Genomic DNA, 57,111 nt, shown 5'->3' with positions numbered 1-57,111 from the left:
CGGTCAGCACCTCGATCCCGCGCAGGCTCTCCTTGGTGACGCCCTGACCGGGAACCGTGCGGAAGGGCAACCGCCACATGCGTTCGAGCCGGTGGTTCAGCCAGCCCACCGAACCGAGCACGGGGTAGTCCGGCGGCAGGAAGCGCAGCACCCCGAGCGCTGGCGCCTTCGCAGGCGGGGCCTGAGGCTCCGGCAGCGCCGGGCAGGGGACTGCGACGGGCCTCAGCTCCGCACCGGAGAACGCGGCTTCCACGCCAGCCAGCAGCGGAAGGCTCCACGCGGAGACATCAGAGAAAACCGTTGGTGTGGCGTGGTTCTGCTCGCCCAGCATGGTCTGCACCCAGTGCTTGGCGGGCTGTGCCAACGGAATCCAGTAACTGCCCACCGGAACCGTCTCGGCTCGCGCGGGCCTGCCGTAGTGGCGCAGATCGGGCACCCGCAACGGCGCGGCGAGCTTGTGGACCTCCACCCCGCGTTGCTGCAACCGCCACACCAGCTCGGTCGTGGTGTCCCCGGCGAAGAGGAAGTAGTGCCGCACCAACGGAAGCCCCGCGCCTTGCAGATGCCCGCGCTTACCCTGCTCGAAGGCGGTGCGATGCGCGGAGTTCCACGCGCGCAACAGTTCCACGGGTTGCTCGGCCACTGTCGCCAGCGAAACCCAAGAGGCGAGGTAGTGCTCGCCGACGCGGTCAGGAACGGGACTGTCGAGCCCCTTCTCCAGCGTGATGCCCGCCGCGAGCCCGGCGATGCTGTTGGCCGCGTCCGCCGTGCCGGGGTAGAGCAGATCGAACTCGCGCCCGGAGAACAGGTCGATGCCCTGCCTGTCGAACTCCTCGGCGACGGTCGGGCCGAGCTTCGACTCACGCGCGAACGCGGGGACCTCGTGGTGGATCGGAGCGGCGTAGGGCGGCGCGAAGTAGCTGTCGCCCTCCATCTCGTGCAGGTCCAGCGCGGCGACCGGCGGAAGCTTCGCCATCGCGGCGGTCACGGCACGCGTTTCTGGCTGTGTGAGGGCGAACCAGTCGCGGTTGAGGTCGAATCCGTAGCTGTTCCAACGGTCGCCGGTCGCGTAGCCTTCCGGGTTCTGCACCGGCACGATGACCACCACGGTGGTGCTGACGATTGCACGAGCCGCGCAGTCGTCGCGATCGGCCAGGTCACGCAGAACCCGCAGGACCGCGTTGGTACCACCGGGTTCGCTGCCGTGAACCCCGGCGGTCAGCCACACCACGGCGGGCGTGTCCTTGACCAGCCGGTCGACCACCGCCAGCGGAGTGCGGGGATCGCGCAGGAGCCGCAACCGCTCGCCGATCGTCGCGATCCCCTGTGGCGTGACCCTCTCCGGAGCGCCGACCACCGCGTACCGCAACGGTTTCCCGCTCGGCGACTTCCCGAGCGTCGAGGCCCGCACGCGCGAGCTGGCCGCCGCGACCGCGTCGAGGTAGCGATCGGCTTCCGCGAGGGTGAAGGGACGATCGCCGAAGTCGACGCCGAGCACGGCGGACGGCGTCGGCACCTCGCCGCGATAGCGGGGCGTCGTGGTGACCGGGTGGCAGGGGCTGTCCGGTCGCGCGGCTCGCGCGTTCGTCGTGCCCAAGGAGAACGTCAGCAGTCCAGCGCCCGCGAGCACGGCCCGCCGCCGAAACGTCTTTCCTTGTCTGCCTTCCAGCACTCAGCCCCCTCGTTGATCTGCACGACGGTACATACCCGGCGGCGATTCGCCCGCTCAGTTCGGTCAATTCGAAGCAGGTCGATGAATGAGGATCGTTCACGTCAGCGTCGGGTGAATGCCGCAACGGATGTCGAACGGTACGGGTAACATCGCGCGAATGCTGTCGCCGACCGAGCAGAACGACCTACTCGCCGAGATCGCCCGTCTGCTCACAACCGTTATGCCCCAGAGCTTCGAGCTGGCGGAGCTGAACGGCTTCGTGCTCGCGGGCACCTCCGGCTACCAGCTGCTGGTCGACAAGGGCGATCCGGAGAAGATGCGCCGCGTCCAGGTTCCTTACGGGCTCGACGAGGTGATGCGCGAACTCCGGCGCGGAATGTACGACCCCGAGCGAGGTTCCTGGTACAGCCTCATTTTCGAGCTCTCCGGCGACGGCAAGTACACCGTGCGCTACAACCACGACCGGCGGCCCAGCAAGTCGATCCTCGACGACGAGTTCTCGCGCGACCTCGCCAACTTCCCGCGCGCCGAGGAGCACCTCCCGGAGTGGCTGAAGGAGCTCATGTCCAAGGCCTCCAACGTCTTCGGCCTGGTGCTCGACACACCCGAGCTGCCCAACCCGCATCGCGTCGCCGAGGCCTTCCGCGACGCCGGGTGGACGACCGAGATGAACGAGGACACCGAGTACGCGCTCACCACCGACTGGGCGCGCCTGAGCACGAAGAACACCTATCCGTTCGTCCGGTTCGCCGGTCGGGCAGAGCTGTCCCGGATCGCGGAGCTGCGGGCCGTGCTCGCCACGCTGCCGTGGCGTGCGGAGTTCGAGACCTACGACGACCGAGGGCTGCTCATCGAGGAGTTCAAGCCCGCCTGAGCACGTGGCAGCTTCTCTGTGGCGTGGCGCAGTGTGACCCGGGGGACCGCGTGCTCGCGCAGGAAACCGACGAGCCGGTCCTGGTCGATCTTGCCGACCTCGCGCAGCGCGGTGCCGACCGACTTGTGGATCAGGTCCTCGTCGTCCTCCAGCAGCAGTTCGGCGATGCTGAGCGCGTCGTCGATCTCGCCCTGCCGGATGAGCCAGAACGTCGCCGTGATCGCGGTCCTGCGCTCCCAGGTGCCCGACGATCGAGCCAGCCGGTAGAGCGGGTCGCGCGGCTTGCCGACCTCGGACAGCGACATGTCGGCGAACTCGGCGTCGAACTGGAACGCGCGGAGCGCTCCGAGGAAGGACTCCGCCGTCAGGTTCACGGCCGCCAGGCCGGATCGCGGCCGATGAAGGCCATCAGCCTGTCCTGCGCGGGAGCGTCGTCGGCGACCGCCACGGCCGCGCCGAACTGGCCGCTGTCGCGCAGCATCTGCTCGATCGGCGCCATCCCGGCCAGCGCGGCGGCGCAGCGCTGCTCACCCAGCTCCGGCTCGCGGCCCAGCGCCTTGGCCAGGTCCCAGGAGTGCATCCAGACGTCGGAGGTGTAGAACTGGTCGATCGCCGCGTCCACCGGCAGCTCGCCGAGGTGCGGGTTGCTCAGAATCCGGCCCGCCGGGTCGTCGACGATCGCCTGGATGTCGGTGACGTGCCGCCGCCACGCCTCGGCAGGGTCGGCGTCCACGTCCAGCGCCGGGAGGTCGATCCCCGCGCCCTTGAGGAAGCCGCGCGACCACTCGACGAGGTGCTTCACCACGTCGACGGCCGCCCACTCCGCGACCGGGCTGGGGCGCCGCCAGTCCTCGGCGGAGGCGGACTCGACCAGGTCGGTGAACCGGGCCGCGTCCTGCGCGTGCTGCTGGGCGGGGCTGCTCATCTGGGGCTCCCTTGTCGTCAACCGCTGGGTTGAACAGCAAGGTAGGCGGGGGTGTGGCCGTTGTCAACCCAGTGGTTGCGGAAGATTTTTCGCCCGCGATGTCGTTCTGGGCCTCCGCCGTTCGACGTAGGGGTGACAGGGTCGAACGAGCTGTGGGAGTGGACGATGAGGGCAGGACGACGTGAGTGGTGGGGGCTGGCAGTGCTGGCGCTGCCGACGCTGCTGCTGTCGCTGGACATGAGCGTGCTGCACCTGGCGGTCCCGCACCTGGCCGCCGACCTGCGGCCGAGCAGCACCGAACTGCTGTGGATCATCGACGTCTACGGCTTCATGATCGCCGGTTTCCTGGTCACCATGGGCACGCTGGGGGACCGGGTGGGGCGGCGGAAGCTGTTGATGATCGGCGGCGCCGCCTTCGGCCTGGCCTCGATCGTCGCGGCGTGCGCGACCAGCCCGGAGATGCTGATCGCCGCGCGGGCCGTGCTCGGCATCGCCGGTGCGACGCTGATGCCGTCCACGCTGGCGTTGATCAGCAACATGTTCCAGGACGCCAAGCAGCGCGGAACCGCGATCGCGGTGTGGATGAGCTGCTTCATGGGCGGCATGGTGATCGGCCCGGTGCTCGGCGGCGTGCTGCTGGAGCACTTCCAGTGGGGCTCGGTGTTCCTGATGGCCGTCCCGGTGATGGTGCTGCTGCTGGCCACCGCGCCGAAGCTGCTGCCGGAGTACCGCGACGCCGCCGCCGGGCGGCTCGACCTGGCCAGCGTCGTGCTGTCGCTCGGCGCGATCCTGCCGTTCGTCTACGCGCTCAAGGAGATCGCCAAGGACGGCGTCTCGGTGGTGACCCTGGTCGTGCTCGCCGTGGGCGTCGCGGTCGGCGTGGTGTTCGTCCGCCGTCAGCGCGCTCTGGCCGACCCGATGCTGGACCTGGGGCTGTTCCGGGTGCGGGCGTTCAGCGCCGCGGCGAGCATCATGCTGGTCGGCGCGCTCACGATGGGCGGAGTTTTCCTTCTGGTGAGCCAATATCTGCAAATGGTCGCCGGGCTCTCCGCCGCGGAGGCCGGGCTCCGGCTGGTGCCCCAGGCCGGTGCGGTCGTGGTCGGTTCGATGATCGCGCCACGGCTGGCGCGGCGGTGGCGGCCGGAGTTCGTGCTGGGCTTCGGAATGCTGATCGCGGCGGGCGGGATCGTGCTCTTCACCCAGGCCGATGGCCCGGGCGGCGTGGCGTTCGTCGTGGTGGGCATGTCGATCGCGGGCTTCGGCATGGGGCCGCAGGGCGTGCTGTGCACCGAGATGGTCGTGAACTCCGTTCCGCCGCAGCGGGCCGGTGCGGCTTCGGCGATGTCGGAGACCAGCGCCGAGTTCGGGATCGCCATGGGGATCGCGGTGTTCGGCAGCATCGGCACGGCCGTCTACCGCGACCGGATCTCCGTTCCCGCCGGTGTTCCCGCTGACGCCGCCGCGCTGGCCACCGACAGCATGGCCGGAGCGCTCCAGGCTTCGAACGCCCTTCCCGCGACGCTTGCCGACGAAGTCCTTACCACCGCAAGGGATTCCTTCACCTCGGGACTGCACACCGTCGCCTGGATCGGCGCCGCGCTCGTCGTGGTCTTCGCCGTCGCGGGCATGATCGCGCTGCGCGGGTCCCGCCCGGAGACCGCCGCCGAGCCGACCCCCGTGCTGCAGAACAGCTGATCAAGCCAGGGATTCAGGCAGCGGTGAAACCGTCGTCGGGCCCTCTCGGCCCGATGGTCGGCGGGGGTAACGTCCCCGCCGACCGGGCACAGTGGACCTGCGAGCTTCGGGGAGTGAGAATGTCCTTGCGTACGAAGGTTTCCGCGTTACTTGTCGGAGTGGCAACTGTGGCGGGGATGGCCGTCGCGACACCCGCCGCGTTCGCTGAGGGGTGCTCGACCGACCACTACGGCAACAGAACCTGCACGGCGGAACCCAGCAGCGGTGGGACCGTCAGCCTCCACCACTACGCCTACGGCAACAAGATGCAGGGCAAGGACAGTCTGAACCGGCTCGTCCACCTCGACCGGTATCGCCGGGACGGCAGCGGGTGGGACGGTCCGATCGGCATGCGCAACGGCTCGACCGACTCGTTCGATCGCGCGGGCACGGCGTGGCGCGCCTGCGTGAACGTTGGCGGCGGGCGTTACCACTGCACCGTCTGGGCCTGATCTCGGTCCTCGAAGAGTGCTTCCAGACGCGGCAGCCGGTGCTCCGAGCCGTCGAGCTCCGGGTACCGGATGGTGAAGGCGCCAGCGGGAATCCACTCCCCGGTCGCCGCGAAGTACGCGTCCACGGCGATGCCCAGCGCGGCCTCGCACTCCCTCTCCTCCCCGTCGTCCGCCGCAGCGCGGACGGCGGGGAGTTCGGCCAACGTGTCGGGGTCGGCAACCGCTCGCTCGAACACCTCGCGGCCCCGCGTGATCAGCCACCCGCGGAAGTACTCGAAGCCGTCGTCGGAGGTGCCACCGTTGATCACGCGCGCGGCGGCCAGCAGTGGAGCGCCGTAGGAGTCGGCCATCAGGTCTCGCAGAACCTGTTGGGCGGCAACGATCTCGGCGCGGGGCCGGGCCGAGAGCAGTGCGCTGGCGACGGCCGAGACCGCCTCCCCGTCCTCCGGATCGCCCGCCCGGCCCCTGGCGTCGTCGATCAGCTGCCAGAACTGGTGAACGTCCACGGGCGACAGCGTGCCAGCCGGGTCAGTCCTGCGCGTAGGTGTCGAGGAGGCCGTTGCGGAAGACTCCGTGCGGATCGTGCCGGAACTTCGTCTCGACGAACGACTCCCACATGGGGTAGGCCTTGACGAGCTGGTCGAGCGTGGCGTGCAGCCGGTACGGGAGGTAGAAGCTGCCGCCGACGGCGATGGCCGCCTCGATCAGGGATTCGGTCATCCTCCGCATGTCGCGCTCGCCCGTGGACGAGCGGTCCTGGTCGAACAGCATGACGAGTCCGAACACGTCCTGTTGGGCGTAGGCCAGCGCGCTGCGCTCGTCTCGACGCACGTCCCGCACGGTCGCGTTGAGCAGGTCCGCCCCCGTGCGCTTGATGATGCCGCGCGCGGCCCGCGTGAACTCCGCCAGCCGGACTCGCGGAATGAAGTACTCGTGCAGGATGTCGGTCTTCGAGCTCTTGGCGTTGGCGAAGAGCCTGGCGGGTTCGTTGAACAGGTCGTTCCGGCTGATGTGACCCGTCGTGAGCGGCACGACGTCACGCTCCAGCCACCACCGCAGCTTCTTGCCGAACTCATTGTCGACCGAGTTCCGAAAGATCGCCCTCGACAGCTTGGGAACACTGGGCGCACCCAGGGGGAGCACGGTCCCTCGCGTGCCAGGAACGGGAGAAAGGGTGGTTATGACCGCTTCTTCGAGCAGATTTCCGGGGTCGACGGAGAGTCGTCCGTACGCCATTTCCGCATCGGTTCCCGGCGCACACACGTGCTCGGTGAAGACGTCGCAGTAGTCCTCCGTCCGCGTGGTCGTGAAACGCCGTTCGTGCAGCGCGTTGGGCACGACGCCGAGATCGGCCTCCAAGACGACGCCGAACAACCCGTATCCCCCGAGCACGTGGCGGAAGAGGTCGGAGTTCTCGGTGGGGCCGCACGTCACGATGTCGCCATTGGCCGTGAGCAGCCGCAAGCGCCGCACCGTCCCGCTGATCGGCGCGGTGTTCGCGTGCAAGCCGTGGCAGTTCACGCTGAGCGAGCCGCCGATGGTGAAGTCGTGGTTGGACTGCATCACGTGAGGCGCCAGGCCGAGTTCGTTGAGCACGGGGATCACCTCGCGCCACGTCGTGCCCGCGCCAACGCGCATTACGCTGTTCTCGGTGTCCACCACCACGCCCTTCAGCGGCTGCGCGTCAACGACCCAGCCGTCGGCGTGCAGGCTCTGGCCGCCCATGGAGTGGCGCACGCCCGACACCGCGAGTGCCGGATCGTCTCCGCCCGCGACCCTGCGGAGCAACGGCCTCAGCGCGTCGGCGGTCGACTCCGGGGAGGACGAGGCGAAGACGACGCCGCGCACCCGGGTGGGGTTGAGGGTGCTCGCGTCGTTGAGGAACTCCGACGGCGGGGAATCCGGTGCCGCGTTCCCCGCGCCGAGCCACCGCTGGGCCGCCGTGGCGACGAGGCCGCCGACGGCGAGGCCGCCCAACGCCGCCATGCCGTGAGCGAGCGGCCTTCGACGGCGTGGGGGCATGCTTGCTCCTCTGGAGTGCGAAGAAGATGTTGTTGAAAGTTTTACGTTTTAATTGAGCTTATCAATGGCGAGATCTCTCCGAGATGCGATTCACGTAGGCCTGAATCTTCTCCGGGAATGTGCGACACGTGTCCGATGGAATTTTTGCCGCCGCAGTGCTCGGCCATTAGACTCCGCGACTGACGTATTCCGAGATGGGGAGCACGGGGAGCACATGGACAGCTCGCAGTCGTTCGACCTCGACGGTCTGCTGAAGCGGGTCGAAAGCGAACCGCTTCAGCTGGAAGCGGTCCTGCGGACCTCGGTGGAGCTGCTGGGGCACCGCTTGCGGGTCGATCCTCAGGCCGAGGAAGCCGCGACCTGGCAGGCGGCCACCACGGCGCTGCGGGCGGGCTACGCGATCTTCGCGGCGGCCATCGCCAAGGAAGACGTCACGGTGGAGGTCGGCGGGCACGAACTCAGCCTGGCGGCCGGGGCGACCAAGGAGATCGCGAACGCGGAGAACTGGCTCACGACCTGCTACCTCGGCATGCTCTGCCGGGAGTCCACCGTGCTGGAAACCTTGATGAACAACCAGATCAAGGGCAATCCCGAAGTCGCGGCGATGCAGTCCTACCTGCGCGAGCGGCGAGCCGACGGCAAGAAGTCCGAAGACCCGGCGATCAAGGCCCTGTCGTGGTTCCTCGGCAGCCAGTCGGGGTTGTTCGCCGAAGCGCTGGCGCGAGCGCTGGAGCTGCACGAGGGCGGCGTGGCGCTCGGGCCGCTGGCCGTCGCGTGCGCGGCGTTCGACTCCGGTTTCCCGATCGGGGTGGAGTCCGAGCGGCTGCCGAAGAACATCGTCGAACGCAAGTGGCGCAACGAAGTCCCGGTGCCACGGTTGGCTGCCGTGCGGCGGACGTGGCACCTCGTCGACCGGCACGAGGCCGATGCGACCGTCGCCGACCGCGAAGGCGACGCGCTGACCGCGGAGCTCAACGAGCTGATCGAGCAGGACCCGGGTCAGCTCCACGTCATCGGGCCGAAAGCCTTGCAGGAGACAGGTTTTCACCTCATCAACGATGAGAAGGGGTCCTGGTTCTACACGTGGGACAGCCTCACGCTGGCCATGCAGGCCTACCACGGCATCTTCGTGCGGGCGATGAGGACCAGCGAGACCTCCGTCCGCCTGCGGGACGGCAGCGTGCTGCTCCCGCCGACCGGGGCAACGCCGCACACGAACGCGGACACGTGGCTGAAAGCCATGTACCTCAGCATGATCTGCCGTGATCGCGACCGCGTGAACGACCTCGTGCGGGTTCCGGAGGAGCTGCGGCGCTCGTCCGGCACGGAGCACGACGACGCCGTCCACGAGTGGATCAACGTGCTGCACGGGTACTGGTACGGCGGGTACAGCATGTCCACGCGGTCGCTGGAGGCGATGCCGCAGGACGACGACCTGCTCTACCCGACCGCCGATCTCTTCTACCAGATCACCGACGATTACCAGACGGGCTTCACCGAAGCGCTGGCGCGGGCGTTGGAGCGGCACCGGAAGTACTGGACGCGGACGGAGGAGCGGGCCAAGCAGCCGGAAGGTTTCTTCGCCCTCGCACCGCTCGCGCTGGCCAGCCGGGCGCTGGAGTCGGGCTGGCTCAGCGTCACCGTGCGCTCCTCGTACCTGCCGCTGACCTTGCTCAACGGCGGCCGGATCGGTGAAGGTGCGCCGAGGTGATCACCCGAGCAGCTTGACGCCGACGGTGGCGATCAGCGCGAGCGCCACCCCGAGGAAGATCCGGCGGATGAAGCTCGCACCCTTGCGCACGGCGATCAGGGTGCCCACGACACCGCCGATGACGTTGCAGGCCGCCATCGCGATGCCCAGCCCCCAGAGCACGGTGCCCGCCGGGATGAAGAAGATCAGCGCGCCGACGCTGGTGGCGACGTTCACGACCTTGGCGATCGCGGACGCGCCGAGGAACGAGTGACCGGCGACGCCCACCAGCAGGAAGACCAGGAACGAGCCGGTTCCTGGCGCGCCGAGCCCGTTCCAGAACCCGATGGCCGCGCCGCCGAGCACGGTCACCCACGTCCGAGCGCCGTGCGCCCGCTCGGCAACCCCCAGATCGGGGTTGCGCAGGGTGTGGCCGACGACGACCAGGAGGGCGACCAGCACGACGACGTTGAGCGCGCCGGCGGGCATCGCTGACGCGCAGGCGGCACCGGCCATCGCGGCGAGGAAGCCCGCCGACGACATGCGCACGACGGTGCCCCAGTCCATCGGCGTCGTCCGCGAGTAGGTGAAGCCGGTGGCCGCCGCGCCAACGGTCCCGACGACCTTGCTGGTGGCGATGGAGTGGATGACGTCGCCGCCCGGCATGACCAGGAGCAGCGCGGGCAACTGGAGCAGGCCTCCGCCCCCGACGATCGCGTCGACCGTGCCCGCCAGCAACGCCGCCGCGCACAGGAAGAGCACGCCGACCCACGAGACGCCGCCGAAGTCCAGTGCTGCCAGATCAGGCAACGGCGACGGGTCCCTTCACTCGATCCGCCAGCGCCAGCAGCCGCTCCGCCGCAGTGCGGATCGCCGCCTCGTCGATCCCCAGCCGGGTCATCGCCCGGACGCTGGTCGGGGTCCGCTCCGCGAGCAGCACCCCGTCTTCGGCGGCCGCGCGCACGAACGTGCTGGCTGGCAAGCCAATCCCCGACACGTCCACCACGAGGACGTTCGTCTGCACCGAGTCGAGCTCGACTCCGAACGCCGGGTGCTGACTGAGCAGTTCGCCCAGCAACCGCGCGTTGTGGTGGTCCTCGGCGAGGCGTTCGACGTTGTGCTGGAGCCCGTACAAGGCGGCCGCCGCCAACACCCCTGACTGGTGCAGGCCCCCGCCGTACGCCGAGCGGTGGACGGTGGCCCGCTCGATGAGCTCCGCCGGGCCCACCAGGATGCTGCCGAACGGGGCCGCGAGCCCCTTCGCGAAGCACATCGAGACCGTGTCGGCGGTGTCGGCGAACTCGGCCAGCGACACCCCGGCGGCGACGCTCGCGTTGGCCAGCCGCGCTCCGTCGAGATGAGTGGCCAGCCCAGCGCCGAGGGTGTGCTGCCGCAACGCGCGCAAGCTGTCGTGCGGGACCACCCGTCCACTGTGGAAGTTGACCGTGTTCTCCACGCAGACCAGCTTCGGCGCGGCGTACAACGGCTTGCGTGCCTTGCGCCGCAACGCGAACTCCACCAGCTCCGGGGTGAGGACACCGTCGGCACTGTCCACTGTGTTCAGTGCGACCCCGGCGAGGCCCGCGCTGGCCGCGCTCTCGTAGAAGTTGACGTGGTACTTCGTGTCCGTGATGACCTCGTCGCCGGGGCGGGTGTGCACGCGCAGGGCGAGCTGGTTGCTGAGCGTGCCGCTCGTGGTGAACAGCGCCGCTTCCTTCCCGAACAACTCGGCGCACCAGCGCTCCAGCCGCCGTGTCGTCGGGTCCCCGCCCCAGACGTCGTCGCCGACCTCGGCCTCCGCCATGGCCTTGCGCATCCCGGGGCTCAGCAGGCTCAGCGTGTCGCTTCGGAGATCCACTCGCGCCAGTGTTTTGCCGATTCCCGGGAGCAGCAAGCGATTTCGGCGTGGGCTGACGCCGGTGATCACCGCTCGACGAACACCCAGAACAGCTCGGCGGAGGTGTCGCCGAGGTTGAAGATGCGATGGGGGAGCTGGGGGTTCAGCGTGATCGTGTCCCCTGGCCGGAGTTCGTGGGTCTCGGTGCCGACGGTGACCCCGATCCGTCCGGCCTGCACGTAGCCGTACTCGCTGCCGCCGTGCCGCATGAAGGCCTCCGACCCGCCCGATTCCCCGCCCACCTCGAAGAAGATCCGGAGGAAGCGGAGCGCGCGCTCGTGGTCGACGCCGAGGAGCACGTAGGTCACGCCCTTGCCCAGCGGCATGACCGCCTGCTCGCCGTCGCGCCGCACCACCACGGGCTCGGGCGCTTCCCCCGGCACCGGATCGGTGGTGAACAGGCCGTCCAGGGTCACGCCGAGCTCGTTGGTGATCGCGTACAGGGTGCTGACCGACGGGCGGCTGACCCCCTTCTCGATCTGGCTGATCATGCTGCCGCTGACCCCGACCCGTCGGCCCAGTTCGCGCACGCCCAGCCCGGCCGCGAGGCGCGTCGAGCGCAGCCGCTCGCCGAGCGTCTCTCCTGCGGGGACCGGCGATGGCGGTGACGATGCGTCGGGCACGCCCTGACGGTACCGGTGTTAAGCGCTGCTTGACAGGCTGGAGTCGGCTCGGCACCCTGAACCGCCCGCGCCCTCCCCGACGAAGGAAACCCGCAATGGACTTCACCGCCGAGAAGTCGGCCGACATCGTCAGCGCCAGCTTCGATGCCGCCCCGGACCCCCGCGCCCGCGAGGTGCTGCAAGCCCTGACCCGGCACCTGCACGCCTTCGTCCGCGAGGTCCGCCCGAGCATGGCCGAGTGGGAGAAGGCGATCGACTACCTCACCCGCACCGGCTGGACCTGCACCGGCACCCGCCAGGAGTTCATCCTGCTCTCCGACGTGCTCGGCGTGACGATGCTGGTGGAGACGCTGGAGTCGGAGCACCTGACCACCGGCGCCACCCCGGCGACCGTGCTCGGCCCGTTCCACATGGTCACCAGCCCGCAGCGCGAACTCGGCGACACGATCGACCTCGTCGGCGGCGGCACGCCCTGCGTCATCGAGGGCCGGATCACCGACACGGCGGGAAATCCGCTGCCGGCGAGCACCGTGGACGTGTGGCAGGCCGACGACAAGGGCTTCTACGACGTCCAGCAACCGGCGACCCAGCCCGAGGGCAACGGCCGCGGCCTGTTCACCTCCGACGACGAAGGCCGCTTCTGGTTCCGCACGGTCCTTCCCTGTGCTTACCCGCTCCCCGTCGACGGCCCGGTCGGCGAGCTGCTGGCAGCGGGCGGACGGCACCCCTTCCGGCCCGCGCACGTGCACTTCATCGTCGAAGCCGAGGGACACCACTCGGTGACCACTCACGCGTTCGTCGCCGACAGCGCGTACATCGACTCCGACACGGTGTTCGCGGTCAAGCGCGACCTGGTCATCGACTTCGCGACCGTCGACGACCCGGCCGAGGCCGCCCGCCACGGCGTCACCGCCCCGTTCCGGTACGCCAGGTTCGACGTCGTCCTGGAGCCCGTGGACGAGGAGCTGTGACGATGCGCTTCCCCTACCCGGAGTTCGTGCACTCCCTGGAATCCCCGCGCGTTGTCTTCGGCTTCGGGTCGGCACGGCTCGGTCCGCTGGCTGAAGAACTCGATCGCCTGGAGTTCACGCGGGTGCTGTTCCTGGCCGCGCCCGAGCACGCCGAGATCGCACAGCGCCTGGCCGATCGCGTGGTCGGGGTGTTCACCGAGGCGCGGATGCACGTCCCCGTCGACGTGGTCGACGACGTCGTGGAACTCGCCACCGAACGCGGAGTGCAAGCGTGCGTGGCCGTCGGCGGTGGCTCCACCATCGGCCTGGCCAAGGCTTTGGCGCTGCGCGCGGGGCTGCCCTACATCGCCGTCCCGACCACCTACGCCGGTTCGGAGATGACCACGATCTGGGGGCTGACCGACAGCGGTCTCAAGCGCACCGGCAGAGATCCGATCGTGGCGCCGCGCACGGTTGTCTACGACCCCGAGCTGACCTTGTCCCTGCCAACGCCGATGAGCGTGACCAGTGGGATCAACGCGATCGCGCACGCCGTCGAAGCGCTCTACGCGCCGGACGGCACGCCAATCGTCGCGCTGCTGGCTGAGGAGAGCATCCGCGCCCTCGTGCGTTCTCTGCCCGTCATCGCGGCCAAGCCGACGGATCATGGGGCACGCGGCGACGCCCTCTACGGCGCGTGGCTGGCAGGCATCTGTCTCAACGCCACCACGATGGGCCTGCACCACAAGCTGTGCCACAGCCTCGGAGGAACGCTCGACCTGCCGCACGCCTCGACGCACACGGTCGTGCTGCCGCATGTCCTTGCTTTCAACGCGCAGCACGGGCCCAACGCCGTGCGGGCGATGGCATCCGCGCTTCAGGTTGAGGAGCGCGACGCACCCCGTGCGCTCCAGGCCTTCGCGACCCGGCTCGGCGCTCCGATCTCGTTGGCGGAGTTGGGTGCTCGCCGCGACGGCCTGTCCGAGGTCGTCGAACAGGCCGTCAACGTTCCGTACAGCAACCCGCGCCCCGTCGACGCGGCCGATCTCATGGCGTTGCTCAACGCCGCTTACGACGGACGTGTCATCGGTCGATGACGCCGGTGACGAACGAGATGTGCTTGTACTCGGTGAAGTCGTCGAGGGCGGCGAGGCCGTTGAGCCTGCCTTGGCCGCTCTGCTTGTAGCCGCCCTCTTCGAACTCGTCCAGCACCACGGCCCAGTTGTTGATCCACACGGTTCCGGCCTTGAGCTCGCGGGCCACCCGCAGCGGCTGGTGGGCGTCCCGCGACCAGACGCTGGCGGCGAGGCCGTAGTCGGAGTCGTTGGCCAGCGCGACGGCTTCCGCCTCGGTGTCGAAGACCTGGAGCGTCAGCACGGGGCCGAAGACCTCGCGCCGCACGATCTCCGCTGAGGGCGAGGAGATCTCCAGCAGCGTCGGCCGGTAGAAGGCGCCCGCGCTCAGCGGTCCCTCGGTGACCGGCCCGCCGCGAACGACCGGCACGGCGCCCTCGGCGATGGCGTCCCGCACCATCCGGTCCACGCGCTCGACATCGGCCTTGTCGATCAAGGGGCCCATATCGCTGGCCGGGTCGGCGGCGGGACCGACCGTGACGGCGGCCAGCCGGTCGGCGAGGAGCTCGCGCAGCTCCTGCGCGGCGCCGCGCTGCACGAGCAACCTGCTGCCCGCCATGCAGAACTGCCCGGCGAAGGTCGTGATCGCCTTCTCCAGCACCGGCGCCGCGGCTTCCAGGTCCGCGCCGTCGAAGACGATCATCGGCGTCTTGCCGCCCAGCTCCAGGCCCACCCGCTTGAGGTGCTTCGCCGCGGTGGCCGCGATCGCCCGGCCGGTCGCGGTGCTGCCGGTGAAGCTGAGCACCGGCACGTCGGGGGACTCGACGAGCACGTTCCCGCCTTCGCGGTCGGTGGTGACCGCGTTGACCACTCCGGCGGGCAGTTCGGCGATGTCCGCGAGCACGCGCATGAACACGGCGTTCAGCAGCGCGGTCTGCTCGGGGAACTTGATCACCACGGTGTTGCCCGCCGCGAGCGCCGGGGCCAGCGAGCGCACGGCGAGGATCACCGGCGAGTTGAACGGGGTGATCACGCCGACGACCCCGATGGGCTCGCGGAGCACCAGCGACAGCTGTCCGGGCCTGACCTCGGCCGCGCGCCCGTACTCCGTGTGGATCGCCGCCGCCCAGAACCGCAGCTTCGGCGGGACCATGCCGACCTCGAACGCGGCTTCGGCGCGCACCTTGCCGTTCTCCCGCATCAGAGCTTCGACCAGCTCGTCGCGATGGCGTTCGACGTTGTCCGCCAAGGCATTGAGGACCCTGGACCGCAGCCGCCGGTCGTCCTTCCACGGCGTGTCCGCGAAGGCCCGCACCGCCGCGTCGACCGCCGTGGCCGTGGTGGCCGCGTCGGCGCAGGCCCAGGTGCCGATCTTCTCGCCGGTGGCCGGGTCGGTGCTGTCGCGGTGGTCGCTCGTGTCGACCCACTGCCCGTCGATCCAGTTCAGCGCTGTTTTCGTGAGCATGGCTCAGCTTCCTTCCGGCAGCTCGGAGGGGTGGCCGTCGTTGCCCGCCAACCAGGCGCGACCCCGCGCGTAGAGCTGGTCGACCTCGGGTCCCCTCAGACCCGGCATCGTCGGCGCCACCTCGTGGCCCAGCAGGGTTTGCAGGTACGCGAGGTGGCGGTAGCCCTCGGGAAACCGGCCGAGCAGCTCTTGGTCCAGCTCCAGCGTGGCGCCGGGATCGACGGCGTCGATGCGATCCTTCTCGTAGATCGGCTGCCGCCAGACCAGCCCCCAGCGCCCTTCGCGGCACTCGAAGAAGTCGTAGAAGCGCCCCGTGCACACCACGTCGCAACCGACGTCGTGCACCACCGCGCGTTGGTGGATCTGCATCTTGGTCTGGCTGATCGCGCGGGAGCCCTCGACGTCGATCGAGCTGCCGCCCAGCGAGTGCAGGATGGTGACCCCGCGCTCCCACCCGCGCCGGTTCGCTGCGATGAATTCCGTTGCACTGCCCCGAAACCAGGTCGCTTCCATGCGCCCGTCGTCGTGCCACACCGTGGCGAAGCGGTCCCAGTCACCCGAATCGCGCCACAGCACCCAGTTCTCGATCAGCTCGCGGATGTCCCGCGCCGCATCGCTCACCATCGTCCGTCTCCCCGTCAAGTCGGCTCCGTGCGGCTCCGACCGGACTCACCCTGCTCGCCCGCCCATCGGCTGTCAAGTAATACTTAACACTCCGATTCACGGCACGAACGAGGGCGGCGCGGGTCCACCTGCCGGTGGACGCGACGGTCCCCTGACAGCCGGACACGGTGATCCACAACCCCGGGAGAGACTGGAAAAGCCTTCACAGCAAAGGGGAAACGATGAAGAAGCGGACCCTGGCCGGAGTACTCGCGAGCGCGCTGATCGCGCCACTGCTCGCGTTGGGCTCTCCGGCACATGCCGCACCGGCAGGGGAGAGCGTCCAGCAGGTGCCGGAACTCGCGGCATCGGTGGGGCTCCGGGGGCGGAAGCTCAACCTCTGGGCACTGCGGACACCCGCTGGCGACTGGAACTGGCACGGGCACCTGGAGTACGGCGCGGGCGGCGACGAGGTGTGGACCGAGAACTCGTGGGGAAGCGTGGTGAGCCGCGCTCACGTGCCGACGGGCCGGACGAGCGTCGACACCAACACCTGGGGGAGCAAAGGAACGTTCCGGGTCTGCGGCAGGGTGAGCGGCCAGGAGGCCTGCAGCAGCTACGCGACCCGCAGCTAGGGCCTGTCCGGTAGGTCATCAGGTTTGCCGGTCTTCAAGACCGCCCAACCCCCACCCCCGCCGTCGTCAACGACGGCAAACCTCGCGAGGCCACCGGGCTTGCGTCGGTTAACGATGATCAACAAGGGGGTTTGGTGGTCTTGAAGACACCCCAACCCCCGGCGACACCGTGACCGACGAGCGCTCGGCGTGCGCCGTTGCGGTGGAGCTGCTCGGCCGGCAGCGCGTCCGGTCGAGCAGCTCCTCGCGTCAGTGTCAGGACTCGATGATGTCCACGCCCAGGTCGGTGATGCTGCCGCCGGGCGGCAGTTCGAGCCTCGATGGCAGGCCGCGGTTGGTGGTGTAGCCGTACTTCGTGTTGCACTGGATCTGGCAGTGGGTGACCTTGACCCGGTAGGTCTTGTACTCCGAGCACGTCGCTTCGGCGTAGGTGGAGCCGTCGTGCCATCCCTTGCACCCCGGTGGGGGCGCCTGGATCGACATGTCGCCGGCGACGGCCGTGCCCGGTGCGCTCACGACTCCGACCGCGACCGCGGCGACGGCCAGCAGACGCGTGAATCCACGCATGGTTCTTCCTCCCGATCAATGCCAAATCCTACCGATCCTGGCAGAGAGGGCGCTTGTTGCGCTGTGCGTGAAATCGCTGGTGTGGTCGCGGCATCGTCCACAACGCGCGCCTGCCCGCCGGCTCTACCCGTTCTTGGGGACCGTCCGCCACATGCGTGCCGGGCGCACGCCCTGGCTCCGCAGATCCAGCAAGAATCCCCGAGTGGGCTCCCACATCGCGTTGATGAGCGCGCTTTGGACGTTGGCCGACTCAAGCGCGATGGCCACCCTCTCGGGTACTCCGCGTGCGGTCCCGAAGGTGCGCGACATTTGTCCGCGAAGCAGCTCTTTGCGGACGTGCGGTGGTGGGTGCGAGCCGAGTTTGCGGGCCTCCTCGTCGCCGGTCTCCAACAGGGAAACGGCTCGGTCCATGAGGTCGAGCACGTCGAAGAACAGGCAGATCCCGAGGAAACTTGAGGCGATGTCGCGCTTCGCGTGCTCGATACCGGCGTGGACGGCGAGGATCATCCCGGTGTGGTCGGCCTGGATCTCCTGGCGCCAGGAATAGGCCAGTGTCTCGGCGTCCGTGCCGTGCAGAACCCCCTTGGGTGTCGCCGGTGCGTCGAGGTGGCCGTGGATGACGTGGGCGTACTCGTGCGCGATCACGAAGGTCATCAGGGACAGCTGGAGCATCAGTCCGACGTTCGAGGTGAGCGCGGTGGCCTTGATGCTGTTGAACCTGCCCTCGGCAGCGTAGGTCGCGATGATCGACATGAAGTTCGCGATCATGCTCGTGTCAGCCAGTGCTCGGTCGGCCAGTTCGGACCGGTCGAGCCGGTAGGTGAACAGGCCACCGGCATCCATGCGACCGCTGGGGATCACGGACCCCACGGCGTCGCTGATCAACGAGGCGAACAGGGTCATCTGATCCTCGAACAACACCAGGTAGCCACCGGCGTCACCCGGGACACGCATGCTCGTGGCGTTGAGTTGCCCGGTGTGGAGGTGACCGATCACCGGACGTCGAGCACCGAGGTCGACTCCGTCGACCCGGGCGATCGCCGTCCGCTCGATCTGATCCTGGAGCCTCTTCAGCGTGCGGGTCATCACGCTGTCCCAGTCGAGCTCCACAGCACGGAACTCTTCGGCGATCAGCGCTCGCGCTCGCGGGTCGTCGAGGACGTCAGCGGAGTAGATCATGCGCGTGACGTGGTCGAACAACGCGTCTCGGGCTGACTCGTCGAGCCGGGGTGATCGCACGGTCGTCAGTGCGCGCAGCTGGGCGAAGAACCGCTCAGCGTTGTCATGAGGACTACTCATGCTTTTCGATCTGGACATCGGAGCTGAAGGTGTCGGTCACCGTCTTCGCGACCTCGTCCGCACTGCTGTTGCCGGAGAGCAACTGCGGCAGCGTTGAGATCACCTTGCCGAACATGCCCTCGGGCTCTTTGACGTCGAGGGTCACCGTCCCGTCCGCGGCGATGATCACGACCATGCCGTGCACCAGATCCCGGGTGCGGTAGAACGCTTTCGGCGCACCGGGACGCAGGTCGATCATCTGGCCGCCCTTGCGCTGTTCGAGAACGCGCAAGACCATGCCGACCGCTGTCGCCGCGCCCACCAGCACGAGGGTCACCGTGGCCACTGGCTCGATGCCCCGGCGCGGGACCAGCTCCACCTCGACGCCGTGTTCAGCGGCCAGCCTGCGAGCGGTCGGCTCTTCCGAAGCATCAAGCACGACGACCTGCGACACCGCTCTGCCCCCCACCGTGACAACGATCAAGGTCCACAGTCAGGATGCCAGCGTCCATCCGGCACGACCACGAGGCCACCTGATCGGAGGAGCGCGTCCGCTGTCCTCGTCATGTGCGGGCTGTGCGTGCGAACAGCCGTGCGGTGAGAACCGTCGCGGACAGGCCGAGGACGGCCAGCCAGATGGCCGGGCTGCCCTGTCTAACGGTACGAGGATTCACCGCCTCTCCGCCGTGGTGGTCAGGCGCAGGTACGCGGTGAGGAACGGGGCGGGGTCGTCGCGGCCGAGCGACGCGGACAAATCAGCGAGCTGACCTGCGGCGATGTGGAGGCCGACCCTTCTCAGCCCGGCGGCGGCGCGCTCGATGCGGGTGCGCAGGCCGGGCGGTGCGTGCCGGAGACCGCGGTGGGCGAGCTCGGCGCAGGCGGTCAGCGCGGTGTCGAGCGCGTCGGTGAGCGGGTCCGGTCGGCGTTGCTCCGCCGAACGCAGCGGGGTGGCGGGGCGCGTGGCGAGGTCGGGGACGATCACGCCGTCGTCGGTCATCACCGCGAGGGGATCGAGCACCAGGCCGCCGCCGCTGCGGCGCAGTACGGCGCTGATCAGCCTGGGGCCGCTGCTCAGCGCTTCGACCAGTGCGTCGAGCGCTGCCGGGCAGGCGGAGCGGTGCCGCGCGGACACCCTCGCCGTCGTGCCGTGCGCGTCGGCGATCACCGCGTCGACGCGCTGGTCTCCAGGGCTGTAGGAGATCGAGCGGACCTCGCAGACCTGCACGACGCGGAGGAGTTCCGCCGCGACCCGGGGGCGGACCAGCCTCGGCGGCAGGTCTGCCAGCTCCGCGTTCAGCGCGGCGAGTTCGCGGACGAGCACGGTGTCGGGCAGGTGCTCCCAAGCCGTGCCGAGCGGGGTGATCGTGGTCTTGGCGACGCGGTTCGAGGCGATGCGGACGACCCGGCCGGGACTGCGCGATGCGGACTCGGACACGAGGTTGGCCGTGGCCAGTGCGCTCAGGGTCGAACCGGCGACGCGGCGACCAGCGAGGTCGGCGCCGGTCAGGTCCTCGTCCTCGGTCAGCTCCCATCGCTTGCGCAGCACCAGGATCGTGCCGGAGTGCCCCGACGCGAGGAAGACCTCCGCCGTGCGCTCGTCGGTCGTGCCGCCGATGCGGCAGCCGAGACTGGTGAGGCGCACGCGGCGCAGCGCGGTCTCGGCGGCTTCGTCGGTGCCGAGCACGCGAGAGCGCGGGCTCGCGCCGCCGTTGGTGACCGCGAGCCGCCGCGCGTGCAGCTCGGTCAGCAGGTCCGCGAAGTGCTCCGGGCGGTAGCGGGCGCTGCGCGAGCGATACGCGCCGAGCTGGTCGAGGAGGTCCTCCACCGCTGCGGCCGGCCAGTGCAGCGCTCGCGCGCGGAGGTCGTGCGCGGCGCGCGCCAACGCCGCGTCGAGCACCGAGCTGGCGTGCATCGCACCGTCCAACACTAGGTCGTGGACGAGTTCGGTCACCAGGTCCATGTCGGTCGTGTGCGTGTGCGTGTCCGCGACACCGCCGACGTCCAGCTGTGCGTCGTCGCCCAGTCCGCGTTCGTCGGCGGCGCGGAACGCCCAGACCGCGAGGGCGATCAGCTCGTCGCGCTTGGCCGCGGTGGCGTCAGTGTGCGCGAGGCCGATCTCGCCCGGCACCAGGAAGCGCACGGTGCAGGAAGGCAGCTCCACCGAGGCGACCGGATCGGTGGCGGTCGGCCTGCGGACTCGGGCCGGGTAGCCGCAGCGGTGCAGGCGGCGGGCCGCCGCCAGCGTCCTGGCACCGAAGTGTTCGGTGAGGAGGTCGTCGTCGAGATCCCCTGGCGACCACGGCGTGAATTTCGGAGCGGACTCGAACTGTCTTTGGTACGCGAGGACGACACCGATGCTGTGACGGCACACACCGGGTGCCGAACAGCTGCACGACGAGGCTTCCAGTCCACTGTGGATGGTCAAGGTAACGCGGGCGCCGTCGGGGAAACCACCGAGCACGGTGCCGTCGTCGGCGACGGTAAGGGCGGGGGTGACCCCGGTGTCGAGTTCCTTGGCGGCGCGCTTGACCAGGCCGCGGTTGGCAAGCGCCGCAAGGGCTTCCGGGGTCAGCGCCAGCAGGTCCGCCCGCGTCATCAGCCCATCCTCTCCGCGACGAAGGTCGCGAGCTGCCCCGGCGTCATCGCGCCGACGTGCGCTCCGGCGTCAGCCAGCCGCTGCGCGAGGGTGCGGTCGTAGTCCGGGTTCGCCTCCTCGTCCAGCGCGGCGAGGCCGAGCACCCGGGTGCCCTGCTGCACCAGCTCGCGCACGGTCGCGACCAGGCGGTCCTCGTCACCGTTCTCGTAGAAGTCGGTGATCACCGCGACGATCGCCCGGCGCGGATCGACCACCACGCTCGCTGCGTAGCCGACCGCCTTCGCGATGTCGGTGCCGCCGCCGAGCTGCACCTTCATCAGCAGCTCCACCGGGTCGCTCACCTCGGCGGTCAGGTCGACCACGGCGGTGTCGAAGGCGACGAGGTGGGTCCGGAGCCCCGGCAGCCCCCACAAGCAGGCCGCGGTGATCGCCGAGTGGATCACCGATCCGGCCATCGAGCCGGACTGGTCGACCACCAGGACGAGCTGCCACTGGTCGATGTGCCGCCGGGTGCGCGAGGTGAAGCGGGGCCGTTCGATGTACAAGCGGCGCTGATCCGGTTGGTAGTGAACGAGATTGGCCCGGATGGTGCCGTGGAAGTCGAGATCGGCGGCGCGGCGGAACGAGCTCGGCCTGCGCGAGCGGACGCCGGTGAAGCTCCGGCGCACGTCCTTGGCGAGGCGGCGGGTCAGCTCCTCGACCACCGCCGCGACGATCCGCCGTGCCAGCGCGAGGACCTGCGGGTTCATCAGGTGCTTGGTGCGCAGCACGGCGCGGAGCAACGTCGCGTTGGGCTCGACGCGCTCCAGCACCGCCGGATCGGTGACGACCTCCAGGATCTCGAAGCGCTCGACGGCATCGCGCTCCAGCCGCTCGATCGTCTCCTTCGGGAACAGGCGGTGAATGTCGTCGAGCCAGTCGAATGTCGTCAGCCGCGAGGGCCCGGAGCCGGCCCGCACGTCGCGCTTCGCGCGCTCGGGATCGCGACCGTAGAGCCATTCCAGGGCGGCATCACGCGCCAGCGCGTCGCCCTGCGGTGCGCCCGTGCACGCCTCGGCCTGCTCGCCGAGGATGAGCCGCCAGCGTTGCAGGCCCGGGTCCGGCGCGGTCATCTGATCTCCAGTCCTTCCCTGGCGAGCACCGCGCCGACCTGCTCCTCCAGCGCGGCGGCTTCGGCGAGCACGAGCGGATCAAGGTTGGTGCGCAACAGGGATCGCGCCGAACCGCGCATCCCCCTTCGGTCGAGCAGGCCGCGGGCGATCGTCTCGCGCTCGCGGGGCGGGAAGAACTCGAAAGCCGCGCGCAGCGCGGGCAGCGACAGCAAGAAGTCCTGCTCAGTCATCTCGGTGACGAGCCGGTCGAGCACGGCCAGCACGCCGTTCTCGTCGGCCAGCACCTCATCCCTCGCCAGCGCGAAGAGCCCGGCCAGCCAGTCGCCGAGCGTCTTCGGCCCGGCCATGCCCAGCACCGCGCGGGCTGGATCGCCCTGCGCGCCGAGGGACCAGCTCAGCCCGTAAGCGGCTCCGCGCAGATCCGGCGGTGTCTCGGTGTCCGCACCGACCCGCGTCGCGACCGCGAGCGCCGCCGCGCGGTCCAGGCCGAGGGCGGTGTCGGCGTGCAACAACGCGTCCCTGGTCGCCGCCAACGCCCTGAGCCTGGCCGGGTTCGCGGGCGCAGGACCACCGCGCACCGCTTCGGCCAGCCACAGCACGCGGGTCACCGAGGCGGTGATCACCGCGCCCAGCACCGGGCTCCTCGCCGTGCCGAAGAGCCGGTCGTGCCGCCAGAGGCCGAGCGTCGTCGCGAGGACTTCGCCCAGCGCGGCCAGGTCGCTCGACCCGGCGATGACCTCGGCGACGGTGACGATGACCCGCTCGGACAGCTCGGTGATGCCGCAGAGCACGGCGTCGAAGAGCACTCCCGCGAGCAGGCCGATGTCGGACTCGGCGTCGGCGAAGCGCTCGTCCAACACCGCCGTGGCCGCGTCGGCGAGAGTGGCCCCGTAGACGGCCGCCTCGATCAGCGCGGGCAGTCTCAGGTCGGACGGCGTGCTCGTCCAACGCTCGCGCAACACCGGGTCCGCGCCGGTCAGCGGGCCCGAGTCGCGGGTAAGGCCGGGGACGCCCAGAGCGCGAAGGCAGTGCAGCGCGCGGCTCCTGACCAGGTCGCGGTCCTTGGTCAGGTCGAGGTCGAACTGGCCGTCGCGGTCGAGACCGAGGCGCTCCAACTCGGCGGTGACCTCGTGCACCAGCGGCGGGGTCGGCGTGCCCGGGTGCAGGCGGCCGACGCGGTTCCCGCTGAACGCGGCGACCATCTCCACGACGACGGGATGCGCTCCCGGCGCGAGCGGACCACGTCGCGTCCACGGCAGCGGTCGGTCCAGCGCGTCGGAGACCAGGGCGCTGACCAGGCCGTCCAGGACGTCCGTGCGTGCGGGGTGCTGGTGTCCGCGCAGCCGCGCGAGTCCTTCGGTGAGCGCTCGCGCGGCGACGAGGTCGGCGGTGGAGACAGCCTGTTTGCGGTGGCGCAGGCGGGAAACGACCGCCTGCACGAGCGCGTCGGCCGCGCCTTCGAGGCCGCTTTCCCACAGCTGCTGGTAGTACTCCGGCGAGGGCATGCCCGACTGGTAGCCGTCGAAGGCGTCGAGCCGCTTGAACGAGTAGGGCACCAGGTAGCTGTCCGCGATCGCGCCGTCCTGCGGGCGCGGGACCTCCGGCCAACCGGTCCCATCACTGTCCTGTGTGGACAGTGTGCGCAGCGCGGGGCGGTGGAATCCGCCGCTGACGACAACGATCGGTCGATCTCCGGCCTCGGCCATGGCCGCGCGCACCCACCGCGCCATGTACTCCTCGCGTGCCGCGTCGGCCTCGTCGGCCGCGGATTCACCGCGCAGGAGGTCGAAGTAGGTCGCGAGGCGTTCAGCGAGGCCCGCGCCGGGTTCCGCCTCGACCAGGTGATCCCACAGGGTGTCGACGTTGTCCACCCCGAAGCTCTCGCAGAGCCTTGCCACCACGTCGGTGTAGCGCTGTTCGGCGTCGGCGTAGCGGTTGCTGCGGTCGGCCAGCGCGCTGTGCCAGGCCGGGAGGTCGATGAAGCGGACCTCCGCCCCCGCCGCGCGACCGGCGGTGAGCGCCACCCACTCCGGCGAGTACTCGCAGAACGGCGTCCACGACAGGTGCGAACGCCCGCCACCGCGGTGGTAGCTGAACACCGCCACCGGCAGGGTGTGCGGCAGCAGCAGCTCACCGAGCCGGTCGTTGACGTCGACCGGGCCCTCGACGAGCACGTACGCCGGTCGAAGGGCGTCGATGGTCTCGGCGACCAGCCGCGCGCAGGCCGGGCTGTGGTGGCGGACGCCGAGCCAGGTGACCGCCATCAGCCCGGCAGCAGGTGGCGCGCCTCGTGCAGCGCCCGCCACTGCTTCCCACTGCGCCGGGGCACCTGCTGTTCGAGGTATCGGCGCAGCCGCGCCAAGTCCTCACCGCTGTCCTTCGCCGCCGTACCCGCCAGGCACTCCACGATGTCGGCCGGAGTACCCGCCTCCCCGCGCAGGTACCACCCGCGCAAGCCCACCGCGTGCGCCACCGAGACGGCCTCGGCGGTGCTCATCACCGTGCTGAGGCGGTCCATCGACTGGCCGCTCTCGGTGGTGCCGGTGCGCAGCTCGCGGAAGGTGGAGACCAGCACCTCCAGCACGTCGAGGCGCGGAGCGACCGCCACACCGGAGCGGTGCAGCAGGCTCGTCGCCTCGCGCTGGACCAGCTCCAGCTCGGTGTCGAAGTCGGCGATCGGGAAGACCGTCTCGAAGTTGAAGCGGCGCTTGAGGGCCGCGCTCATCTCGTTGACGCCGCGGTCGCGGGTGTTGGCCGTGGCGATCACGGTGAAGCCCTCGCGGGCGAAGACCATCCCGTCCGGGCCGGGCAGCTCCGGGATCGCCACGACGCGTTCGGAGAGCAGGGACAGCAGCGAGTCCTGCACTTCCAGCGGGCAGCGGGTGATCTCCTCGAAGCGGACCACCTTGCCCTCCGCCATGCCGCGCAGCATCGGCGCCGGCACCAGCGAACGCGCCGACGGACCCTCGGCGAGCAGCAACGCGTAGTTCCAGGAGTACTTGACCTGGTCCTCGGTGGTGGCCGCGCCGCCCTGCACGGTCAGCGTGGACTCGCCGCAGACCGCCGCCGCGATCAGCTCCGAGAGCAGCGACTTCGCCGTGCCGGGCTCGCCGACCAGCATCAGACCGCGGCTGGTGGCGAGGGTGACCAGGGCGCGGTCGATCAGCGACGGGTCACCGACGAACTTGCGGGTGATCCCGGCCCGCTCGTCGCCTACCACGAAGCGCCGGGCGGCTTGCAGGCTCAGCGCCCAGCCCGGTGGTCGCGGCGCGGTGTCGGCCTCGCGCAGCCGCGCCAGCTCGTCGGCGTGGCGGATCTCCGCCGGTGGTCGTTGCAGGGTTTCCGCGTGCAAGGGTGCCGTCTCCGGTTCAGGTGGTGGTGAGTTCGGTCAGCTCGGCGAGCACCTCGGAGGCGGTGACCGGGTCCAGTTCCGCGAAGCCGCGAACCCGCCGGTTGCTCCACGCCCCGTCCGCGGTGTCGTTGACCCAGATGTCCTCGATCCGCTGTTCGGGGAACATCTCCAGCATGCCCACCGTGATGCCCGGATCGAGGTTGATCACCACCGCGCCGCCGGGGACAGCGCGGCTGATCCAGGGTTCGATCCCGTTGTCCTGCGGCATCGCGCGCTCCCAGCCGCGCCGTTGCAGGCCGACGATCCGGCCGGTCGGCACGGCGATGTCGTGGAAGCGCTTGAGCGCGTTCGCGGTGAGCTCCTCAGCGGTGAACGCGTGGACCGCCCGGCCGAGCTGCGGGAAGGGTTGCAGGATCTCGTAATCCGCGAAGACCTCGGCCCACGCGGGCAGTGCGTCGCCGAGGTGCAGCGGGTGCGCGACGCCGATCTCGACGGTGCCGGCCAGCTCCAGCGCGTCGTCCCCGACGTCGGCGAAGGTGCGGTCCTCGGCGAGGCGGAACGCGGTGGCGAGCTGGTCCCCGTCGTAGCTCGCCCACACCAGCCTGCGCGCGATGTGCCACAGCAAGGGGTGCGCGACGAAGAGCTCCTGGAACTCCGCGAGGGTCCAGCGCCGTCCGCGCACCATCGCGGCTTCGAGTCGCCGGATCTGGTCGGCGGCCGTGGTGCGCACGTCCTTCTTCAACGCGGCGAACCGCTTGTGCGCCAAGGGGGCCAGCTTCTGGTCGTCCTTCGCGCCGGGCTTGGGCAGGTCCTTGCGGCGCTTGCCGTCCGAGTCGGCGACGAAGGGCTTGAGCTGCTCGTCGAAGCCGACGACGAAGCCGCGCGGGCCGTAGTCCAGCGTCATGCTGCCGTCGGCGTCGAGGCCGAAGTCCGGGACGAGCCGGTCGGCCAACTGCTCCGCGCTGAGGCCGAGCTGGTCGGCGACCTCGGCGATCTTCTCCTGGGCGCGGGTCTTGAGGCCCTTGAACTTCGCCTTCTGCGCGACGTCGTTGAGCTGCGTCAGCGCGGCGTCGGTGCCGATCTCGGCGAGCACGTCCAGTCCCGCGACCGCGCGGTGGTGCCCGCTCTCGCCCGGCCAGGCCAGGATCAGCGGCTTGAGCCTGCGCACGGTGTCGTCGTCGCCGATCGCGCCGAGCACGGTCAGCGCCCACGCCTGCTTCGGCGGGGTGCCGTCGCTGCGCCAGTGCTCGAACAGGGCCCAGCCGAACTCCGCGAGCGAGGTGGGGTCGCAGATCTCCTTGAGCACCGCGACGCCCGGGTAGAGGTCGCCGGGCCTGGAGATCGCCAGCATCATGATCGCCCTGTTCGCGGCCACCGCCGACAAAGCGGATCTGCGGTCGCGCAACAACAACTGCGGCAGCAGTCCGGCGTCGGCCCACGCTGCCAGCTTCGGCATCTCGGCGGGGAGGACGTCGAGGGGATCGACGGCGAGCAGTGCCCGCACCGCCTCCGCCGCCTCGGGGCCGTACTCGCGCGCGCCGTCGAGCACGACCGAGTTCCCGGCGCGCTTGGCGATCAGCTGGAGCGCGGTCTCGGCGGCTTGGCGTTGCTTCGCATCGGCGCCCAGCGCGGCGGGGACCAACGCGCGCGCGGCGGCCTCCGAATGCCGGTCGAACCAGGCGGTCGCTGTGGTGCGCAACGACTTCAGCCGGACGAGCCACTCCGCCATGCAGGCCGCGATCTCGCTGTCGAAGTAGGGCGCCAGATAGCTGGCCCAGTGGGTCGGTCGCGCCTTCGCCAACACGAGGACCAAGGGCAACGCGTCCAGCTCGAAGCGCGCGATCATCCTGGCCGTGAAGCTATTACCGCCCTCGTGCTCGGTGGGTCGCCAGTCCTTGAGCAGCGGTCGCGCGATCTCCTCCGGCGCGGAGGCGAACAGCCGGATCGCCACCCACAGGGGCACGCTGCCCTCCCGGAATTCGCGCGCGGAGAACGCCCAGCCACCGTTCTGCTGGTACTGCGACGAGTTCTCCCAGTGCTGCCGCTCGTCGTCGACCCACACCACGTGCCGCTCGGCGGGCGGCTGGAGACCGGTGATCACGATCGGCTCGGCCTGCTCGCGCTCGACCGTCCACGGTGGCGAGACGAGCACTCTCGGCAGGCAATCCTCCGGCGCGTCCTCGACCCGCGGCGGCGCCTCGGCCGCGGTGCTGAGCGCGGCCGCCGCGGCGGGCTCCGGGGCCGGATCGGTGAGGACATGGCTCCGCACGACGAATGTTTCCTCGTCGGTCGACACCGGCGCCGGAGCGGGCCTCGGTTCGGGCGCGGTGGGCTCACCCGCCTCGCGGTAGCCCTTGCGCTCCTTCTCGGCGATCAGCTTCTCGGCATGGCTGCGCGCGGCCTCGACCGAGGCCAGTTCCTTGGCCTTGACCTGGCCGTTGGTCCCGATCCGGCCGTAGCGCACGGTGACCGTGGCACCCGCGCGTTCGAGCTCCCAGAACTTCTCCGAGCCGCCGCCGACGAACTCCCAGCGGCGTGCCGCCGTACCGAGCTGATCCATGTCGCAAGACCATACGGAGGGGGTCCGACAGCGCCGGGGAAAGCAGGAACACACACGTGAATCGACTTCTCGCTCAGGCAGGCACCGAGCGAGCTGTGCGGCGGCGAGCAGGTAGTTGTAGCGGGTGGTCTCGGGGTAGTTCGCCGAGCGCAGGCTGCGGTCCCACCCCAGCAGGAAGCCCGCCCAGATGTGGGCGAGGTCGGCGGTGAGCTTGTCAAGATCGAGAAGCGGCATCGGAAGTCTGGCGAGTCAAGGGCTTGACGAGCGGCGTGCTCGGCCTCGACGTCCGTGCCAAGATCAAAAAAGAAGGCTCTTCGCAGTGTCTGACCTGCGAAGAGCCTTCCGACCGTCGGGACGACAGGATTTGAACCTGCGACCCCTTGACCCCCAGTCGTGGAGGGTCGAAGCGGCGTGCTCCGGTCGGTTTTTCGAGGTCAGCTACCAGTGTAATCGGCCGAGTAAAGGAGTCTGTGTCGCACAAGATCGAAGTTCGGCACGTCCGACACGACTACCTCACGACTCGATCCAGTCGGGTGCTCGATTCATCGAGGTCGAGAACGAGCCGTGAACTTGCTCGCCGACGCACGCCCTCGTCCCGTTGATCGTCTGGAACCTTCCGTGACGTTCTGAACGCGCAAAGGTCCTGATCCAGCCACACTGAACTGCACATCCTTAAGCGTGACGTCCCGGAGGTGGAGGCGGGCCGCGTCCTCGGCCACGAGGCGGTCGGCACGATCGAGAGCGTCGGCCCCGCCGTGCTGGGCCGCAAGCCCGGCGACTGGGTGCTGATCTCCTGCATCACCGCCTGCGGGCGCTGCGACTGCTGCCGCACCGGGACCTACGGCCGGTGCCAGGGCGGCGGCGGGTGGACGCTCGGGCACACCATCGACGGCACGCAGGCCGAGTACGTCCGGGTGTCCTTCGCCGACACCTCCACCCACCTGCTGCCGGAGGCAGTCTGCGACGCCGCCGCGGTGATGCTGGCCGACATCCTCCCGACCTCCTACGAGGTAGGCGTGCTCAATGGGCGCGTCACCCCGGGTGACACGGTCGTCGTGGTCGACCTCGCGGGCTCGCGGTTGGACGCCGCCAAGCTGTTCGGCGCGGATATCGCCATCAACGCCTCCGACGACCCGATGACCGTCATCGCTGAGCTGACTGACGACCTCGGCGCCGACACCGTGATCGAGGCGATCGGGGTGCCGGAGAGCTTCGAGCTGTGCACCCGCCTTGTCCACCCCGGCGGCCAGGCCGCGAACGTCGGCGTGCACGGCAAGCCCGCCACGCTGCACCTCGAAGAGCTGTTGATCCGCGACATCACGCTCACCACGGGCGTGGTCGACACCAACTTCACGCCGCGCCTGCTGCGGATGCTGGCCGCGGGCCGACTCGACGCGGAGCGCTACATTACCCACCGCTACCGCTTCGACGAGTTCGAGACCGCCTGCAACGTCTTCTCCCGGCGCGCCGCCCGTCCAAGGCCATCGGCTCGTCCGAGGCCAGCGACGGAACCCCGGCATGCTCAAGCTCGCGCTCGATCGAACTGAAACCGGGATGCAAATGGATGGGTTACCGTTTCGGTCGCCAATCCGTCGCGTCGAACTGGCCGACCGTGTGCGCTTTTCGTGGATGGCCGAGAATCCACCAATGCATGCCCGGTATCGGCTGGAATGGCGTATGAAACCCGGCAATCAGGCCGGAAAGGCTTCCGTCGTGACCACTCCCACGCAGCAGATGAGAGACATCGGGATCGTGCAGGCCGGAGAAGTCATTTTGCGCGAGCAGGCCCGCCCGTTCGACCTGCCCGCCTAGGCCGAGGACGCTCGTCGTGTTGTGGTTGCTCGCTGCATCGATGGAGCGTGTGTCCCAGGTCCACACGTTCGGTAAAGGAATGGTAATCGCCGCCCCGCAGGTCGGGATCGGCCGAGCGGCCGCCCTCGTGCGCACCCCCGAGGGAGAGCTGATCACGTTGCTGAACCCGCGCGTGATCGACGAGTCGGCTGAGGCCGACGAGAAGTACGAAGGACGCCTCAGCTTTTTCGGCGTCCGGGAGATGGTGCCGCGTCCGCTGGCCATCGACGTCGAATACGCCGACATCGATGGAAATGCCAGAATCGCAACGTTCGTGCAGGGACTTGCTCGCTTGGTCGCGCACGAGATCGACCACCTCGAAGGTCGTCTCTACACGGATCGGATGCGCTCCGGGGTCAGCACGATTTCCGTGGAGCAGTACACAGGAACCGGGCAGAAATGGAACTACCGCTGAGTCGGCTCAGGACGGGAACTGTTCCCGAGCCCGAGCAAGCCACATACAGGCCGCATTAACGGCCTCCATGACATCGCGCCCCGCCAGCCGCGATTCATAGACGTCTCTGCCGAAGGGGCTTGTTCCGGGAGGAATTGCGGCCACGGGAGACCACATCATGTGATCTCTCGTGCCGAGAACACCTTCCCCGAGCACCCAGAAACCGACCTCGGTCCCGTGATGCTTGTTGATCACAACCGCCCGTTGATGCCCGATCCGATTCCGTGCCCACTGGATACCGGGTAGCAGGCTGCCCTCGTCGTCGGACTGGCGAGCAGCACGGTACGTGGACGGGAAAAGCTTCTCGAACCCTTCATCGCGCGACCGCGCCCAGAACAACACCTCACCGACAGCGGCGTACGCCTGCTCGACGTCGTGCCGCTGGAGCGCCAACCGCTGCGCTGCCGCGTCCAACGCACGCAGCGCCAACCGTAGATACCGCTCGTCCTCGGACCGGGGCCACTGCTCCACGCCGCGACTCTACGACGGGTCAGGCGTTGAGGCATTCGAGAATCACAGCCCCGGTTGCTGTGATCACACCGACCGAGACGGGAAGTGCAGAGCATGAGCGGCGTCACCGGTGGCGGGGGACGTTGATAGGGCGGTCCTTGCATAGGTCGGACGGGTAACTACCACCTCTTATGTCGGGTTCGACGCAGAGGGGTACTGCTTGGCGATCCAGCGGGTCAATCTGCCGGTGTTGTTCTCGGCGGCGACGTATTCCCCCGTGGGAAGGATTGCGCAGAGGCAGTCGCGGGCAATGAGCCGTAGTTCCTGGCCTTGTATCGCTACTAGGCTGGTCTCCAGAAGGTTGTCGCGCAGTGTCTCTGGCTTGACGTCGCACTGTCGAAGCCATGATAGGAGTTTCTCGTCGTCCATGGCGATTTTCTTGCCTGCGGATAGCTGTTGCAGAACCACGAACTCTTCCAAGGTGACAAAGGCGGGCTCCCAGGGCCGTGTCGTTGGGGCCGCTCTCAGTTCTTCCTTGGATGGGTCAACAAATCTGACATGCCAACCATGAGGATCGCCCTTTGCGAACAGTAGTGCGCGTGGTATCTCAAGATCCATATCTTCGCCCCACAAATCGGGCATGTTGAAGAGCTCGTCAAGCTGCGTCCAGATGAACTCTAGAAGGAGGAGCAATGGGTTGACGGGAGTTGATAGGTAGAAAGGCCATTCGTCGCCGTTGGTCAAACGCGTCGAGTAAGGGCGCCCGTTGGCCTTGAACAGGGAGTAACTGCCGGAGATGATCAGCTGAGGAAAGCTGCCAGGACTGAAGCCATCGACTCCGATGTTGACTTGAAGGATATCGACAAGCGCCTTGCGAAATGCCAATTCACTCTTGAACCCATGAAGGCCCAATGCAATACGGATGATGGAGACTTGCTCGATGACCAACGTATGGAAAATAAGCTGATCCTCGGTCGAAAGCTCGTTGATGTCTTGGGGGGCAACCCGACGAGTCGTCTCAGCGAATGCTGTTAAGGCTGGCCTGATGTCCACGCGCTGAGGTCCTGCATTGCTCCTGTAATCACTCTCAAGCTTCTTGACCGATCGCAGTTGTTCGAGTGCATCGGCCATCTCGGCGCTGTGAAGGTTTTTCTTGACCTCGATAACGGCGATGATGTCCTTGACGTGCCAGACGAACGCCTTCGTGTACGGGACCGGTTCCCCTTCGCCGCGGACCACCATGCAATCCAACTGGCCGGAGAGATTTCCGGCTCCGTCCGTCGCAAAACCCGTGACCACCTTCAAGTCTAAGCCTTCGGGAATTGCGCGCGCGAGTAGTTCGGCAGAAAGGCCCTCGTACATGTCGCCGATAGTGGGCGCGTGTTTGATGTCGCTTGCATCGAGCAACGGAAGCTCGGCCCGAACGACTTCCGACAGCAGTTCGGCAACGGTGCGAATCATGACCTGCGACCATCCCAGCTTCCACGGTCAGGTGTACCGGTACGCTGTCTACAGCATCGGCGCCAGCTGGCAAGATGCCAGCGCTGTTACCTGTCCGGTCTGCAAACGCACGCGGGAACGTGACATTCGGCTTCTGCACGAAGCCTACCGTCGACGTGTGAGTGATCAAGCTGAGCCGGTGCATCCCGTGTCGCGGGGTGTTGCGGAAAATCCAGCTACTGCAGTGCAAATTCGGTTCGAAGCACGCGGACACAGGTCGTAGTGCTTACAGTTCGCGGTTAAGTGTCCAAGTGAAGTGCACTCCGGCTTTGGGCAGTACCCATCCGTCGTGTCCGAGGGTGATCACAGCCGTGGGCGCGCCAGAGGGGCCGCGATATAGGCGCGGAGTGGAGTGGGGAACGTAGTCGGTTACGGCGATGGTATGGATGTCGCAGTACTGGTGGGTCAGGTCGACATGCAGTCCTCGGGCCACGCTCTTCCTGGAGATACACTGGGAGGTGGCGGACACGCCCGCCCGACTCCGAGCAGCACGCCGCCCACACCGGCGCTGTCATGAAGGACAAGCCGTCTCCGACGCAGCGTGGCGCGTGACTCCGTGTCTGGAAGCCGACCTGCGCAGGGTGTGGGACTACGCGGAGGAACGGTATGTCCAGCAACAGCAACCGTGCCCGCAAGAGGGCGATCCGCGCCGAGATGGACAAGACCGGCGACAACCACACCCGCGCTGCCCACACCGCGTCGGGACGGCCTTCTGTTCAGCTGCGGGCCGTGTGCTTCACCTGCCGCCGCAACATCCCGGCAGGCGGAGGCGCCATCCACATCGCGATGTACGAGGTGCAGCAGGTCGAGCGGGCCCGAGCTGCCGCACAGAAGCAGCGGGAAGCGAAAGCAGCCGAGGAAGGTCCTCTTGGGGGCGGCATCTCCATGGCCGACTTGCTCGACGAGTCCGAGCCCGAGGACGCGCAGTGGCAGGTCCACTGTGATGAGTGCAATCCCCATCGGGACGACGGGTGCGATGGCTGCTACTGGTTCGCGGTCGAGCGATGCAGCACCTGGGCCCAGCTGGTGGAGTGGACGGTGCACCTCGCCGAGAAAGAATGGGTGCTCACCGCCACGAACTGGCTGCAGTTCATCCGGGCCACCGCCCACGGAGAGTCTGAGATCGGCCTAATCTGCCGCCGTGCGGACCGGTACAAGGACACCGCTTGCTGATCAATCTCGTTGGCCAGTAAGCGATTCCTCCGGCGAGATGGCCGTGGGAGACCTCAACGTGACGAAGTCTCCCACGGCCATCGCCCACTGCTAAGCGTCGTGGCTGCGGTCGCGCAGGGCGAGGAAGCCCTCATTGCCGGGAACCCGCGAACGCCTCCCCGCGACCACGCCCGTGTGCCCGCCTCGGCCGCATGCACTACCGGCTGCGGTAGGGCTGATACGGCATGACCTGCGGCTGGCGTGGGCGAGCGACGAGGTTCGCGCCGGGCCAGAACGGTCCCTGCTCGACGAAGCGGCGCACGTGCCCGGTCATCTCCTCCAAGTGCTGCCGCCGCTCGGCCGGGCCGGACTGGGCACGCCCGCCGTCGGGGTAGTACAGCTCGTGCACGGTCTCCGGCCCGCTGGCCAGCGCCACGACCGTTGCCTCCGGCAGCCCGAGCGGCATCGCGTCGCACCCCTGATGCCGTGCGATGTCCACGACCGCCTCCACGACCCGCTCCCAATCGGCAACTTGCGGCCACAGGCGCCTGCCGTCGAGTTCGAAGGTCAACGTGGACAGCGGCACCACCTCCCCGGGAACGCGTCCGGGGAACTCGGTCAGGCAGCGGAAGACCCGGCCGCCGTCTGGTTGCGGGACCGCCGGGTGCAGCAGGGTCAGCGCGTGCACGACCGTCGCGTTGACCGGCACCGGATGCTGCGGGGTCTGGTAGGGCTCGTGCAACGCCAGCAAGTACACATCCGGGACGGTCATCGCTGCGGCTCCAAAATCTTCGGGACGGCCAGGCGGTAGGCGCAGGAATCGCCGTTGCCGCTCCCTACTTCGTCACCACCGTGATCGGCCTTCTGCGCGAGGCGCGGAACTACCGCACAGGTGAGCAGGTCGAGCAGCTTCTTGTGCAGCTTGCCCCGTTTCTGACCGTGGAGCACCTGTCGGAGGCCCTGACGGTTTGGGCTGGCAACGACCAGTGCCGTCAGGCCGCACGGATGCCCGAGCTGGCGACTGCCTTGTACCGTGCGACGGCATACTTGGGGACCGCCCAGCCGCCGGTGTTCGTTGCCTTCCTCTCAGCGGTCCAATCCCAGGCCACTTCGGATGACAGTTACTACCGCTATCCCGAGCTGGAGAACGCGCTTACCGCAGCGGGGTACCGTCTGGAATTGTAGGAAGGTCGTTTCAAGAGCTTCGGCGACCTGGTGGCTGGTCGGCCGTGACGCCTACGCCACGGCCAGGACCCGATCGAATTCACCGCGTGGCGTGCTGGCGTTCAAGTTCGCCGCTGAGGAGAAGACCACGGTGCTGGCAGATGCGAAGACTTCCTGCTCGGCGAGGCGAACAGGCTTGACGGTTCTAAGCCCTGATCCAGGCGGCCAGCCTGTGCAATGTCCTGGCTTCGGCTTCGGTCACCCCTTCGCTCTGGCCCGCCTCGATCAGCGTCGCCGCCGCGGAGTCGGCGGAACCGAAGATGACCAGCTGGTCGGCCGCGGTGATGCGGTCGGCGATCGAGGTGGACGGGTCGATCAGGGCCGTGCGCCAGAGCGGCAGCGCGAGATCTGGCCGCCCCACCCCGCCCAGCACGTCGGCGATGTGGGTGCGCTCGCTTCCGAGTAAGCGTCCAGAGACGAGCGGGACGAGTCGGTCGAGTGCGTCCTTGGGCAGGTGGTCTGCACACAGTCGTAGCCCTTCGGCGATGCTTTCCGCTTCGATGGTTATGTCTCGCATCAGCGTCTCAACCAGCTCGACAGCCTTGGAAAGAGAGTCGGTGCGTGCGAAGGTCCGGAGTACGTTCACGAGAGCGTTGGGTGGTAGAACGTGTTTGCGCAGCAACTCAACGACAGTCGTAGCTTCGAGTCCGTTTGTACGATCGAGCCACATCGATGTCGCCATGGTGAGATCGCTGGTGGTCGAACCTGGCTCTGCCAGTACGGGTTTGCAGATTGCCCGGACGGTGTCGACAGCGATCGGGACGATGCTGCCTGAGCAGAGCTGGAGACGCTCACCGGTGGTCAGATCTGGGTGGAGTAACAACTCCGCGATGCTTGCTGCGTCTTGCGACGACCTGTCTATCAGAGTGGCCTCGATAGCCGCCACGAGGTACCAGGAATCGGCCTTTTCCTCCGAGAGGCACCTTCGCGCGAGGATCAGGGCTGCACGCTCGGCACCTTGTGCGGCGAGCTTGGTGATGGCCATACCGAGATAGTCGGGACGCTGTGCGGCATGCCGCAGAATGGTCGCGACAGCCTCCTCGGGTTCTCGGGATCGCAACGCGATCGCCATGGCTTCAATGGCCCGGGTGCCGTCGTCGAGTAGATCGCATCGCGTCCTCAATACAGCTGCGGCCAGATCGAGAGCTTCGGCTTCGGCGCCTTCCTCGGCGAAGAGCAATGCGATCTCGCTCCACATCCAGGTGCACATGCCTTTCTCGTGGAGTCGATCGCGGATCTGAGGTACGACGCAGTCGCCATGCTCGGTTAACAGCGCTTCTGCGGCGAGTTCGCAGGCGTTGGTGTTGTAGTCTGCTTCGTCGAAGGCTCGCCACGCGGCGTCGTCGACGTTCCGGTTCCCGCAGATTGCCAGTTGGTAAGCGGCTCCTGCTCGTTGGAGTGGAGTGGAGTTTTCTGCCTTCGCCACTCAGCGGTATAGATCGATGCTTGATGATGACATGCCGATTGCGTCGAAATGCGCGGCTATGTCGCTTAGTGCGCTCGTGTCAGCTGTTTGGGAAATGTTCGTGAGGATGCTGGCAGCCTCATCTCGGTCGAACATCGCGGCGTATGTCTTGGCAGCCAAGGCCAGTTTCCGTGGTTTACGGCTTGCGTTCAGCAGTATTTCAGTGAAGAGGTGACGGCTCACGCGTCGAGGTCCCAGCTGAACGAGCAGTTCGTGGGCCGCCTTGTCCGAAAAATCTTCGTCTCGGCAATTTATGAGGATGCGAGTTATTAATGCTTTTTCGATTTCCGGTCCCGGGGTGACGCCGGTTTTGATCAGGTCTACGGCTTCTGGAAGAAGATTCGGCGAGCCGAGCAAGTGGCGAAATGCCAGGGCCGGGTCGTTTCCTGGCTGCCGTGTCCAGGCGGCGATTGTCAGCATCATCAAGTTCCGCCTGCCCCCGTGAGAGTTCCTTTCCAGGAAAGACTTAAGATCGGGAAAGTAGGCTGGGATGCGGGTAGCACGAGCCCTAGCGGCCAAGTATTCGGCAATGGACTTGTGTGGAAAACGAACCACCGTGTCGTCGACGGTGACGACTCCGGTTTCGATAAGGCTGTGCCGGATCTCGGCGGCGGCGTTCCGCGGGCTGGTTAGCCCCGCCGGGCACATTCGGTCGACCCAGTGTTCAGCGGCAACGAGGTGGACGACCCCGTTGGCGAGGTGCGACTGAGCAAGGTGTTCCAGTAGCGGCACTCGCTGGGAGCGCAACCATCGCGGGTACGGCGACAAGATGTCGCTTGGAGAACGGGCCTCAAGCAGTTCGCCGACGAAGCGTTCGTAGAGATCTAGACGGGAGCGAGGCAGATCCTCGGGGGAGCCAGTGCCTGCCACAGCGGCGGCGATGGTCGCGAACAGCGGTACGGCGACTACCTCGCCTAGATCGGCTTCCGACACTGCGGTGACGAACCGTTCGGCAGTGCCTTCCGGCACCTCCTTGTTGGCGAACCACCGGTCGCTGAACTGGCACAGCCGGTCAGCGTCGAAGCGTTGCAAGGCGAACCGGGGCAGAGCACGGTCGAGGAGGCGTAGTTCGTCCTCCGGCAGCGGGCGCGACACCAGGACGAAGCGGTAAGGACCACCACCGCGCATGAGGTCGCCGAGTAGTTCGAGTACTGCGCGGCGGGTCTCGCGGTCGGCGATCTCGTCGAGCCCGTCGACGACGATCAGCCAGCGGGTTCCCTGGGCTCGTTCAGCGAAGAGCTCAGCAGCGGGGCGGGCGTGGAACCGACCTGACCGCACCAGGGCGTCGGCCACCGATTCCGCCCATGGCCTACCGGGTGCGATGTCGATTGCCGGCAGGTAGATGGCGGCGACCGGCTCAGGCAGGGGGACGTCGGTGCCGTTGTCACGTAACCACCTGGCAGCGATCCGGCACACCACCCTGCGCGCGGCCATGGACTTCCCGCCACCTGGTTCAGCGGTGATGAGAATGTTGCGGTGCTTGGCCAGGGCGGCGCTGATCGTGGTGAGGGTGGTGTCAGCGCTCGTCGGGTTCTCCCAGCGCAACCGTTCCGGGATGTAGAGGGAGGACACCTTAGGTGCGTCGACGCCGAGCAGCTCGTATGGGAAGCGGTCAGCCACTGCGAGCTGAGCTCGCAGGATCTTGGTGAGTGCTGGGTCGGGGTTGGGGAGGTCGTCCCACGACCTCAGGTTTACCGTGTCGCGCTGCGCGAGTTCGGCGCGCTCGACCGCAGCCTTGGCGACTCTCCACGACTCGACAACGCTGCTCCCGAGCACCCTTGCCAGAGCGTCGGCCTGAGTCTTGGTAGGCAGGCGCTGGGCACGGAAGATTTCGTAGCCGGCCTTGTCCGCGATTCCGGTGCGTCGCAAAACATCGGCGACGGTTAGCCCAGTCGACCTTCTAACAGTGGAGAGGTGCTCGGCGAAGGTGTGGAGCTCGCTCTTGCTCGGGGAGGTGCGCGGACGCCCGCCTGGCATTGGGTGGAACTCCTGTTTCTCCGCAAAGGGTTTGGCGCTGAGTTTGTCACGATAGCGCCAAACCACACGGGTCTCCGACGATCGACACTCCCAACACCGAGGACGTGGAGATCGGATGCTGACTTACCTTTCCCTGTATGCGCTGCCCTTCGCCGCGCTCGTGCGGCATGTGATCGCTCAGTGGTTCAAGACCGCCCGGTTCAGACTGGCCCTAAACCGGACCCGTCCTGTGGACCGCGAATCGATCATCCGGGCTTGCACCGAGTTCGAGCTAGGCCAGAAGGCCCGATGGAGCGGTCCAGGCGGGTCTCCGCGGAGGCAGTGCCGTGCCGATGAGAACTAGTGTTCATGAGGGCGCTGCCGTGCTCGCCGAGCTGTAGCCGTGATGTAGTCACGGCGCCATGGAGGTACGGCAAGGAAACCGGTGTGGAATCCGGTGACCCGAGACGTTTCGGGGTGTTCGTCTCGGCCCACCGGAGTCGTGGCCGCAACACCGATGTTGCGGGGTTCAGCAGGGCCGGGTGGCCAGGATTCGGAGCGTGGCGATCACGGCGGTGTGGGCCGGGAGTGCGCGCCGTGCTTGAGGGGCGCGTACCCAGCGGAGCACGCCGCGAGCTTCCTCATCCGGCGTGGGGAGCCGCACGATGTCGCCGGTCGTTCCGATCGTCGCGCGCAACTTCGCGAGTTCGGCGAAGGCGTGGCTGAGGATGACCGAGCCGGGTCCGGTGATGAACGTCCATCGCCGGGTCTCGAGGTTCTCGACGATCGGTCCGCCCAGGAAGCGCATCCTGAGTTCGGTGAGCACACGGTCTCCCTGCCCGCGTGGCACCGAGACCGCGCCAACGAGGTGACCGAGGGGCAGGACGATGCACCGCGAGGGTGCCTCGAAGCGGGCGGGCAGATTGAAGTCGCGGCGGTAGCTGGCGCACCGCTGCGCGACGGGATCGAGATGTGCGGGCGAGCTGTCGGTGGTCGACGTGGTCACGGCGGACCATCTCCTTGCGGGCAGGCGGATGTGGCCACATGAGGTGGCCGGTGTGCGGGAGTTCGCCGATGCGCGGAAGTTCGGCGGGTGGTGGGGCGTGAGCTGCGTGGCCGGGCGACGGTCGTCATCACGCCCTGGAGGCGCAGGGCGGCGACCGTCGTCAGCGGAGTCTCGGGGCGCGGGGGCTGTGGCACCTGTCGCCGACAGCGCGCGATGCGGCGCTTGTCGCTCAGGTACCACCACCCGACTCCGGCTCCGGCCACGCAGCCCACCAGGAGAAGGAGTGCCGTGGCGATCGTCATCGCGGGGGCGACACTAATCTGTGTACTCATCGCCCTGCCCTCCTTCTGGCTAGCAGGTCAAATGCTGACAACCAGACCGTAACCCGTGTACACGAATTAAATAGCCCGCCGATGGGGTGATTCAACCGTGCTCGCGCGACCGGGCATCCTGGAGGCGTGGAGGATCTCGACGTGGATCAGGGACAGCAGCTCTCGCCGGCTGTGCTGAAGATCGTCTTGGGCTCGGAGCTCGCTCGGCAGCGCAAGCTCGCCGGCCTCATGCAGGAGCAAGTCGCGGCCCGGCTGGGTTGGCCGCAGCAGAAAGTCGCCCGGATCGAGAAGGACAGCGGCGTCAGGGCTGATGAACTCGAGGCACTACTGGGCCTCTACAGCGCCAGCGAGGTCGATCGCGCCTACACGCGCGACCTGCAGGCCGAGAGCGGCCGACGCCGCAAGAAGGGCACGTTCAGCACGAGGTTCCCGCAGTACCTTCGACTCCTGGTCGACATGGAACCCACCTGTCACCGCTACTTCGCCTACCAGGCGCTGGTGATACCCGGGCTGTTGCAAACCGAGGACTACATGCGGCGCAACGCCCGCGCCTGGCGCCCATCACTGGAACCGGAAGCGATCGATCAGTACACCGCCGACCGCCTTGAACGCCAACGAGCGCTCGACGACGCGCAGCGGCAGTTCTGGTTCATCATCGACGAAGCCGCCCTGCGCCGAGGCGCCAGCGGGCCGGACATGCGCCACCAGCTCACCAAGCTCGTCGACACCATCGACCGACCCAACGTCGAACTGCAGGTCGTCCCCTTCAGCGCGGGCTACTACATGGGCCAAGGCCACGACTACACGATCTTCGGCTTTGACACCAAGCCGGCAGTGGACATCATCTACCTCGAACAGCACATCGGCGGCGACTACGTCGTCGGCCCCGAAGCCACCAAGAGCTACCGAACCCTGTGGGACTACCAAAAAGCAGCAGCCAGCGGCCCCGAACAGACCCGGCAAACCCTCCTCGACATCGCCAACTCGCTGTAACAGCAACAAAACTAGAAGTGGAAGGGGCGAAACGACAGATGAGCACAACGGACTCGAACCTCGACACCAACTTCACCGAGTGGAGGACGTCCTCGCGGAGCGGGCCCCCACAGAACCAATGCGTGCAGGTGGGCTGGAGCAGCAACGCCGTCGGCATCAGGGACACCAAGGACCCAGGCGGCCCCGTCCTCGCCTTCGCCCCCGTCCGCTTCTACGCCTTCATCGACTGGCTCCGAACCGGCACCTCAGCACCCCCAGATTGAAGTGACGGGCTCCGGGTCGGCCCGCACCTGAAGCGGGCGATCTCCACCGACACCGCGCACCTGTGGCCCGACATCGCGGCTGGATTCGCCGAACTTCAACTGCTGTCGGCACCTCTGGAGAGGGCCGATGTTCATGTGTCTCCGACTTAGTGCTGAGGCTGGGAGGTGTGCTTGTGGCGCTGGTGGTCAGGACGTGGACAGGGCGCGAGACCAGGGCGTTGCGGGATGCGCGGCGGATGAGCGCGAAGGAGTTCGCCGCGCACTTGGGCTTCGATGAGAAGGCCGTGCTCGGGTGGGAGAAGGGCGTCTCCCTCCAACCGCGGACTCAGCAGGCTTTGGATGTCGATCTCGCTCGTGCTCCGGAGGATGTGCGGGCGCGGTTCGAGGCGTCGTTGCCGGTCACGATGGTGGCGGCGGGGACATTGGGGCGCGGGTCGGCTGGTCGGACCGAGGTGTTGTTGGAGTCGCTGCGGCAGCGCGAGGAGTTCGCGCTTCTGCCGTATGTGCCGCCGGTGGGTGCGGTGGAGCGGCTGGAGGAGTTCTTGGCCTCGTCCTCGCGCGTGTATTTGCTGTCTGGGCCAGCTGGTTCCGGTAAGACCGCGCTCACCCACCACTTGGCCGGCGGGCTGGCGGCGAAGGCCGACTTCCAGCTCTTCGCCGTCGACGCGTGGGACCCCGCCGCGCTAGATGTGGCCCGCGAGATCTTGCGCTACGGGTCGCTGCCCGGTGGCGATGACGCCTTGTTGACGTTGGAGGCCGAGAGCTCGTCGTTGGCGCGGACGTGCGTGGTGGTGATCGACGGGATCGCGACGCAGGAGCAGCTTCAGCGCGTTGGTCGTCAGGTTGATGCGATCGTTCGTCAGACCCCGTCGCCGCGTCTTCGTTTCCTGCTGGTGATCCGAACGCCGCCGACGGTCGACACCTCCGCGCATCCGGTGCTCACCGCGGCGTGTTTCTCACCGGCGGGAGCTCGGTCTGGGCCGCAGCCCTTCGCCTGCGCGCCGTGGACGCTGGTCGAGGCCCGTTCGGTTTGGGACAGCTCACGTTCGGGCGGCCCGGCGTTCGGTGAATTGCCGTCCTCGGTGCAGCAGTTGGCGCGGTTGCCGTTGTATATGCAGCTGGTGCGCGCTGCGGGTCGGGCGGGTGTGACGACGAGCGGCACCGCTTACGGGTTGATCGAGGAGTGCGTCTGCGCGCTCCTGCCCGCCGGCCACCATCTCCACGAACAGTTGGGCGATCTGGCCCAGCAGAGCATGCGCGAGCTGATCCCAAGCACGCTCGCCACACCGGTCACGCGCGGGCACTCCACCCCGCTGGAGCCGGGGACTGCCGCGCTGGTACGCGCTCGCGCGGACGGCAAGGTGGAGTTCGTCCACGATGTCGTGGGCGAATTCTTCTTGGCGAGGCGGCTCGCGGAGTTGCTGCGCGAGCGCGGCCGGTCAGCGTCGGCGATCTCCGCGTTCAACGAGCTTGCGGTCCGTGCTGGCGGGTCCGCTCGGGCGCGGGGCGTCTTCGAGCTCACGCTGAACTGCCTGGACGCCGACGATCCCGGGCTGCTTGCTGCCGCGGCGGTCTCGCCGACGATCTCGCTGGGAACGGCGCTGCCGTTGATGCTTATCGCTGCGTTCGAGGGAGGCTGCGGCTTCGTCTCGCCGGAGGTGCTGCGGGCGTGCGCTCGACGCTGTGAACAGGACGGCGCCGTTGACCTCGTTCGCGCGCTGCTGCGATTCCCCGCCCTGTACTCCGCGCTCGCTGACGATGGGCCGCTGTGGCTGCTAGGCGTACTGCGCCGGTTCGGCGTCGCGGTCTGGGAAGCCGTGCGGGAATGCGTCGAGAACGTGCTGGACGCCGCCTCGGTCCGCGCGCTACTGGCCGCGGCCGACCTCGACAGCGGCGAGGAGGCCACCTTTCTCGCACGGCACGCGTACCTGTTCTCCGGCGACGGATATGCGAGACTCGAGGCACTATTGGGACACGAGAGCTGGCGCGTGCGAGCAGCGCTCGCTCACAGCGTGGGCAGCGGTCAGTCCACGCTGATCGCATCCGATGTCCTTGTGCTGCAACGGCTTGTGAGCGATGCCGATTACAAGGTTCGAGCGGCGGCGGCACTGACCCTGCGGCACCTGCCGACCGAGATCGCGTGCAGGCACTTGCGCACCCTGCTGTGCGATGAGAACTGGCACGTTCGAGACCAAGCGCTGCACGCGGTGCTCGTCGCCGATAAGAACGACCTGGTGAGCTCCGCGCTGGAGGTGCTCACCACCGACGCGACCTGGTCGACAGCGCCAGCACATGTGCAACCCAACGCGCAGCGTTTTCTGCTGCTGCACAACGCGATTGGTCAACGCGAAGTCACGCGGGGAACCCATCGTGCGCTCTTTGGGCTGCTGAGAGAGAGCCGAACGGGGTGGACACGCCTTCCGGCTCTCGTGCAGGAGACGTTGCTGCGCACGGCGGCGGGCAGCGCCTCGTGGCTGGTGCGACGCGAAGCGGAAGCGCTCGCCGCTCCGGTCGAGGAGGCCAGTCCCCGTGAGGATTCGCGGGAAGCGTTTCGTCGTCGGCGCGGGCGACGCTCGTTGCAGGTCGCGCTCGACATGCAGGACATCGACGACGCTCTGTCCGTGGCCCGAGCAGCAGCAGAGGCGGGCGCGGACTTCTTGGAGGTCGGTGACCCGCTGATCAAACGAGCCGGACTCGACGCCGTCGAGCAGATCAAACGCGCTGCCCCGGAGACGCTGGTCGTCGCGGAGATGATGTCGGCGGACTGGGGACGCGATCAGGTCGAAGCAGCCGCCGAAGCCGGCGCGGACGTCATCCTGCTCATCGGCCCGTCCACCGTCTCCAGCGTCTCCGCCGCAGTAGAAGCCGGTCGGCGGCTCGGCGTTCCCATCGTGCTCGACGTCCCCACCACGCAGCTGACACAGCGGTGGATCGCCGAGATGGAACGCGTCGGCGTTGACGGCTTCACCGTTACCACCAACATCGACCTCGGCATCGCCAGCACTGCCGCCCTGGCCCGCGCCCGCACCATCCGGTCACGGACCCGCCTGCCGGTGGCGCTCTCCGGCGGTTTCTCCACTACCGACCACGCGATCATCGGCAGCACCGACTGGGACATCCTCATCGTGGGCCGTGCGGTCACCGACGCGGTCAACCCCGTGACGGCCGCGCGCCGCATGGCCGAACTCGTTCACGCCAACCCTGAAAGGCACCTGCGTTGACCACGATCATCCCGTTGCGCGTGCACCACATCCCGCAGGTCATCGCCCTCATGGACCTTGGCGCTCCGTTCATCCGCGCTCGCACGCACTCCGACTACTGGGCCTACAGCGCGCTGTTCTCCAGCACATGCCCGCTCGGCGAGGTCAACGGGGAGGTGGTCGGTTCGGTGATCGCGATGCGCAGCCAGGACAACCCGGAGGAGATCTACGTCCAGGACGTGATGGTGCACCCCGAGCACCGGCGCACCGGCATCACCGCCGCGCTGCTCGGCCAGGTCCGCGAACAGGCGGTGCGCTGGGGCTGCCGGAGGCTGTGGCTGACCTCCGAGCCGGGCAACGCCGCTGCGCACGCTGCGTGGACCGCGCTGGGCTTCCTCAATGTCTCTGGAGACTACGAGGACAACGGCGTCTGGGTGAAGAAGGACTTCAAGGGGCCGGGCAAGGACCGCGCCGTCTACGAGCTGCTCCTGTCGAACTAGAGCGGGCGGCACCGGGGGCGAACTGGTGCACGACTCCCGCGTCACTCCCTGTCTTGTCGATGCGCTGCGGCGCAGGCTGAGTACACAACGAACCCCTGCTCAACGGCGGTACCGAGGTTGATGCCTTGGCTGCCGCTGTGGACGGGCTCAGCCGATTCGAGAGAGGGACACCATGACGACGACCGTCGCCGCCATGCCGACACCAGCTCCTGCCGCGGACCCGTTCGGGCTCGACTTGATGGTGATCACCGACGTCCCGGACGGTCACGCGCTCTCGGCGTGCACGACCAACGACGGCTGCGCGCCCTCGTGCGCCAGCTCGTGCATCAGCAACGGCATGTAGACGAACCCCATCCCGTGGAGGGGCCGGACTCGTTCGGCCCCTCCAACTTGGTTCGACAGGAGGATGGGTATGGGCTCGTCGCCGCTGTACCGCCACCGTGGGGTCGCGCTCTTGCGCTGCGCAGCCGTCCCCACGACCACCGGGCCGCGTTCCTGGCCTGACCCGGATGATCCCGCTTCGTGCCGCGCCTGGTTGGACGAGGTGTGGTCCGACGCGTTCTACGCCGAGGCGATCACAGTGGCCAGTCCGTCGCTGGCCACTCGCGTTCATGCGATCCGATCCGGCGCTGCGGTCAGCGCCAAGCGGTTGCGTCGAGCCGCGCTCGCGACGCTCGGCTACGTCGTGCGCAGCGTCGCCCGCCCGACGCCGTTCGGCACGTTCGCCGGGGTCGCCCCGGTGACCATCGGCAACGACGCCCACGTCCAGTGGCGCGGTGAGCACCGGGTGCTCGGCCGTGCGGACACCCAGTGGTTGAGCGAGATCGTCGAGACTGCCGAGCAGTGCCCCGAACTGTTGGAACGTTTGGAGGTCGTGTCCTGCGACCTCGCCGTGCGGCGCGGCAGCCGTCGAGAGCTGCCGCGTGGCCAGAACCGGGTGAGCATCCTCAACACCACCGCCGTCGAGACGGCCTTGGACCTCGCGGCAGCCCCGATCCACTTTGGCACGCTGATGACGGAGGTCGCCCGCTCCTTTCCCGAGGCCGACGCCTCCAGGGTCCGGTCCCTGCTCACGGAGCTGGTCTCGAAGGGCTACCTGATCACCAACCTCCACGCGCCGCACACGGTCACCGACCCGCTCGCGTACATCACCGCCGCGCTGCGCGCCGCGGGCGCCGACACGCTGGACGAGCCCGCCGTGCTCCTGGCCGAGTTGGAGCGGGTCCAGGCGGACATCCTCTGCCACAACAGCACCACCGCGCGGAGCACACGCACCGAGACCCGCACGAAGCTCACCGCCCGCATGAACCGGATCGCCGCTCGAGCCCGTATGCCGCTCGCACACGACCTGCTCCTGGACTGCCACGTGCAGATCCCGCCGATCGTGGTTGAGGAGATGGAACGCGCCGCGTCCGCGCTGCTTCGGTTGACCCGACACCCCAGCGGACAACAGGTCTGGCGCGAGTACCACGTGGCCTTCTGCGACCGGTACGGAACGGGCACGCTCGTCGCCCTCGCCGATGTCGTGCATCCCGATTCCGGATTGGGCTACCCGGCCGGCTACCCCGGAAGCGTCATGTCGGCTCCAGCTGCGCATGCAAGCGAACGAGATGAACGACTGCTCGGGCTGGCCCTGCAAGCGGTCGTGGATGGCACCGGCGAGGTCGTGCTCACCGACGAGCTGATCGCCGAGCTGGCCGACGAACGCTTCGACACGCGCTTCATCCCGCCGCACGTCGAGTTGGCAGCGCGAATCCATGCCACCGATCTCGACCAGCTCAAGCGCGGTGACTTCACACTGACGGCGGCGCCCGCGCGCTCGGCAGGCACATTGACCTCCCGGTTCACTCCGTTGGCCACGGGAGACGGCTTCGGGCTTCCCGGGCTCTATAAGGCATTGCCCGCCTCGACGGAGAAGGCGTTGCGCGTGCAGCTCAGCTACGGCCCGCTGTACCCGCACGCGGAGAACGTCTCGCGCACGCCCGCCTACCTCGAACGCGTGCTGTCGTTGGGAGAGCACCGTTGCGAGGACGACGCGGTCCTGCGTCTGGCCGATCTCGCGGTCACCGCGACGCACGAGCGGCTGTACGTGATCAGCCGGACCCGCCGACAGGTGATCGAGCCGAACATCTTCCACGCGCTCGCGATCGACAAGCAGCCCCCGCCGATCGCCCGGTTCTTGACGGAGCTGCCCCGTGCGTTCTCGGCCGGATGGTTCCAGTTCGACTGGGGCCCGCACGCGCGGCTGCCGTATCTGCCCCGGGTCCGCTACGGGCGCACCGTGCTGTCGACCGCCCAATGGCGGCTGATTTCCTCCGACCTGCCTGCTGAACCGCATCACGACGATGTGCGGTGGTGGCGGGAGCGGTGGCGCTGTCCAGTGGAGGTCGAGCTGCGCGAGGCTGATCGGGGACTGCGGTTGAACCTCGACGTTCCCGCCCACGTCGCCATCCTGTGCGCTCATCTCGCTCGTCACGGACACGCAGTCCTGACCGAAGCCGCGCCCGTACGCGACTACGGCTGGCTCGACGGCCGCGTGCACGAAGTCGCCGTGCCACTGGCCTGCACCACCAGCCCTGCGCCCAGTCCACTTCGTCAGCCCACGACGTTCGTGTCGAACACCTGCGGCGAAATCCCCGGGGCCCGTGGCACACGTTGGTTGTCAGCCAAGGTGTTCACCCACCCGGAGCGCATCGATGACGTGATCGCCACGCACCTGCCGAAGCTGGAGGCCGCGCTCGGGACCACCAACCTCTGGTGGCTGCGCTACCGCACGCCTCCCGCTGAAACCGACCATCTCCGAGTGCGCCTGCCCGCAGAACTCGACACCGAGCCTATGCGCGTACTCGGAGACTGGGCACACGAGCTGCGCAACCAGGGCCTGATCTCCCGCCTCAGTCTGGACACCTACTACCCCGAAACCGGCCGCTACGGCGACGGGCCCGTGCTGGCGGCTGCCGAGGACGTCTTCGTCGCCGACTCCCGTCTCGTTGCCGCCGCGCTCCGACAGCCGCTCGCCACCGCCGTGTCACCAGTCGCGTGGACCGTGGTGAACATGATCGCGCTCGCGCACGGTCTGCTCGGCGGTGACCGCGCCGAGACGATGAACTGGCTCGCGACGCAACCTGTCATCACGGGACCGGCCGCTGACCGTAAGGTGGCTGCCGAAACCATTCTTTTGTCCACCAACGATAATGAACTGCAAGAATGTCCACTATGGACAGACGACGTTGAGGTGCTGTGGCGTGAGCGCCATGCCGCGCTGACCGCGTACCGCGAGCAGCTGCCGGAAGCGACTGTGGTCGGCGATGTGCTGGAGTCGTTGCTGCACATGCACCACAACCGAGCGCTGGGCATCGACCGCGACCGCGAACAGCTGTGCCGCCGACTGGCCCGTCAAGCCGCGTTGTCCTGGAGAGCACGCGGTGGCGGTGGCACACCATGAACTCCTTCGCGTCGCCAGGCGCCACGCCTCCGAGAGCGGAGCCTACGCCGGGGTGGAACCAGTGCCTGGCCCACGGAGCGGCAGGGCTGGCCCTGCTGCACATCGCCCACGCTCGCACGGGACGCCAAAACTGGTCGGCCACGCACCAGTGGATCATCGCGATGATGCGCACGCCGGTCTCCGCGCATGCCACCACGGCGAGTCTCTTCCAGGGCGCACCTGCGGTGGCGTTCGTGCTTCGCTCGGCCGGCAATCCCGAGTACGAGCTCGTGCTGAACCAGCTGGAGGCGCACGTGGCCGTGCTTACCCGGGTCCGATTGCGCGACGCGCTCGCACGCATGGACTCCGGCACTCCACCAGCCCTTCGGGAGTTCGACCTCATCAACGGGCTCACTGGCCTCGGCGTGGCCCTGCTCGGACAACGCGACCGCGAGGACGAGCTACTGCGCGGCCTCCTGCGCTACCTCGTACGGTTGGCTTCGCAGCCCGTGTTCATCGACGGCCAGCCGCGACCGGGATGGTGGACCGCGCACGCGCCGACCGATCGGCTCAGTGCGCAGTGGCCTGGCGGGCATGCCAACTTCAGCCTCGCTCACGGCATCTCCGGGCCGCTCGCCCTGCTCTCGTTCGCACTGCGTGCCGAGATCACCGTCGACGGCCACCACGAGGCCATCGAGACGATCTGCGCCCAACAGGACCAGTGGCGCCTTGACACCGACCGCCCACGGTGGCCGGGAATCCTGGTGAACACGGAATGGGCCAGCAAACGAGTTCGACGCAGCGGCACGGAGCGCCCGTCCTGGTGTTACGGCCTGCCAGGCATCGCGCGCGCACGCCAAGCGGCCGGCATCGCCCTCGGAGACCGGCGCAAGCAACACGAAGCCGAAGGCGCCTTGGCCGCATGCCTGCGCGACGAGCGCCAGCTCGCCTTGGTGCGCGAGAACTCCCTGTGCCACGGCAGAGCCGGCCTCGTCCTCGCCGCGTGGCGCGCCGGGACGGAGGCCACCGCCAGCGCCGAGCTGACCGCGCTCGCCCGACAACTGCCGCACAAGCCGGAGAGCGAGCTCTCCCACCCAGCCGACCAGGACGGCCTGTTCAACGGAACGGCAGGCGCCGAACTGGTCCGACATACCGTCAGCAGCGCGCTCGCCAGACAGCCCATGTCCGCTTGGGACGCCTGCCTGTTGCTCGCGCCCACGACGTCGATCGCCTCACCGGAGGGAACTGAATGACCACCACAGCTCAGACGTCGCCCGAGGAACTGCGCGCGCAGATGGTCGCCGCTGTCCGCGACGAAGGCCACGTGCGCACCGAGCGCCTCCAGCAGGCCCTGAACACCGTGCCGCGTCACGCCTTCGTGCCCGACGCCTCACTGGAAGAGGCGTACCACCCGCACCGAGCGATCACGATCAAAGACGGCGGCCCCAACGGCCAGCCCGCCAGCTGCTCCACCTGGCCCACCGTCATTGCGATGATGCTCGACCAACTCGACGTCCAACCCGGCGAGCACGTCCTGGAGATCGGCGCCGGAACCGGCTACAACGCCGCCCTGCTCACCGAACTCGTCGGAGCCGAGGGCAGTGTCACCACCATCGACATCCACCCCGACGTCACCGACCACGCCCAGCGCTGCCTGAACAACACCGGCTACACACAGGTCCGCGTCATCACCGGAGACGGCGCCCGCGGCGTTCCCGAGCACGCCCCCTACGACAAGATCATCGTCACCGTGGGCCCCTGGGACATCCCACCCGCCTGGATCGACCAGCTCAAGTCGGACGGCCGCCTTGTCGTGCCGTTGCACTGGCGCGGACAGGCCCGCAGCATCAGCTTCACCCATGCGCGCAACGGAACCCTTGTCTCCGAGGACTGCCAGCTCTGCGGCTTCATCCCGATGATCGGCATCGTTCCCAGCGGCGAGCGTGCCGTCGAGCTGCACTCCGAGGTCGCACTCCACCTGGACCGCGACCAAGACGTAGCCGCGGAGGCCCTACACGAAGCGCTGATGAAACCCGCGACGAAGGAGTGGTCCGGCGTGACCGTGCGCTCCGGGGAATCCTTCGACGGCATCTGGCTGCGTCTCACCGCAACAGAGCCCGGCACCTGCCGCATCGCCGCGACACCACAAGCGAAAGCCGACGGAGTCTGCTCACCCGTGCTGCCGTACCGCAGCCCGGCCGTGGTCGACAACGACTCCTTCGCCTACCTCACCGCCCGCCAAGCCGACGGCGACGGTGAGCAGCGCTTCGAACTCGGCGCCGCCGGACACGGCCCAACCGGATCAGAACTCGCCGAACGCCTGTGCCAGCACATCCGCGACTGGAACCGCGATCGGACAGCCCAACCACGCATCCTCGCAGCGCCCTACGCCTTCTTGGAGAACGACCTCCCTGACGGGTTGATCATCACCAAGCACCACGTCCGACTCGTCCTGGCGTGAGAGGTCGCGACGCTGCTGGCGGTCGCCGAGGTGGTCCCGCCAGCAGCGCTCACCAGCTAGAACCGTCTGTTGAACGGCTGTGCACTAGCTAGCCAGGGCGATGCCAACTTGATCGAGGAGATTCGTCCGCTGGTGCAGGCAAGCCTGGAGCGTGTCAACTCCAAGCCTGATGCTCGGCTATTCACCGGCCCGCGTGGCGGACGTATCAGCACGGCTGTTCTTCGCGATGCCACGCATTGGGACGAAGTCGTAGCCGCGTTGGGCTGCGAATACCTTCGGCGGCACAGCCTGCGGCACACAGGCTTGACCTGGTTGGCCGACGCCGGCGTCCTCGTGCACCATCTCCAGCGGATCGCCGGACGCGGATCGCTGACCACCACGCAGAGATACCTGCATCCCGACAAGCAGTCAGTCACCGACGCTGGCGAGCTGCTCTCGGAGCACTTGCGGTCCCCACGACGGCCCCACCTCAAAGTCGTGTGAGGGGCGTGGTCCCCAGGTGGTCCCCAAACCGCCTCAGAGATGATCTTCGCCAAGATCGACTCCGGAAACGAGAAGAGGTCGTCTCACCTCAGCTTTTGCTGTGTGAGACGACCTCTCTTCCGACCGTCGGGACGACAGGATTTGAACCTGCGACCCCTTGACCCCCAGTCTTGTGCCCGCCGTCTTTCGGGTCCAGCAAGGTCTATTTGTGCAGGTCGTGTCCACTCGGACGTCCAAGTTTTCCAACTGATGCACAGGTATCTCTGGTGTCTGTGCCACGCGTGTGACACGGCGGTTCCACGTTGCGGGCTCGATTGCGCAACCTCACCAATGTCCCCGCGAAGTCGGTCGTCGCTCGGCTGATCCGCCGTCCGGCCCTACTGCGGTGCTGGCACCGTTGGGCGACTTGCTGGCCTCGAAGGAAAGGCGAGAGCTGTCCTCCAAGAGCGCAAGCAATGAGTCGGTCACAACGCGGCGCCGCGTGCCGACGAATATGACTGTTGCCGGGCACCGATTTTGGTTGATCGCGTCATAGAGGTGAGCGCGAGAGACGCCCAGGGCTTCAGCGGCGCGCTGGACGTTAACCGTCGCAGGCCACTGCCGGATCTCGTCGAGCGTCGGCCGACGAGTCATGTCCCTAGTCATATCGGATCGCCCATTTTGTGCTTCGGCTTCTTCTGGATGATCCTAACCTGGGACTCGCACTAAGCTTCGAGCGGTCAATCGGGGCGAGAATCTTGGTGATGCAGGTCACAAAACTCGCAATGTGACTGAGGTCACTATTCTGGCCGTCAGTCTCGCTTGGGTGTCCCACAAAGTGCAACTCGGCGAGGTGTGAACGTTCTGCTAATCGCCAACGCCGAGTGAACCTGGGGAGATGTATCGGCCTTTCCTGCGCTCGACGGCTGGTGCTTTTAAGGGCTGAGCGAGGCCCCGATTCCGATGTCACTTCTAATTGCATGAGGTGGTTAGCGGGGTGGTTTTTCGCCGAGATCGACGAGGTTTGTTGCCCGTCTCTGGCGTTGACTTGGCGACCGGGGATTTCCGTGTCGCACTTTGCTGGCTTCTTGATGTGTTGAGTGCGAGTCGCGATGTTACTTGAAGATGTGGCACAAGTACTGACGTTTGTGTAATCGTGGGTCATTCGTTGCATGGAGAGTTCCCAGTCTATGAAGTTGACCTCTCTCCCTGCAGACGAGGTTACACTCCGTTACGCGCGCCGGGGTGGCCCCGCTCCGACAGGAACCGAGCGCATGCTCCAGCAAAGGCGAGGGCTGGCTTGGATGCCGCGCGCCAGCGAGCTACCGAAGGTAACGGCTGAGGTCGTCCGACTGAAGGCGGAGCCGTTCCCAGCGGCCCCAGGTGAGATCGCGAACCGACAGGAAGTCGAAGGCGAGGCTCAGCGCGCGTCGCGGAGACTCTTCGTGAGCGCGCGGTTGATGCTTGGGTTCCGTCCGCTCATGTAGGACGGGATCGGGTGGTACCCGTTCGCCCGGTACAACTCCAGTGCCGCGATGTTGTGCACGCCGGTCTCCAGGATGATGCGATTGGCGCTGGCAACCCATGCGCGTACTTCGAGGCCGCTGAGGACCTGGTTGCCGTGTCGGTGGCCGCGGTGGCTCGCGTCGACGTACATGCGTTTGATCTCGGCGGTGTGGGGTTCGTGCCACGTCCATCCGCCGCAGGCGATCGGTGCGGTGTCGGCGTCGTAGCCGATGACGAACGCTCCGCGCGGGGGGAGAAAGTCCTCGGGGTTGCTGTCGGTGGGGTCGTCGGCGAAGCCGTAGAGCGCGCGCTGTGAGCGGTAGAGAGCTTGCTGGAGTTCTCGGGCGTCGGGGTGGTCGTAGGCGCGAGGTACCAGGCGCAGCGAGCTGCAGCCCGCCGAGGTGCTCGGCGGGCTGCCCGCCCGGTGGGCGCGTGTGCTCATGCGGTCGATAGTGCCTTGTCGAGCACGTCGACCGCTTCGTCTGCCCAGACGGAGGAACGGCGCCGTGCCAGTGCTGTGCGGACGCCGTCGAGGAGGGTGCGGCAACGGCGGGACTGGATGTTCGGGATGCGGTGTGCGAGGGCGGCGGCCGTGCGCGCTGCGGATTCGATGTCCCGGCGGCCGAGGTGCGCGTGGACGAGGTAGCTGCCGTGCAGCACGGAGGAGCGGAGGAACTCGCCGCCGTGGTGCTGGGTGGCCAGTGGGGTGAGGGCGGCGGTGGCTTCGCCGAGCAGGTGGTGGGTGCGGTAGCCGTGGGTGATCGCGAGCTGGAGGAGGGCGTGACCGGACTCGGCTGCGAGCTGGTCGGGGGTCAGGTAGTAGAGGCTGGGCGGAGCGTCGCCGGGGTCGCGCTTGGCGAGGAGTTCGCGGGCGGTGTCGGAGGCGAGACGGTAGGCGTAGAGGTTGCCTGCTGTGGCGTGGGCGGTGGCGAGGCGACCGTGGGCGCGGGCTCGGGTGGTGGGGCAGGTGCGGCGCGTGTGCGCGACGGCTGCCTCAGCGAGTCGGACGGCGTCGCTCGGGTTGTTGGTCATGGCGCTCTGGTAGGCGAGCATCCCGAGGGAGTTGGTCGCAGCGATGTCGTCTTTGGCGGCGCGGGCGAGCCGGATGGCGAGAAGGTGCCCGCGTTGGGCCGCCCCTGCGTTGTCCGCGTCGAAGGCGGTCCAGGCAGCCAGTTGGGCCAGCCCTGCTGACAGGCGAAGCAGGCGCGCGCCGGTGGGGCCGTTGTAGCGGGCGAAGCGGAGGAAGTCGAGAACGGTCGCGAGTTCGGCGTTGATCAGTCGCTGGGACAGCGGGCCTCCTCCGAGCTGGTCATCCAAGCGTCGAAGTTCGGCAAGGCGCCGCTCCAGCATCGTGAGCATCGGTGGATCGAGGCGATCCCGGCCGCTGCCGCTGATCCCCGCGCCCGGCATCGGAGTGAGGCCATCGAGAGCGGAAGTGATCAGGTCCGACCCGCGTGCGGCGCGCAGTGCGGCGCGCTCATTCGGCGTGCCGGTGGCCGTGGAGTGAGCCACAGCGACGGCGCCGGTCGCGGTCCATGGACCGAGCAGACCGCTCACCGCCGACGCCGTGGGCGCGCTGGCGCCTCCGAGGGCGGGCCAGAGGTGCTCGATACGCACGTCCCGGTCGAGCGCGTGGCCGAGGACGGCCGCGACAGCGGAGGCCGTTGCCGCGTCGCGTGGGCGGGTGCCGCGCAGCCAGTGGCATCCCGTCGTCAGGTCGAGGGCGTCGTGTCCTCGCGCGACCAGATGCGCGTTGACTTCCCGGACGAGCGCTCGCGCGGACCATCCGACCTTGCTCAACATTTCGCGCAACGCCGCGTTGGGCATGGCTCCCCCTTTTTCGATTTCTTTCGGTTTTCCTAGAGGGGACCCTAGGGTGAGGTTTTAATGCGCATTGAGGAGGAGAAGCGGCGCTGGGATTTCACGGGTTTCACGGACCCTTGCGAACATTCACGACGTTCACGCCTGGCGTGAAAGACGCGGCGGTTGAGCGCTGTGAGACTGGGTTCATCACGCGATAACCCTTGTGGCACAACGAGAGTGGCTTGTTGGCTGGCGGCGCGGAGGCGACGCCGAACCCTGTGGCCACTCGTGAGTCAAACGGCCATGACAAGGCTTCTTCGTCATGTCCGAAAAGTGCTCGGGTGCGCGTGAGAAATCATTCCTTTCTCGCGTTGGAGGTCGGCGTCCGTGAACCTGGGCGACCTGCACATCATTACCTACGACATGCGCGGAACAATCGTGCACACCGGGCAGCCGAAACCGTGTCGGCAAACCGGTCTGGTCGTGCACACCCACCAACTCCTGGCAGGCCTGGCACTGCGCACCCCACAGGCCCGCGTCGCGGTCACCCAGACGGGAGGCCGCCGCAGCAACGCCTACCGGCTGGAGACCCCGGAAGGGCTGACGGTCCTCGCACAGGGCGTGGACACCAGCTTCCGAGACTGCCTGGCCCCCGCTGCGGGAGTCGGCAAGGACCCGGCGTTGGTGCGCCGCTTCTACGAAGAAGAGATCGACAACCGCGCCAATCCGGTCTACGCCTCGCTGGCCCGCCAGTACGGCGAGGTGATCGCGGCGGCGGGAAGCGCGAACCTGCTGCTGCAGAACATCAACCCCATCGTCGGGGTTCTCAAGGCCGAACAGCACGGCCACCTCGACGCGCTGCGACTGGGGCCGTTGAACCTGACCTGCGTTGTCCACGACCTGGCCGACGCGCCGCACCGCTTCGAGTACCTGCGCAGGCGGATGGCCTTGTCCGGGCACCGGATTCACCTCGTCGCCGTCTCCGGCGCGGTGCGCCACCGGCTGCTGGAGGCAGGACTTCCCGCTGACCGGATCACTACCGTGCCCAACGGCTTGGACGTCGCGGGTTTCCGCGACCGCTTGGCCACAGCCCGATCCACGCGCGTCTTCGACGCGGTCCGTGCGCGCAACCACCTGCCGCCGGGGCGGATCGTTCTCGTCTCCGCCCGCCGCGTCCTCTGGAAGGGCCACCTCGACGTCCTCGACGCCGTCGCCGCGCTGCGCGCGGACGGTGCGTTGCAGGACGCGGTCGTGGTGTTCAACGGCCACAACCTCACCGACACCCGCGAGGCGGGCTACCAGGAGCTGCTCGCCCGCAGGATCAGCGAACTCGGATTGCGCGGGCGCGTGTTCCTGCTCGATGACCTCGATCCGCTGGAAGTCGCCTCCTGCTACGAGGCCGCGCACATCGCCGTGCTGCCCTCGCGCGAACCGGAGGCGTTCGGCTACGCCAACATCGAGGCGATGCTCGCGGGCGTCCCAGTGATCACTACCGCCCACGGGGCGCCGCTGGACTACATCGAGGACGGCCGATCCGGCGTCCTAGTCCCGCCCAGCGATCCGGCCGCGATCGCGGCGGCCTTGCGTGTGCTGCTCACCGACGCTCCCACGCACGCGTGCATCGGCGCGGCAGGACGGGTCAGCGCGCAGCAGTTCACGGTGGAGTCGATGATCGACGGCTACCTCTCCGTCATCGCCTCCCTGCAGGCGGGGGAGGCGTGATGAGCTTGGCGATCCAACCCCCGCCGCACTACGTCCGGCTCGGCGCGGGCCTCTACAGCGAGGTCTACCGCAGGCCCGGCAGCCCGTTCGTCATGCAGTTGTTCAAGACCGAACGCGGCGAGCTGACCCCGGCGATCCTGCGCGCCGAGTACGCCTACCTCCGACGTGTCTTCACCACGCAGCCCGATCTCATCCCTCGGCAGTGGGTGATCCCGCTGCGCGAGGCGGAGGACATCGGGACCACCGTGGTCGTCAAGGAGTTCGTCGCGGTCGACACCGCGCGGTCGCTGCGCGCGGCCTGCCCGGCTGCGATAGGCCATCGCGCGCTCGGACAGCTCGAGCAGTTCCTCGCCACGGTGCGCGAGCTGCTCGTGGACACCGACCGGCACCTGTTGGCGCCGCACCAGGTCTCAGCGGTGCCGGACTTCATCGACCCCGACATGGCCAACCTCGTCGTCGATGACTCCGGGACCCTGCGGCTGCTGGACACCAACCGGCTCATCAACTCCCGGGTCCTGCGCAACGTCGAGCGCAGCGACACCACCCTGGACGTGCACCGCCGCCGCATCCACGCGCTGCTGTTCCGCAGGATGATGTTCCTGGAGCACCGCTTCCTCGGTCGTAGCGTCGCCGCACTGCGCGCTGATCCCCTCTACCGCCGTTTCCTCACGGTGGACGACATCGACGCGGTGATGCTCGACTCCGACCGCGTCGGGGAGCCCTTCGAACCCGGCCCGAGCGCACCCGCAGCCTAGAACCGTTGCTACAAAAGAAGGTGGGGCCACCGCAACGCGGTGACCCCACCTTCACGAGTTACTCAAATTCGGCACGCCTCCAAGCGAGTGGCCAGGATCGCCGTCGCCCCAATCTCGGTCAGCTCGTCCATGATCCGCTGCACGTCCGCACGCTCCACCAACGCACGCATCGCCACCCAACCGGGCTTGTCCAATCCCGAGATCGTCGGCCCCTCCTGGCCCGGCGTAATCCTGCTGGCCTGCGAGACCTTCTCCTCGGGACAGTCGTAGTCGAGCATCACCAACTTGTGCGCGTCCAACACACCCTGAAGGCGACGGCGCAGCACCTCCGCGATCTTGGCCTTGCCCGGCGGCAGCTCGTGAACGCTGCTGACCACCAGCACCGCCTCGGAATCCATCAACGGCGCACCGAAGGCCAGCAAACCAGCGTTGCGCAACGAGGTCCCCGTCTCCACGACATCGGCGATCACATCAGCCAACCCGAGCGCGACCGCGTTCTCCACCGCGCCCTCCAACGTGACCAACTCGGCACTGACTCCGTTGTCCGCCAGG

At 68.0% G+C, this 57,111-nt stretch carries 51 protein-coding genes (2 of these 51 running past the window's edge); 23 read left to right on the top strand and 28 right to left on the bottom strand.

Going from position 1 to position 57,111, the window contains the following annotated elements; translation table 11 throughout:
* A protein-coding gene (locus ABD798_RS18125; RefSeq protein WP_344876253.1) for a M14 family zinc carboxypeptidase crosses the window boundary here: on the bottom strand, nt 1-1,672 show its 5' portion. 794 nt of this gene lie to the left of the window's left edge; 1,672 of the gene's 2,466 nt are visible here — the first part of the coding sequence; its start codon is at nt 1,670-1,672; its stop codon lies off the left edge, out of view.
* Nucleotides 1,673-1,829: 157 nt separating this feature from the next.
* Here ABD798_RS18125 and ABD798_RS18120 point away from each other — a divergent pair, with 157 nt between their 5' ends.
* Nucleotides 1,830-2,546 carry a hypothetical protein gene (locus ABD798_RS18120; RefSeq protein ID WP_344876251.1) on the top strand — a complete coding sequence of 239 codons (717 nt, stop codon included), beginning with the start codon at nt 1,830-1,832 and terminating at the stop codon, nt 2,544-2,546.
* Here ABD798_RS18120 and ABD798_RS18115 read toward each other — a convergent pair.
* Together ABD798_RS18115 and ABD798_RS18110 are read right to left on the bottom strand one after the other, a co-directional pair.
* Nucleotides 2,501-2,920 carry a DNA alkylation repair protein gene (locus ABD798_RS18115; RefSeq protein ID WP_344876249.1) on the bottom strand — a complete coding sequence of 140 codons (420 nt, stop codon included), beginning with the start codon at nt 2,918-2,920 and terminating at the stop codon, nt 2,501-2,503. The two genes, ABD798_RS18120 and ABD798_RS18115, sit on opposite strands and share 46 nt — an antisense overlap.
* Nucleotides 2,917-3,471, bottom strand: a complete 555-nt coding sequence (locus tag ABD798_RS18110) for a TIGR03086 family metal-binding protein (RefSeq protein ID WP_344876247.1) — start codon at nt 3,469-3,471, stop codon at nt 2,917-2,919. The genes ABD798_RS18115 and ABD798_RS18110 overlap by 4 nt, the downstream gene beginning before the upstream one ends.
* Nucleotides 3,472-3,636: 165 nt before the next feature.
* Here ABD798_RS18110 and ABD798_RS18105 point away from each other — a divergent pair, with 165 nt between their 5' ends.
* Together ABD798_RS18105 and ABD798_RS18100 are read left to right on the top strand one after the other, a co-directional pair.
* Nucleotides 3,637-5,166 carry an MFS transporter gene (locus ABD798_RS18105; RefSeq protein ID WP_344876245.1) on the top strand — a complete coding sequence of 510 codons (1,530 nt, stop codon included), beginning with the start codon at nt 3,637-3,639 and terminating at the stop codon, nt 5,164-5,166.
* A 176-nt stretch (nt 5,167-5,342) separates the two neighbouring features.
* On the top strand, nt 5,343-5,657 hold the full coding sequence (locus ABD798_RS18100) for a hypothetical protein (RefSeq protein ID WP_344876243.1): 315 nt from the start codon (nt 5,343-5,345) through the stop codon (nt 5,655-5,657).
* On the opposite strand, the gene ABD798_RS18095 is transcribed toward ABD798_RS18100, so the two are convergent.
* Nucleotides 5,633-6,163, bottom strand: a complete 531-nt coding sequence (locus ABD798_RS18095) for a DUF4240 domain-containing protein (RefSeq protein ID WP_344876241.1) — start codon at nt 6,161-6,163, stop codon at nt 5,633-5,635. The genes ABD798_RS18100 and ABD798_RS18095 overlap by 25 nt on opposite strands.
* A gap of 22 nt (nt 6,164-6,185) precedes the next feature.
* Nucleotides 6,186-7,679 carry an FAD-binding oxidoreductase gene (locus ABD798_RS18090; protein WP_344876239.1) on the bottom strand — a complete coding sequence of 498 codons (1,494 nt, stop codon included), beginning with the start codon at nt 7,677-7,679 and terminating at the stop codon, nt 6,186-6,188.
* A 214-nt stretch (nt 7,680-7,893) separates the two neighbouring features.
* Between ABD798_RS18090 and ABD798_RS18085 the strand changes: the two genes are divergently transcribed.
* On the top strand, nt 7,894-9,390 hold the full coding sequence (locus ABD798_RS18085) for an immunity 49 family protein (protein WP_344876237.1): 1,497 nt from the start codon (nt 7,894-7,896) through the stop codon (nt 9,388-9,390).
* Here the strand turns inward: ABD798_RS18085 and ABD798_RS18080 are convergent, their stop codons facing one another.
* The 3 genes from ABD798_RS18080 to ABD798_RS18070 form a co-directional block, all read right to left on the bottom strand.
* The gene (locus ABD798_RS18080; protein WP_344876235.1) at nt 9,391-10,179 is read right to left on the bottom strand and encodes a sulfite exporter TauE/SafE family protein; all 789 of its coding nucleotides are present in this window, start codon (nt 10,177-10,179) and stop codon (nt 9,391-9,393) included. It lies immediately after the preceding gene.
* Nucleotides 10,172-11,227 carry a threonine aldolase family protein gene (locus ABD798_RS18075; protein ID WP_344876233.1) on the bottom strand — a complete coding sequence of 352 codons (1,056 nt, stop codon included), beginning with the start codon at nt 11,225-11,227 and terminating at the stop codon, nt 10,172-10,174. The genes ABD798_RS18080 and ABD798_RS18075 overlap by 8 nt, the downstream gene beginning before the upstream one ends.
* 65 nt (nt 11,228-11,292) lie before the next feature.
* Nucleotides 11,293-11,889: a helix-turn-helix domain-containing protein gene (locus ABD798_RS18070; protein WP_344876231.1), complete on the bottom strand. Its 597-nt coding sequence runs from the start codon at nt 11,887-11,889 to the stop codon at nt 11,293-11,295.
* Between the two features lie 95 nt (nt 11,890-11,984).
* On the opposite strand from ABD798_RS18070, the gene ABD798_RS18065 reads away from it, so the two are divergent.
* A complete protein-coding gene (locus ABD798_RS18065) occupies nt 11,985-12,860 on the top strand; it encodes a dioxygenase family protein (protein ID WP_344876229.1) in 876 nt (291 codons plus the stop codon).
* A 2-nt stretch (nt 12,861-12,862) separates the two neighbouring features.
* Complete coding sequence (locus ABD798_RS18060; protein WP_344876227.1) at nt 12,863-13,936, top strand: maleylacetate reductase; 1,074 nt, start codon at nt 12,863-12,865, stop codon at nt 13,934-13,936.
* On the opposite strand, the gene ABD798_RS18055 is transcribed toward ABD798_RS18060, so the two are convergent.
* Both ABD798_RS18055 and ABD798_RS18050 read right to left on the bottom strand, forming a co-directional pair.
* Nucleotides 13,923-15,377, bottom strand: coding sequence for an aldehyde dehydrogenase family protein (locus tag ABD798_RS18055; protein WP_344876225.1), 1,455 nt, complete (start codon nt 15,375-15,377; stop codon nt 13,923-13,925). The two genes, ABD798_RS18060 and ABD798_RS18055, sit on opposite strands and share 14 nt — an antisense overlap.
* A 3-nt stretch (nt 15,378-15,380) precedes the next feature.
* On the bottom strand, nt 15,381-16,001 hold the full coding sequence (locus ABD798_RS18050; RefSeq protein ID WP_344876223.1) for a nuclear transport factor 2 family protein: 621 nt from the start codon (nt 15,999-16,001) through the stop codon (nt 15,381-15,383).
* Nucleotides 16,002-16,222: 221 nt separating this feature from the next.
* Here ABD798_RS18050 and ABD798_RS18045 point away from each other — a divergent pair, with 221 nt between their 5' ends.
* Nucleotides 16,223-16,615, top strand: coding sequence for a hypothetical protein (locus tag ABD798_RS18045; protein ID WP_344876221.1), 393 nt, complete (start codon nt 16,223-16,225; stop codon nt 16,613-16,615).
* Nucleotides 16,616-16,870: 255 nt separating this feature from the next.
* On the opposite strand, the gene ABD798_RS18040 is transcribed toward ABD798_RS18045, so the two are convergent.
* The 8 genes from ABD798_RS18040 to ABD798_RS18005 all read right to left on the bottom strand — a co-directional run bounded on the left by ABD798_RS18040 (nt 16,871) and on the right by ABD798_RS18005 (nt 28,080).
* The gene (locus ABD798_RS18040) at nt 16,871-17,182 is read right to left on the bottom strand and encodes a hypothetical protein (RefSeq protein ID WP_344876219.1); all 312 of its coding nucleotides are present in this window, start codon (nt 17,180-17,182) and stop codon (nt 16,871-16,873) included.
* 123 nt (nt 17,183-17,305) lie between these two features.
* Complete coding sequence (locus ABD798_RS18035) at nt 17,306-18,481, bottom strand: M48 family metalloprotease (protein WP_344876217.1); 1,176 nt, start codon at nt 18,479-18,481, stop codon at nt 17,306-17,308.
* Nucleotides 18,474-18,929 carry a hypothetical protein gene (locus ABD798_RS18030; protein ID WP_344876215.1) on the bottom strand — a complete coding sequence of 152 codons (456 nt, stop codon included), beginning with the start codon at nt 18,927-18,929 and terminating at the stop codon, nt 18,474-18,476. Before ABD798_RS18030 ends, ABD798_RS18035 begins: the two co-directional genes overlap by 8 nt.
* A gap of 201 nt (nt 18,930-19,130) precedes the next feature.
* On the bottom strand, nt 19,131-21,056 hold the full coding sequence (locus ABD798_RS18025; RefSeq protein ID WP_344876213.1) for a hypothetical protein: 1,926 nt from the start codon (nt 21,054-21,056) through the stop codon (nt 19,131-19,133).
* A complete protein-coding gene (locus ABD798_RS18020; protein ID WP_344876211.1) occupies nt 21,056-22,168 on the bottom strand; it encodes a VWA domain-containing protein in 1,113 nt (370 codons plus the stop codon). The genes ABD798_RS18025 and ABD798_RS18020 overlap by 1 nt, the downstream gene beginning before the upstream one ends.
* A complete protein-coding gene (locus ABD798_RS18015; protein WP_344876209.1) occupies nt 22,165-24,432 on the bottom strand; it encodes a DUF5682 family protein in 2,268 nt (755 codons plus the stop codon). Before ABD798_RS18015 ends, ABD798_RS18020 begins: the two co-directional genes overlap by 4 nt.
* A complete protein-coding gene (locus tag ABD798_RS18010) occupies nt 24,432-25,520 on the bottom strand; it encodes an ATP-binding protein (protein WP_344876207.1) in 1,089 nt (362 codons plus the stop codon). The genes ABD798_RS18015 and ABD798_RS18010 overlap by 1 nt, the downstream gene beginning before the upstream one ends.
* Nucleotides 25,521-25,536: 16 nt before the next feature.
* Nucleotides 25,537-28,080, bottom strand: a complete 2,544-nt coding sequence (locus ABD798_RS18005; RefSeq protein ID WP_344876205.1) for a DUF4132 domain-containing protein — start codon at nt 28,078-28,080, stop codon at nt 25,537-25,539.
* 662 nt (nt 28,081-28,742) lie between these two features.
* Here ABD798_RS18005 and ABD798_RS18000 point away from each other — a divergent pair.
* Genes ABD798_RS18000 through ABD798_RS17990 form a run of 3 tightly spaced genes read left to right on the top strand, consistent with a single transcriptional unit; the run spans nt 28,743 to nt 30,346 of the window.
* The gene (locus ABD798_RS18000; RefSeq protein ID WP_344876350.1) at nt 28,743-29,627 is read left to right on the top strand and encodes a zinc-binding dehydrogenase; all 885 of its coding nucleotides are present in this window, start codon (nt 28,743-28,745) and stop codon (nt 29,625-29,627) included.
* The gene (locus tag ABD798_RS17995; RefSeq protein WP_344876203.1) at nt 29,599-29,892 is read left to right on the top strand and encodes a hypothetical protein; all 294 of its coding nucleotides are present in this window, start codon (nt 29,599-29,601) and stop codon (nt 29,890-29,892) included. Before ABD798_RS18000 ends, ABD798_RS17995 begins: the two co-directional genes overlap by 29 nt.
* Before the next feature lie 16 nt (nt 29,893-29,908).
* A complete protein-coding gene (locus tag ABD798_RS17990) occupies nt 29,909-30,346 on the top strand; it encodes a peptide deformylase (RefSeq protein WP_344876201.1) in 438 nt (145 codons plus the stop codon).
* 6 nt (nt 30,347-30,352) lie between these two features.
* Here ABD798_RS17990 and ABD798_RS17985 read toward each other — a convergent pair whose 3' ends face one another.
* Together ABD798_RS17985 and ABD798_RS17980 are read right to left on the bottom strand one after the other, a co-directional pair.
* Nucleotides 30,353-30,856 carry a hypothetical protein gene (locus ABD798_RS17985; RefSeq protein ID WP_344876199.1) on the bottom strand — a complete coding sequence of 168 codons (504 nt, stop codon included), beginning with the start codon at nt 30,854-30,856 and terminating at the stop codon, nt 30,353-30,355.
* 168 nt (nt 30,857-31,024) lie between these two features.
* Nucleotides 31,025-32,296 carry a DUF6602 domain-containing protein gene (locus ABD798_RS17980; protein WP_344876197.1) on the bottom strand — a complete coding sequence of 424 codons (1,272 nt, stop codon included), beginning with the start codon at nt 32,294-32,296 and terminating at the stop codon, nt 31,025-31,027.
* Nucleotides 32,297-32,941: 645 nt separating this feature from the next.
* Here ABD798_RS17980 and ABD798_RS17975 point away from each other — a divergent pair.
* Nucleotides 32,942-33,508 carry a hypothetical protein gene (locus ABD798_RS17975; RefSeq protein ID WP_344876195.1) on the top strand — a complete coding sequence of 189 codons (567 nt, stop codon included), beginning with the start codon at nt 32,942-32,944 and terminating at the stop codon, nt 33,506-33,508.
* Nucleotides 33,509-33,704: 196 nt separating this feature from the next.
* Here ABD798_RS17975 and ABD798_RS17970 read toward each other — a convergent pair whose 3' ends face one another.
* The gene (locus ABD798_RS17970) at nt 33,705-34,259 is read right to left on the bottom strand and encodes a hypothetical protein (protein WP_344876193.1); all 555 of its coding nucleotides are present in this window, start codon (nt 34,257-34,259) and stop codon (nt 33,705-33,707) included.
* 80 nt (nt 34,260-34,339) lie between these two features.
* Between ABD798_RS17970 and ABD798_RS17965 the strand changes: the two genes are divergently transcribed.
* Nucleotides 34,340-34,672, top strand: a complete 333-nt coding sequence (locus ABD798_RS17965) for a hypothetical protein (protein WP_344876191.1) — start codon at nt 34,340-34,342, stop codon at nt 34,670-34,672.
* A gap of 184 nt (nt 34,673-34,856) precedes the next feature.
* Here ABD798_RS17965 and ABD798_RS17960 read toward each other — a convergent pair whose 3' ends face one another.
* From ABD798_RS17960 to ABD798_RS17950, 3 genes are all read right to left on the bottom strand, one after another.
* Nucleotides 34,857-36,137, bottom strand: coding sequence for a hypothetical protein (locus tag ABD798_RS17960; RefSeq protein ID WP_344876358.1), 1,281 nt, complete (start codon nt 36,135-36,137; stop codon nt 34,857-34,859).
* Nucleotides 36,138-38,219 carry an NACHT domain-containing protein gene (locus ABD798_RS17955; protein ID WP_344876190.1) on the bottom strand — a complete coding sequence of 694 codons (2,082 nt, stop codon included), beginning with the start codon at nt 38,217-38,219 and terminating at the stop codon, nt 36,138-36,140.
* A 442-nt stretch (nt 38,220-38,661) separates the two neighbouring features.
* The gene (locus ABD798_RS17950) at nt 38,662-39,138 is read right to left on the bottom strand and encodes a hypothetical protein (protein ID WP_344876188.1); all 477 of its coding nucleotides are present in this window, start codon (nt 39,136-39,138) and stop codon (nt 38,662-38,664) included.
* Between the two features lie 458 nt (nt 39,139-39,596).
* Here ABD798_RS17950 and ABD798_RS17945 point away from each other — a divergent pair, with 458 nt between their 5' ends.
* The 9 genes from ABD798_RS17945 to ABD798_RS17905 all read left to right on the top strand — a co-directional run bounded on the left by ABD798_RS17945 (nt 39,597) and on the right by ABD798_RS17905 (nt 50,794).
* Nucleotides 39,597-40,463: a helix-turn-helix domain-containing protein gene (locus ABD798_RS17945; protein WP_344876186.1), complete on the top strand. Its 867-nt coding sequence runs from the start codon at nt 39,597-39,599 to the stop codon at nt 40,461-40,463.
* A 38-nt stretch (nt 40,464-40,501) separates the two neighbouring features.
* The gene (locus tag ABD798_RS17940; RefSeq protein ID WP_344876184.1) at nt 40,502-40,726 is read left to right on the top strand and encodes a DUF397 domain-containing protein; all 225 of its coding nucleotides are present in this window, start codon (nt 40,502-40,504) and stop codon (nt 40,724-40,726) included.
* A gap of 167 nt (nt 40,727-40,893) precedes the next feature.
* Nucleotides 40,894-43,947 carry an orotidine 5'-phosphate decarboxylase / HUMPS family protein gene (locus ABD798_RS17935; protein ID WP_344876182.1) on the top strand — a complete coding sequence of 1,018 codons (3,054 nt, stop codon included), beginning with the start codon at nt 40,894-40,896 and terminating at the stop codon, nt 43,945-43,947.
* Complete coding sequence (locus ABD798_RS17930) at nt 43,944-44,426, top strand: GNAT family N-acetyltransferase (protein ID WP_344876180.1); 483 nt, start codon at nt 43,944-43,946, stop codon at nt 44,424-44,426. Before ABD798_RS17935 ends, ABD798_RS17930 begins: the two co-directional genes overlap by 4 nt.
* A gap of 172 nt (nt 44,427-44,598) precedes the next feature.
* Nucleotides 44,599-44,769, top strand: a complete 171-nt coding sequence (fxlA, locus tag ABD798_RS17925; RefSeq protein ID WP_344876178.1) for an FxLD family lanthipeptide — start codon at nt 44,599-44,601, stop codon at nt 44,767-44,769.
* A 69-nt stretch (nt 44,770-44,838) separates the two neighbouring features.
* Nucleotides 44,839-47,871 carry a lantibiotic dehydratase gene (locus ABD798_RS17920; protein WP_344876176.1) on the top strand — a complete coding sequence of 1,011 codons (3,033 nt, stop codon included), beginning with the start codon at nt 44,839-44,841 and terminating at the stop codon, nt 47,869-47,871.
* Complete coding sequence (locus tag ABD798_RS17915) at nt 47,868-49,103, top strand: lanthionine synthetase C family protein (RefSeq protein ID WP_344876174.1); 1,236 nt, start codon at nt 47,868-47,870, stop codon at nt 49,101-49,103. The genes ABD798_RS17920 and ABD798_RS17915 overlap by 4 nt, the downstream gene beginning before the upstream one ends.
* Nucleotides 49,100-50,311: a methyltransferase, FxLD system gene (gene fxlM / locus ABD798_RS17910; RefSeq protein WP_344876171.1), complete on the top strand. Its 1,212-nt coding sequence runs from the start codon at nt 49,100-49,102 to the stop codon at nt 50,309-50,311. Before ABD798_RS17915 ends, fxlM begins: the two co-directional genes overlap by 4 nt.
* A gap of 108 nt (nt 50,312-50,419) precedes the next feature.
* On the top strand, nt 50,420-50,794 hold the full coding sequence (locus ABD798_RS17905; protein ID WP_344876169.1) for a tyrosine-type recombinase/integrase: 375 nt from the start codon (nt 50,420-50,422) through the stop codon (nt 50,792-50,794).
* Nucleotides 50,795-51,118: 324 nt separating this feature from the next.
* On the opposite strand, the gene ABD798_RS17900 is transcribed toward ABD798_RS17905, so the two are convergent.
* The 3 genes from ABD798_RS17900 to ABD798_RS17890 form a co-directional block, all read right to left on the bottom strand.
* A complete protein-coding gene (locus ABD798_RS17900; protein ID WP_344876167.1) occupies nt 51,119-51,427 on the bottom strand; it encodes a helix-turn-helix domain-containing protein in 309 nt (102 codons plus the stop codon).
* 766 nt (nt 51,428-52,193) lie between these two features.
* Complete coding sequence (locus ABD798_RS17895) at nt 52,194-52,721, bottom strand: GNAT family N-acetyltransferase (RefSeq protein WP_344876164.1); 528 nt, start codon at nt 52,719-52,721, stop codon at nt 52,194-52,196.
* Complete coding sequence (locus ABD798_RS17890) at nt 52,718-54,106, bottom strand: NsdA family TPR-like regulatory protein (RefSeq protein ID WP_344876162.1); 1,389 nt, start codon at nt 54,104-54,106, stop codon at nt 52,718-52,720. Before ABD798_RS17890 ends, ABD798_RS17895 begins: the two co-directional genes overlap by 4 nt.
* Nucleotides 54,107-54,469: 363 nt before the next feature.
* Between ABD798_RS17890 and ABD798_RS17885 the strand changes: the two genes are divergently transcribed.
* Both ABD798_RS17885 and ABD798_RS17880 read left to right on the top strand, forming a co-directional pair.
* Nucleotides 54,470-55,804, top strand: coding sequence for a glycosyltransferase family 4 protein (locus tag ABD798_RS17885; protein WP_344876160.1), 1,335 nt, complete (start codon nt 54,470-54,472; stop codon nt 55,802-55,804).
* Nucleotides 55,804-56,559 carry a hypothetical protein gene (locus ABD798_RS17880; protein ID WP_344876158.1) on the top strand — a complete coding sequence of 252 codons (756 nt, stop codon included), beginning with the start codon at nt 55,804-55,806 and terminating at the stop codon, nt 56,557-56,559. The genes ABD798_RS17885 and ABD798_RS17880 overlap by 1 nt, the downstream gene beginning before the upstream one ends.
* A gap of 62 nt (nt 56,560-56,621) precedes the next feature.
* On the opposite strand, the gene hisG is transcribed toward ABD798_RS17880, so the two are convergent.
* Nucleotides 56,622-57,111, bottom strand: partial view of an ATP phosphoribosyltransferase gene (gene hisG, locus ABD798_RS17875; RefSeq protein WP_344876348.1) — the 3' portion only. The gene runs 371 nt beyond the window's last position; 490 of the gene's 861 nt are visible here — the last part of the coding sequence; the start codon falls outside the window, past its right edge; the stop codon is at nt 56,622-56,624.

The organism is Allokutzneria multivorans (assembly GCF_039537405.1).
Classification (GTDB): domain Bacteria; phylum Actinomycetota; class Actinomycetes; order Mycobacteriales; family Pseudonocardiaceae; genus Allokutzneria; species Allokutzneria multivorans.
This window is presented reverse-complemented; position numbering and strand designations above follow the sequence as displayed.

Excerpts from the sequence above, each read along its gene's own strand:
- ABD798_RS18100 (WP_344876243.1), top strand. The coding sequence starts at position 5,343 with ATGGCCGTCGCGACACCCGCCGCGTTCGCTGAGGGGTGCTCGACCGAC.
- ABD798_RS18050 (WP_344876223.1), bottom strand. The coding sequence starts at position 16,001 with ATGGTGAGCGATGCGGCGCGGGACATCCGCGAGCTGATCGAGAACTGG.
- ABD798_RS17895 (WP_344876164.1), bottom strand. The coding sequence starts at position 52,721 with ATGAGCACACGCGCCCACCGGGCGGGCAGCCCGCCGAGCACCTCGGCG.
- ABD798_RS18110 (WP_344876247.1), bottom strand. The coding sequence starts at position 3,471 with ATGAGCAGCCCCGCCCAGCAGCACGCGCAGGACGCGGCCCGGTTCACC.
- ABD798_RS18005 (WP_344876205.1), bottom strand. The coding sequence starts at position 28,080 with ATGGATCAGCTCGGTACGGCGGCACGCCGCTGGGAGTTCGTCGGCGGC.
- ABD798_RS17940 (WP_344876184.1), top strand. The coding sequence starts at position 40,502 with ATGAGCACAACGGACTCGAACCTCGACACCAACTTCACCGAGTGGAGG.
- ABD798_RS18120 (WP_344876251.1), top strand. The coding sequence starts at position 1,830 with ATGCTGTCGCCGACCGAGCAGAACGACCTACTCGCCGAGATCGCCCGT.
- ABD798_RS17970 (WP_344876193.1), bottom strand. The coding sequence starts at position 34,259 with ATGACCGTCCCGGATGTGTACTTGCTGGCGTTGCACGAGCCCTACCAG.
- ABD798_RS18060 (WP_344876227.1), top strand. The coding sequence starts at position 12,863 with ATGCGCTTCCCCTACCCGGAGTTCGTGCACTCCCTGGAATCCCCGCGC.
- ABD798_RS18040 (WP_344876219.1), bottom strand. The coding sequence starts at position 17,182 with ATGCGTGGATTCACGCGTCTGCTGGCCGTCGCCGCGGTCGCGGTCGGA.
- fxlM (WP_344876171.1), top strand. The coding sequence starts at position 49,100 with ATGACCACCACAGCTCAGACGTCGCCCGAGGAACTGCGCGCGCAGATG.
- ABD798_RS18025 (WP_344876213.1), bottom strand. The coding sequence starts at position 21,056 with ATGACGCGGGCGGACCTGCTGGCGCTGACCCCGGAAGCCCTTGCGGCG.
- ABD798_RS17890 (WP_344876162.1), bottom strand. The coding sequence starts at position 54,106 with ATGCCCAACGCGGCGTTGCGCGAAATGTTGAGCAAGGTCGGATGGTCC.
- ABD798_RS17880 (WP_344876158.1), top strand. The coding sequence starts at position 55,804 with ATGAGCTTGGCGATCCAACCCCCGCCGCACTACGTCCGGCTCGGCGCG.
- ABD798_RS18065 (WP_344876229.1), top strand. The coding sequence starts at position 11,985 with ATGGACTTCACCGCCGAGAAGTCGGCCGACATCGTCAGCGCCAGCTTC.
- ABD798_RS17980 (WP_344876197.1), bottom strand. The coding sequence starts at position 32,296 with ATGATTCGCACCGTTGCCGAACTGCTGTCGGAAGTCGTTCGGGCCGAG.
- ABD798_RS17995 (WP_344876203.1), top strand. The coding sequence starts at position 29,599 with ATGCTCAAGCTCGCGCTCGATCGAACTGAAACCGGGATGCAAATGGAT.
- ABD798_RS18090 (WP_344876239.1), bottom strand. The coding sequence starts at position 7,679 with ATGCCCCCACGCCGTCGAAGGCCGCTCGCTCACGGCATGGCGGCGTTG.
- ABD798_RS18055 (WP_344876225.1), bottom strand. The coding sequence starts at position 15,377 with ATGCTCACGAAAACAGCGCTGAACTGGATCGACGGGCAGTGGGTCGAC.
- ABD798_RS17915 (WP_344876174.1), top strand. The coding sequence starts at position 47,868 with ATGAACTCCTTCGCGTCGCCAGGCGCCACGCCTCCGAGAGCGGAGCCT.
- ABD798_RS17920 (WP_344876176.1), top strand. The coding sequence starts at position 44,839 with ATGGGCTCGTCGCCGCTGTACCGCCACCGTGGGGTCGCGCTCTTGCGC.
- fxlA (WP_344876178.1), top strand. The coding sequence starts at position 44,599 with ATGACGACGACCGTCGCCGCCATGCCGACACCAGCTCCTGCCGCGGAC.
- ABD798_RS17975 (WP_344876195.1), top strand. The coding sequence starts at position 32,942 with ATGTCCAGCAACAGCAACCGTGCCCGCAAGAGGGCGATCCGCGCCGAG.
- ABD798_RS17900 (WP_344876167.1), bottom strand. The coding sequence starts at position 51,427 with ATGACTCGTCGGCCGACGCTCGACGAGATCCGGCAGTGGCCTGCGACG.
- ABD798_RS18085 (WP_344876237.1), top strand. The coding sequence starts at position 7,894 with ATGGACAGCTCGCAGTCGTTCGACCTCGACGGTCTGCTGAAGCGGGTC.
- ABD798_RS18015 (WP_344876209.1), bottom strand. The coding sequence starts at position 24,432 with ATGGCGGTCACCTGGCTCGGCGTCCGCCACCACAGCCCGGCCTGCGCG.
- ABD798_RS18035 (WP_344876217.1), bottom strand. The coding sequence starts at position 18,481 with ATGAGTAGTCCTCATGACAACGCTGAGCGGTTCTTCGCCCAGCTGCGC.
- ABD798_RS18020 (WP_344876211.1), bottom strand. The coding sequence starts at position 22,168 with ATGACCGCGCCGGACCCGGGCCTGCAACGCTGGCGGCTCATCCTCGGC.
- ABD798_RS18105 (WP_344876245.1), top strand. The coding sequence starts at position 3,637 with ATGAGGGCAGGACGACGTGAGTGGTGGGGGCTGGCAGTGCTGGCGCTG.
- ABD798_RS18045 (WP_344876221.1), top strand. The coding sequence starts at position 16,223 with ATGAAGAAGCGGACCCTGGCCGGAGTACTCGCGAGCGCGCTGATCGCG.